We start from the raw sequence: 57,671 nt of genomic DNA on the forward strand, positions 1-57,671 counted from the left end.
GCAACGGATATGTACTCAATCAGCAAGAGCTTGGTCGGCTAGAAGGCCGTCAAGCCAACAACCAGCTTGAATATGCCGAGATAGAGGGGTTCCCCTTACAAACGGATATTTCCGCCAATCTCACCAACAACGCTACCCTCAGGAAAACACCGCCGCCAAACCCACGGGGACTCCATGGAAAGAACCACCGTCAAACCACTTCTGCTTGCTCTCGCCCTCGCTACAACCGCATCACTCGCACAAACCGCCCAAGCCGCCACCACCCTGGTCTACTGCTCAGAAGCCAGCCCCGCCGGTTTCGACCCCAGCCAATACACCAGCGGCACCGACTTCGACGCCTCAGCCGAAACCGTCTTCAACCGTCTCACCCAATTCAAACGCGGTGGCACCGAAGTCGAACCCGGCCTGGCGACAAGTTGGGATGTCTCCCAGGACGGCCTCAGCTACACATTCCACCTGCGCGACGGCGTGAAATTCCACACCACCGACTACTTCACCCCGACCCGCGACTTCAACGCCGACGACGTCCTGTTCACCTTCCAGCGCCTGCTCGACCCGCAGAATGCCTTCCGTAAAGCCTACCCCGCCGAGTCGCCGTACTTCACCGACATGGGCCTGAACACCACGATCAAAAGCATCGACAAGATCGACGACCACACCGTGCGCTTCAACCTGAACAACATCGACGCCGCGTTCGTGCAGAACCTCGCCATGAGCTTCGCCTCGGTGCAGTCCGCCGAATACGCCGCCCAACTGTTAAAGGAAGGCAAAGCCGCCGACCTCAACCAGAAACCGGTCGGCACCGGCCCGTTCGTGTTCAAGCGCTATCAAAAGGACTCGCAGATCCGTTACGCCGCCAACAAGGCCTACTGGAAACCCGAGGACGTGAAACTCGATAACCTGATTTTCTCGATCACACCCGATGCCGCCGTGCGCTTGCAGAAGCTCAAGGCCGGCGAGTGTCAGGTCAGCGGCTACCCCCGCCCGGCAGACATCGAAGTCATGGAGAAAGACCCGAACCTGACCGTGCTCAAACAGGCCGGTTTCAACCTCGGCTTCCTCGCCTACAACGTAACCCATCCACCGCTGGACCAGCTCAAGGTCCGTCAGGCGCTGGACATGGCTATCGATAAACCGGCGATCATCAAGGCTGTCTACCAGAGTGCCGGGCAACTGGCACAAAACGCCTTGCCACCGGCGCAATGGTCGTATGACCCAACCATCAAAGACGCCCCCTACGACCCGACCCAAGCCCGCACGCTACTAAAAGAAGCAGGGGTTGCACCCGGTACCACCATTAATTTGTGGGCCATGACCGTGCAGCGCGCCTCCAACCCTAACGCGCGGATGTCGGCACAGATGATCCAGCAGGATTGGGAGAAAGTCGGGATCAAGGCCAACATCGTCAGCTATGAGTGGGGCGAGTACATCAAGCGCGCCAAGAACGGCGAGCACGACGCGATGATCTACGGCTGGACCGGCGACAACGGGGACCCGGACAACTGGCTCGGCGTGCTCTACAGCTGCGCTGCGGTGAAAGGTAGCAATTACGCCAAATGGTGCGACCCGGCCTACGACAAGCTGGTGCAGCAAGCGAAGGTGTCCACTGACAAACAGCAGCGGGTCAAACTGTACCAGCAGGCACAGCAAATCCTTAAGCAACAAGTACCTATCACACCGGTTGCCAACTCGACAGTGTTCCAGCCACTGCGCAAGGAAGTCACCGACTTCAAGATCAGCCCGTTCGGCCTTACACCCTTCTATGGCGTGAGTATAAATAAGTAACACCAAGCGCCAACCGGGTGCGCCAGACGCCCCGGTTGCCCCTTGTCGGTGCGCGATTTGCACCGTAAAAAACCTGCGCAAACGGTCAAATGCGCGGGAATTTATACATATGCGACATTAAGGTACGTTCGTTCCACTGTTTAAGGTTTGTAGCCATTCGGGATCTTGCATTGGGTATGGCCCCTGCATAAGTATCCGCAGGTCGACTCACGAGGTCGTCCTCTAATTCCAAAAATGACAACAAATCATGAGGCCACCATGCTTAAACACGCGGTCATTCCGTTTTTAGTCGGCGCAAGCTTATTAGCCAGCGCACCTTTCGCCCAAGCGGCGACTAACCTGGTGTTTTGCTCCGAAGGGAGCCCGGCCGGTTTCGATCCTGGTCAGTACACCACCGGAACCGACTTCGACGCCTCTGCAGAAACCATGTTCAACCGCCTGACCCAGTTCGAGCGCGGCGGCACCGCCGTGATTCCTGGCCTGGCGACCAAGTGGGACATTTCCGATGATGGCCTGACGTACACCTTCCACCTGCGTGAAGGCGTCAAGTTCCACACCACCCCGTATTTCAAGCCGACTCGTGAGTTCAACGCCGACGACGTGCTGTTCACCTTCAATCGCATGATTAACAAGGATGACCCGTTCCGTAAGGCCTACCCGACCGAATTCCCGTACTTCACCGACATGGGGATGGACACCAACATCACCAAGATCGATAAAGTCGACGACCACACCGTCAAGTTCATCCTGAAAGAAGTTGATGCCGCGTTCATCCAGAACATGGCCATGAGCTTCGCCTCGATCCAGTCCGCCGAGTACGCCGCCCAGCTGCTCAAGGAAGGCAAGGCTGCCGATATCAACCAGAAACCGGTCGGCACCGGCCCGTTCGTGTTCAAGAGCTACCAGAAAGACTCCAACATCCGTTACACCGGGAACAAGGACTACTGGAAGCCTGACGACGTGAAGATCGACAACCTGATCTTCGCCATCACCACCGACCCGTCGGTACGTATCCAGAAACTGAAGAAGAACGAGTGCCAGATCACTCTGTTCCCGCGTCCGGCTGACCTGCAGGCACTCAAAGCAGACCCGGCACTGAAGATGCCTGACCAGGCTGGTTTCAACCTGGGCTACATCGCCTACAACGTGATGGACAAGGTCAAGGGCAGCAACGAGCCGAACCCGCTGGCCGACCTGCGCGTGCGTCAGGCACTGGACATGGCAGTCAACAAGCCGCAGATCATCGACTCGGTTTATCAGGGCGCGGGCCAACTGGCCGTCAACGCCATGCCGCCGACCCAATGGTCCTACGACACCACCATCAAGGATGCCAAGTACGATCCTGAGAAAGCCAAGGCACTGCTCAAGGAAGCCGGCGTCAAGGAAGGCACCGAAATCGTTCTGTGGGCGATGCCGGTACAGCGTCCGTACAACCCGAACGCCAAGCTGATGGCTGAAATGCTGCAGTCCGACTGGAAGAAGATCGGCCTGAACGTCAAGATCACCAGCTACGAATGGGGCGAGTACATCAAACGCTCCAAAGGCGGCGAGAACCAGGCGATGATCATCGGCTGGAGCGGCGACAACGGTGACCCGGACAACTGGCTCAACGTGCTGTTCGGTTGCGACTCGCTGAGCGGCAACAACTTCTCCAAATGGTGCGACAAGAAGTTCGACGGCATCGTCAAGGAAGCCAAGCGCACCACCGATCAGGCCAAGCGCACCGAACTGTACAAACAGGCGCAACACGTCCTCAAAGACGCCGTTCCAATGACACCTATCGCTCACTCGACGGTGTTCCAACCCATGCGCGCCAACGTGCAGGACTTCAAGATCAGCCCATTCGGCTTGAACTCCTTCTACGGCGTTAGCGTCAGCAAATAAGGTTTGCAACGGCGACGTTATTAACGTCGCCGTTGCTTTATCTGCCGAGAAAGTAGGAATTCACTGACAGCCAAACCCACTGCGCACCACAGCAGAGGCTTAGGACGCGTCGCCTTTTCCTACGAGTCTTTCAGGCATTTACGCATTTACTGCCAGACCTACGGCTCATACCGTCGGGATCTGACCAGTTTGTGCGTGGGCTCTCGGTAATCGCTGCACGCGATGGTTTGAGATCAATGAAGCCCCACGTCCCCGGACGGGACGGAGGCTCATTGTTAAACACTAAAATGAGGGAGCGTCATGCGCCATACCTTGGTTTTATCCGCATTGCTGGGCACCAGCCTGCTGGCCGTCACTTCCGTTAGCCAGGCCGCCAATAACAGCCTGGTGTTCTGCTCCGAAGGCAGCCCGGCGGGCTTCGACACCGCGCAATACACCACGGCGACCGATAACGACGCCGCCGAGCCGCTGTACAACCGATTGGCAGAATTTGAAAAAGGCGCCACCAACGTCGTACCGGGCCTGGCAACCCGTTGGGATATTTCCGAGGACGGTCTCAAGTACACCTTTCACCTGCGCGAAGGGGTGAAATTTCATACCACCAAGTACTTCACACCGACCCGCGATTTCAACGCCGATGACGTGCTGTTTACCTTCAATCGCATGCTCGATCCGCAGCAACCCTTCCGAAAAGCTTATCCAACCGAGTTCCCGTATTTCAACGGGATGAGCCTGAACAAGAACATCGCCAAGGTCGAGAAGACCGGGCCGCTGACCGTGGTGATGACGCTCAACAGTGTCGACGCCGCGTTCATCCAGAACATCGCCATGAGCTTCGCCGCCATCCTGTCCGCCGAGTACGCCGATCAGTTGCTGGCCTCCGGCAAGCCGAGCGACATCAACCAAAAGCCGATCGGCACTGGCCCGTTCGTGTTCAAGAGCTACCAGAAAGATTCCAACATCCGTTACAGCGGCAACAAGCAGTACTGGGACCCGAGCCGGGTCAAGCTCGACAACCTGATTTTCGCCATCAACACCGACGCCTCGGTGCGCGTGCAGAAACTCAAGGCCAACGAATGCCAGATCACCCTGCACCCGCGCCCCGCCGACGTGACAGCGCTGAAAAACGACCCGAAACTGCAACTGATCGAGAAGCCCGGCTTCAACCTCGGTTACATCGCCTATAACGTGCGGCATAAACCGTTCGATCAGCTCGAAGTGCGCCAGGCGCTGGACATGGCGGTGAACAAGCAAGGCATTCTCAACGCCGTCTATCAAGGCGCCGGTCAACTGGCGGTCAACGCCATGCCACCGACCCAATGGTCCTACGACGAGACGATTAAAGACGCCGCCTACAACCCGGAAAAAGCCAAGGAACTGCTCAAGGCTGCCGGCGTCAAGGAAGGCACCGAGATCACCCTCTGGGCCATGCCGGTTCAGCGTCCGTACAACCCCAACGCCAAGCTGATGGCCGAAATGCTCCAGGCGGATTGGGCGAAGATCGGCCTCAAGGTCAAGATCGTCAGCTACGAATGGGGCGAGTACATCAAGCGCACCAAGAACGGCGAGCACGACATCAGCCTGATCGGCTGGACCGGCGATAATGGTGACCCGGACAACTGGCTCGGCACGCTGTACAGCTGCGATGCCATTGGCGGCAACAACTACTCCATGTGGTGTGATCCGGCTTACGACAAGCTGATCAAGCAAGCCAAGGTCGTGACCGATCGCGATCAGCGCACCGTGCTCTACAAACAGGCGCAGCAGTACCTCAAGCAGCAGGTGCCCATCACGCCGGTCGCCCACTCGACGGTCAACCAGCCGTTGAGCGCCAAAGTCGAAGGATTCAAGGTGAGTCCTTTCGGTCGTAACGTGTTCTCGGGCGTCAGTATCGACCAATAACCGATTAGTCAGAACGCTGGAGGCGGATTGCGCCCTCACGCAAGCGTATTGCCGTAATTCGCCAATCAGGCCTATAGCAAACGTTTGCTTTGCGTGAAATGAGTTCAAACCAAATAGCCGCTCACCAAAAAAAGACCGGCATAAAAAAAGAAAACAAGGAGCTTCACCCATGAAACTGAGCAGCACCGCGTTATTGGCCTTGGCCATCAGCAGCGTGACCGCCACGGCGTACGCAGAATCCCAGAGCCAGGCGTTCACGCCGGTTACCGTTAAAGAGAAAAGTGCCCAGAGCGAAGCCACTGGTTTTGTCGAAGGCCAATCGATCACCGGCAGTACGCGGAACTGGTATGCCAACGAGCAATTGAAGCGCGGCGGCAAATTTCGATACAACAAAGACGGCGCATTGGATACGACTGACCGTCGTATCAACTGGGTTCAGGGCACCATCCTCAAGTACAACTCAGGTTTCACCGAAGGTACCGTTGGTTTCAGCACTGAAGTTGCGGCTTACAACGCCATCGCACTGGAACGTGATCGCAAAAACCTGGCCTCTGCTGACGGCGGTGTGCCCTTCGATAGGGATAGGCCTGGTAATAACCGCACCCTGACCAAAGAAGGCGGTGATGCCCAAGGTCAGTGGAGCAAGTTGGGCCTGGCCAACGTTAAGGCCCGCGTCTCCAACACGACCCTGACCGCCGGTCGCCAGAATTTCAGCAGCCCGATGGTCGACGTTATCGGCAACCGTGCGCTGCCTTCGAGCTTCCAGGGTGTGAGCCTGCACAGCGAAGAGCTGGAGAATCTGTCGTTCGACCTGGCCACCTTCGATCGCAACTCTCCGCGTACCGAAGAAAGCCAGCGTAAATTCCGTGCCGAGTACGCCGACCACCTCGTAGAAATCGATCACGTGTACACCGCCGGTATTACCTACCAGCCGTTTGCCAGCCTGACCACCAGCTTGTGGGGCACCCAGGCCGAAGACATGTGGAACCAGTATTACTTCGGCGCCAGCCACGTATTGGGTGACAGCTCGATATTGAGCCTGACCACCGGCCTGAACTACTACAAAACCGTAGACGAAGGTAAAGCCGTATTGGGCGACATCGACAACGACACCTACTCCCTGTCGTTCGGTCTGACCCACCAGGCCCACAGCCTGACCTTCTCGTACCAGGAAGTGAACGGTAACGAATACTTCGACTACCTGCACGAAACCAACGGCATCTATCTGGCCAACTCCTTGCTGTCGGACTTCAACGGTCCGAACGAGAAGTCCTTCCAGATCGCCTACGGCCTGAACATGGCCGAGTACGGCGTGCCGGGCCTGAAATTCAACATCTACCAGGCTCGCGGCTGGGGCATCGACGGTACTCACAACAAGGGCGGCGAATACGCCAGCGTGCAGTCGATGGACGGCGAACATCACTACGAATATGGCATCGGTGCTTCGTACGCCGTTCAGAGCGGCCCGCTCAAAGCCACCGCTATTCGCGCCACCTACACGGCTCACCGCGCCAGCGAAAACCAGTCTGATGGCAGCATCAACGAGTTCCGTCTCGTGACCACCATCCCGTTCAACATTTTGTAAAACCCATGCCTGCGGCTGACTCATGATGAGTCGGCCGTCTGGCTTTTCTGTTCAACCGATTGCAGAGGGCTCTAGATGAAAATGCTTCCCCTACGAGCGGCCATCGCTGCCGCGTTGCTGAGTGTCGCCGTCGGCGTCTCGGCCAAACCCTTGGTGGTCTGTACCGAAGCCAGCCCGGAAGGCTTCGATATGGTCCAGTACACGACTGCAGTCACAGCCGATGCAGTGGCCGAAACCATCTTCAATCGTCTGGCAGACTTCAAGCCCGGCACCACTGAAGTGATCCCGGCACTGGCCGAGTCGTGGGACATCAGCGACGACGGTCTGACCTACACGTTCCACCTGCGCAAAGGCGTCAAGTTTCACACCACCGACTACTTCAAGCCGACCCGCGACATGAACGCCGACGACGTGGTCTGGAGCTTCCAGCGTCAGCTGGACCCGAAACACCCATGGCACAAACTGTCGAGCGTGGGTTTCCCGTACTTTGAAAGCATGGGCTTCAAAGAACTGCTCAAAAGCGTCGAGAAAGTCGACGACAACACGGTCAAATTCACCCTGACCCGCCGTGAAGCGCCGTTCCTGGCCGACATCGCCATGGCCTTCTCCTCGATCTACTCCGCCGAGTACGCCGATCAATTGCTCAAGGCCAACAAGGCCGGCGACCTGAACAACAAGCCGATCGGCACCGGCCCATTCGTCTTCCAGCGTTACGCCAAGGATGCTCAGGTTCGCTTCAAGGCCAACCCGGACTACTTCCGTGGCAAGCCACCGGCTGAAGCGCTAGTCCTGGCGATTGCCACCGACAACAACGTGCGCCTGCAAAAGCTCAAGGCCAACGAGTGCCAGATCGCGCTGTATCCGAAACCGGATGACATCCCGAGCATCAAGAAAGACACCAACCTGAAGGTTGATGAGCTGAACGCGATGACCGTGTCCTATGTCGCCATGAACACCGCCCGCCCGTACATGAGCGACGTGCGCGTGCGTAAAGCCATCGACATCGCCTTCGACAAGGCTGCGTACGTCAACGCGCTGTTCGGCAAAGGCAATGCGACCGTGGCGGTCAACCCGTACCCAGACACCCTGCTGGGCTACAACCATACACTGACCAACCCGCCGCGTGATCTGGACAAGGCTCGCGCCCTGCTCAAGGAAGCCGGCGTACCGGAAGGCACCACGTTTACCCTGTTCACCCGTAACGGCGGCGGCCCGACCAACCCAAACCCGATGCTCGGCGCGCAGATGATGCAGGCCGACCTGGCCAAGGTCGGGATCCAGGTCGATATTCGGGTCATGGAATGGGGCGAAATGCTCAAGCGGGCGAAAAACGGCGAGCACGACATGGTGTCCGCCGGTTGGGCTGGCGATAACGGCGATCCGGATAACTTCCTGACGCCTATGCTCAGTTGCGAGGCGGCCAAGAACGGCGAAAACTACGCTCGTTGGTGCAATGAAAAGTTCCAGGCGCTGATCGACGAAGCACGGGCTAAAGTGAACCCGGACGAACGCACGACGCTCTACGAACAAGCCCAGGCTGTTTTCAATCAGGACCAGCCGTGGATCAGCATGGCGCACACCCGTATGTTCACCGCAATGCGCACCAACGTAGAGGGCTATCACATTAGCCCCCTCACCACGAATAACTTCGCCACCACCCAGGTGAAGTAGATAAGAAACGCCCGGCATCGCTGACCCCAGCGCTGCCGGGCACGCCTAACCGGCTGATGAGGTACACCACACGATGTTTAGTTTTATTGCCCGCCGATTGGGGTTATTGATCCCCACGTTCTTCGGCATCACCTTGCTGACTTTCGCGTTGATTCGCATGATTCCAGGCGACCCCGTGGAAGTAATGATGGGCGAACGTAGAGTCGACCCCGAAATGCATGCTCAGGCAATGGAACGCCTAGGTCTGAACAAACCCCTGTATGCCCAATACCTGGATTACATCGGCAAGTTGGCCCACGGCGATCTCGGCGAATCCCTGCGTACCCGTGAAAGCGTCTGGACCGAGTTCAGCTCTCTATTCCCTGCGACCCTGGAACTGTCCATGGCCGCCCTGTTGTTCGCCGGCATCCTGGGCCTTCTGGCCGGGGTGATTGCGGCACTCAAGCGAGGATCCCTGTTCGACCACGGGGTGATGGGCATCTCCCTGGCGGGATACTCGATGCCGATCTTCTGGTGGGGCCTGATCCTGATCATGTTCTTCTCGGTGAGCCTGGGCTGGACGCCGGTGTCCGGGCGGATCGACCTGCTCTACGACATTGAGCCGCGCACCGGTTTCATGCTGATCGATACGCTGCTAGCCGATGACGTCGGGGCGTTCTTCGATGCCCTGCATCACCTGATCCTGCCGGCTATCGTGCTCGGTACCATCCCGCTGGCGGTGATCGCGCGGATGACCCGCTCGTCGATGCTCGAAGTGCTGCGTGAAGACTACATCCGTACCGCCCGCGCCAAAGGCCTGTCGCCCTCGCGCGTGGTATTCGTTCACGGTCTGCGTAACGCTCTGATTCCGGTACTGACCGTGGTCGGCCTGCAAGTCGGCACGCTGCTGGCCGGTGCGGTCCTGACCGAAACCATTTTCTCCTGGCCCGGCATCGGCAAATGGCTGATCGAAGCCATTGGCGCACGGGACTATCCCGTGGTGCAGAACGGCATCCTGTTAATCGCCTGCCTGGTGATTCTGGTCAACTTCGTAGTGGACATCCTCTACGGCTTTGCCAACCCACGCATTCGTCACCAGCGCTGAGATCAAGACCATGACCACTCTCACTACACCGGTAGCAGTCGATCAAAGCCTGCTGTATCCGTCCCCCTACAAAGAATTCTGGCAAGCATTCTCGAAAAACAAAGGCGCCGTCGCCGGCCTGATGTTCATGCTGCTGGTGATTTTCTGCGCGATCTTCGCCCCATGGGTCGCACCGCATAACCCAAGCGAGCAGTACCGCGACTTCCTGCTGACCCCGCCGTCCTGGCTGGAAGGCGGGCAGATCCAGTTCCTGCTGGGTACCGATGAACTCGGTCGCGACCTGCTGTCGCGTTTGATTCACGGCTCGCGCCTGTCGCTGCTGATCGGCCTTTCGTCGGTGGTGATGTCGCTGATCCCGGGCATTCTGCTGGGTCTGTTCGCCGGCTTCTTCCCGCGCGTGCTCGGCCCGACCATCATGCGTCTGATGGACATCATGCTGGCCCTGCCGTCCTTGCTGCTGGCTGTGGCGATTGTCGCCATCCTCGGCCCTGGCCTGATCAACACCATTATCGCCATCGCCGTGGTTTCGTTGCCGTCCTATGTTCGTCTGACCCGCGCCGCGGTGATGGGCGAACTGAACCGCGACTACGTGACCGCCGCGCGCCTGGCGGGTGCCGGTCTGCCACGCCTGATGTTCATCACCGTGCTGCCAAATTGCATGGCACCGCTGATCGTTCAGGCCACTTTGAGCTTCTCCTCGGCGATTCTCGATGCCGCGGCACTGGGTTTCCTCGGCCTTGGCGTACAACCGCCAACGCCTGAGTGGGGCACCATGCTGGCTTCGGCTCGCGACTACATCGAACGTGCCTGGTGGGTGGTGAGCTTGCCTGGTTTGACCATTTTGCTCAGCGTGCTGGCAATCAACTTGATGGGCGACGGCCTGCGCGATGCGCTGGACCCGAAACTCAAGAACGCCGCCTGAGGAGATTCAAATGTCACTGTTAGAAATCAAGAATCTCAACGTTCGCTTCGGCGACGCCAACGCCGTTCCGGTGGTCGACGGTCTCGACATTTCCGTGGACAAGGGCGAAGTGCTGGCCATCGTTGGCGAATCGGGTTCCGGCAAGTCCGTGACCATGATGGCGCTGATGGGCCTGATCGAGCATCCGGGGATCGTCACCGCCGACGCGCTGAATTTCGACGGCCAGAACATGCTCAAGCTCAGCAACCGTCAACGTCGCAAAATCGTCGGCAAAGACCTGGCCATGGTGTTCCAGGACCCGATGACCGCGCTGAACCCGAGCTACACCGTCGGTTTCCAGATCGAGGAAGTGCTGCGCCTGCACCTGAAAATGTCCCGCAAGGACGCCCGCAAGCGTGCCATCGAACTGCTGGAAAAAGTGGAAATCCCGGGCGCCGCCAGCCGTATGGACGCCTATCCGCATCAACTGTCCGGCGGCATGAGCCAGCGTGTTGCAATCGCCATGGCGATTGCCGGCGAACCGAAACTGCTGATCGCCGACGAACCGACCACCGCACTCGACGTAACGATTCAGGCGCAGATCATGGACCTGCTGCTGGCCCTGCAAAAAGAGCAGAACATGGGCCTGGTGCTGATCACCCACGACCTCGCGGTCGTAGCCGAAACCGCCCAGCGCGTGTGCGTGATGTACGCCGGCCAAGCGGTTGAAGTCGGTCAGGTGCCACAACTGTTCGACATTCCGGCGCACCCGTACAGCGAAGCGCTGCTCAAGGCCATTCCGGAACACAGCCTGGGTGCCGCGCGCCTGTCGACGCTGCCGGGCATCGTTCCCGGTCGCTACGACCGCCCGCAAGGCTGCCTGTTGTCGCCGCGCTGCCCCTACGTGCAGGACAACTGCCGCACCCAGCGTCCGGCCCTTGACCCGAAAAGCAACAGCCTCGCCCGCTGCTTCTACCCGTTGAATCAGGAGGTGGCGTAATGGCCGTCGTACTTACCGCCCGAAACCTGACCCGTCACTACGAAGTGTCCCGAGGCCTGTTCAAGGGGCATGCGACCGTGCGCGCCCTTAACGGTGTGTCGTTCGAACTGGAAGCCGGCAAGACCCTCGCCGTTGTGGGCGAATCAGGCTGCGGCAAATCCACCCTGGCCCGTGCCCTGACGCTGATCGAAGAACCGTCCTCCGGTTCCTTGAAAATCGCCGGGCAGGAAGTCGCCGGTGCCGACAAGGCTCAGCGCAAGCAACTGCGCAAAGACGTGCAGATGGTGTTCCAGAGCCCATACGCGTCACTGAACCCACGGCAGAAGATCGGTGATCAGCTTGCAGAGCCTTTATTGATCAACACCAACCTCAGCGCCTCGGAACGTCGCGACAAAGTCCAGGCGATGATGAAACAGGTGGGCTTGCGTCCCGAGCACTACCAGCGCTATCCGCACATGTTCTCCGGCGGTCAGCGCCAGCGGATCGCCCTGGCCCGCGCGATGATGCTGCAACCCAAAGTGCTGGTGGCGGACGAACCGACCTCGGCGCTGGACGTATCGATTCAGGCGCAGGTACTGAACCTGTTCATGGATTTACAGCAAGAGTTCAACACCGCTTACGTGTTCATCTCCCACAACCTGGCGGTGGTGCGCCACGTCGCCGATCACGTGATGGTGATGTACCTCGGCCGTCCGGTGGAAATGGGCCCGAAAGAGGACATCTACACTCGCCCTCTGCACCCCTACACCCAGGCACTGTTGTCGGCCACTCCGACCATCCACCCGGACCCGACCAAGCCGAAAATCAAGATTGTCGGCGAACTGCCAAATCCGCTGAACCCGCCGTCGGGCTGCGCCTTCCACAAACGCTGCCCGTACGCGACCGAGCGCTGCACCACAGAAGAACCGCTCCTGCGGCTGGTCGACACCCGTCAGGTGGCTTGTCACTACGCCGAGCAATTCCTCGACGGCGCGGTGTAAAAACGGCCTGGAAAAAATGAGAGCGAGCTTGCTCGCGAAGTCGGTGTTTCAGTCACCATCTCTGTCGACTGACAGATTGCTTTCGCGAGCAAGCCCGCTCCCACAGGGACCGAGTTGACCAGACCCCTTCCGCCAGATTGTGTATCAGTCCGGCGAGGGGTTTTCTTTTGTCCGTCATTTACGTTTGCGTGTCTTCCTCATCCTCTTCCTCATCGGCGTCTGGATCATCATCGCCTGATTCGGTCGCAGCGATCATCTGCTCGCTGTGCACGCCTTGCCCGTTCAAGGCCTGTTTTTCATGGTCCTCACACTCTGCCCACACCACCGCCGACGTGCCGAGGGACAGCATCACCAAAACCTTAAGCAACAACACAATTCGTTGATAAATACTCATAGTCGATTCCATCCTTTCTTGGGTGACGCGTGGATGCCTGAAAGGTACTGAGTGAAATTTAGTTCCGATTGACCGGGTTCTCCAGACAGCACGCTACCGGGTAGCAGAAAATGCCGTTGGCGGGGAGATTGGTTTGGAATATGAATTATGCCGAACAGCAATTTCAAAATCAGTGATAACCCGTGGCGAGGGAGCTTGCTCCCGTTCGGCTGCGCAGCAGACGTAAACCCGAAGAATGCAGTTTGACTGAACTACCACAGTGAATGGTTTTGGGGCCGCTTCGCAGCCCAGCGGGAGCAAGCTCTCTCGCCACAGGGAAATTCATTGGTCAATAAAAAAGCCCCGACGCTTACGCATCGGGGCTTTGGGTGTTACGGCTCAGCGATTAATGATGCTCACGCGTCGCCCTGAATTTCACATCCGGCCAACGCTCTTCCATCAGCGCCAGGTTAACCCGCGTCGGGGCCAGGTAGGTCAGGTGACCACCACCATCGACTGCAAGGTTTTCCACAGCCTTGACCCGGAATTCCTCGAACTTCTTCTTATCGTCGCAATCAATCCAGCGCGCGGAATAAACAGTGATCGGCTCGTACGAGCACTCGACCTTGTATTCCTCTTTCAGGCGGCTGGCGACCACGTCGAACTGCAGCACACCGACAGCACCCAGGATGATGTCGTTGCTGCGCTCGGGGAAGAACACCTGAGTGGCGCCTTCTTCGGCCAGTTGCTGCAGGCCCTGACGCAGTTGCTTGGATTTCAGCGGATCACGCAGACGCACACGACGGAACAGTTCCGGGGCGAAGTGCGGGATGCCGGTGAAGCCCAGGACTTCGCCTTCGGTGAAGGTGTCGCCGATCTGGATGGTGCCGTGGTTGTGCAAACCGATGATGTCGCCAGCGAAGGCCTCTTCCAGCTGCTCACGCTCGGAGGAGAAGAACGTCAGCGCGTCGCCGATCCGCACGTCTTTGCCGGTGCGCACGTGGCGCATTTTCATGCCTTTTTCGTACTTGCCGGAGCAGATACGCATGAAGGCGATGCGGTCGCGGTGTTTTGGGTCCATGTTCGCCTGGATCTTGAACACGAAGCCGGCGAATTTCTCTTCAACCGGTTCCACGGTGCGCTCGTTGGCGACACGGGCCAGCGGTTTCGGTGCCCAGTTGACCACGGCGTCGAGCACGTGATCGACACCGAAGTTGCCCAGTGCAGTACCGAAGAATACCGGCGTCAGTTGGCCGTCGAGGAATTCCTGTTGATTGAATTCGTGGCAGGCGCCCTGCACCAGTTCCAGCTGATCAACGAAGCGATCGTATTCATCGCCCAAGTGCGCGCGGGCTTCGTCGGAGTCGAGCTTCTCGATGATTTTCACATCGGTGCGTTCGTGGCCGTGGCCCGCGGTGTAGACGATGATGTAGTCGTCGGCGAGGTGATAAACACCCTTGAAATCGCGGTAGCAACCGATCGGCCAGGTGATCGGCGCCGCCTTGATCTTCAGGACCGCTTCGATTTCGTCGAGCAGTTCAATCGGGTCGCGGATGTCACGGTCGAGTTTGTTGATGAAGCTGACGATCGGCGTGTCACGCAGACGGCAAACGTCCATCAGCGCGATGGTCCGAGGCTCTACACCCTTACCGCCATCGAGGACCATCAATGCCGAGTCCACTGCCGTCAGAGTGCGGTAGGTATCTTCGGAGAAGTCTTCGTGGCCCGGGGTGTCGAGCAAGTTGATCATGTGATCGCGATACGGGAACTGCATGACCGACGTGGTAATCGAGATACCACGCTGCTTTTCCATTTCCATCCAGTCGGAGGTGGCATGGCGGTCGGATTTTCGAGATTTCACCGTGCCCGCAATCGCAATCGCCTTGCCCATCAGCAAGAGCTTCTCGGTGATGGTGGTTTTACCGGCATCGGGGTGGGAAATAATGGCGAAAGTGCGGCGTTTCGCGACTTCGGCGGCCTGTTTGGTCATGGGAAATCGCCTGGCAGGTGATTCAAAAAAGGGCGGCGAGTATAGCGCAAACCGACATCTACGGACCACCGTCCGTAAGGCTTCCCGAACACCGCATCCCCTGTAGGAGCTGCCGAAGGCTGCGATCTTTTGATCTTGTTTTTTTCAAGACCACCGAAGATCAAGATCAAAAGATCGCAGCCTTCGGCAGCTCCTACGCGGTGGCTAAATGCTGTTAATTATGGAACCTTTTAAAAGGTGGAGGCGTCCACTCCCCTGTTACGGCACTCGTACCAGGGGCTGAAAAATCAGCAAGTTGGCCTGACGAGGCTGCGCTTATGGCTCGATTTCATGCGGTTTTATCAGCATGAAGAGCTGCTTCTCGCGAACGTTGTTTTCCCGGCAGCCAGGAATGGCATTGCCACACGGGACTGCGTTCGCCGACAAAGAAAAAAGGAGTCCGCCTGTGGCTATTCGCTATGGCAAAGGGCTGATAGGAGGTGCGGTTGTCGTCGCCCTTCTGGCCCTGCTGGTCCACTGGATTGGCATCAACACGATCGAACAGTACCGCGACGATTTGTTGTTTTACCTGCAAGCTCATCTGATTCTCGTCCTCGTATCCATGCTGGCCGCCCTTGTAGTGGGCATACCCGCCGGTATCTTCCTCAGCCGCCCGACCATGGTGGGCCGCGCTGAACGCTTCATGCAGATCTTCAACATCGGCAACACCGTGCCGCCTCTCGCCGTACTGGCCATCGCCCTGGGCATCCTCGGCATCGGCAGCGGCCCTGCGATTTTCGCCTTGTTCCTCGCCTCACTGTTGCCGATTGTGCGCAACACCTATGAAGGCCTGAAAAACGTCCAGGGTTCGCTGAAGGAAGCGGCCGTTGGCATCGGCATGACACCAACTCAGGTGCTGTGGCGGGTCGAACTGCCGAACGCCGTGCCGATCATCATTGGCGGCGTGCGCGTGGCGCTGGCGATCAACGTCGGTACCGCACCGCTGGCGTTCCTGATCGGCGCCAACAGCCTGGGCAGCCTGATTTTCCCCGGCATCGCCCTGAACAATCAGCCGCAACTGCTGCTCGGCGCGGCATGCACCGCCCTGCTGGCCTTGCTGCTCGACGGCCTGGTGACACTCGCCAGCCGCCTCTGGCTCGAACGCGGCTTGCGCCCGTCTTAAGCCTCGGCAAAGGAATTTTTATGAAAAAAATCTGCTTATTTTTAGGCTGCGCCCTGCTGCTTGCAGGATTTGCACAAGCCGCTGAAAAACCGGTGATCCGCATCGGCGCCCGGGTGTTCACCGAACAAACCCTGCTGGCGGAAATCACTTCCCAATACCTGCGCGCCAAGGGTTACGACACCCAGGTGACCGGCGGTCTGGGCAGCAACCTGGCTCGCAGCGCCCACGAAAGTGGCCAACTGGACTTGATGTGGGAATACACCGGCGTGTCGCTGGTGGCTTATAACCACATCACTGACAAGCTCGACAGCGCTCAGTCCTACGCCCGAGTGAAAGAACTCGACGCGAAAAAAGGCCTGATCTGGCTTACCCCGTCGAAGTTCAGCAACACCTACGCCCTGGCACTGCCGGAAAACACCGCAAAAGCGTATCCGCAGATCAACACCATCAGCGAGCTGAACACAGTGCTGCAGGCTGAGGCGAAGACCCATCACCTCGTCGCCCTGGACACCGAGTTTGCCAACCGTTCCGACGGTCTGGACGGCATGGTCGACCTCTACGGCATGAACCTGACCCGCAAAAACATCCGGCAGATGGATGCTGGTTTGGTCTACACCGCCCTGCGCAATGGTCAGGTGTTCGCCGGCCTGGTCTACACCACCGACGGTCGTTTGAACGCCTTCAAGCTCAAATTGCTGGAAGACGACAAACATTACTTCCCGGACTACACCGCCGCGCCGGTGGTGCGTCAGGTTTACCTCGACGCCCACCCGAAACTCGCCGAAGAGCTCAAGCCGCTGGCCGAACTGTTCGACGACGCCACCATGCGTCAGCTCAATGCGCGGGTCGATGTCGATCACGAAAGTCCTTCATCCGTTGCTGCAGATTTCCTGCGCCAGCACCCCATCCACTGAGGAGGAAAAGCCATGGAATTCTTGAACGCCTTTTCCCATCTCGATTGGCCGCAGGTTTTGCACCTGACCTGGCAGCACATCACCCTGGTTGGCATCGCCGTGACCCTGGCGATTCTGGTCGGCGTGCCGCTGGGCATCCTGATGACCCGCTTCCCGACACTGGCTGGCCCGTTGCAAGCCAGCGCTACGGTGTTGCTGACCGTGCCATCGATTGCGCTGTTCGGCTTGCTGCTGCCGTTCTATTCGAAATTCGGCCAGGGCCTCGGCCCGATGCCGGCGATCACCGCCGTGTTTCTGTACTCGTTGCTGCCGATCATGCGTAACACCTACCTGGCGCTGACCGGCGTGGAACCTGGCATTCGTGAAGCGGCGCGTGGCATCGGCATGACCTTCGGCCAGCGCCTGCGCATGGTCGAACTGCCGATTGCCGTGCCAGTGATCCTCGCCGGCGTGCGCACCGCCGTGGTCATGAACATCGGTGTGATGACCATCGCCGCGACCATCGGCGCCGGTGGCCTCGGTGTACTCATTCTCGCTTCCATCAGCCGCAGCGACATGTCGATGCTGATCGTCGGCGCCGTGCTGGTCAGTCTCCTGGCCATCTTCGCCGACCTGCTTCTGCAATGGCTGCAACGCACGCTGACTCCAAAAGGACTCCTGAAATGATCGAACTTCAAAACCTCAGCAAGACCTTCCAAAGCAACGGCAAAGATGTGAAAGCCGTGGACTCGGTAAGCCTGACCGTCAATGAAGGCGAGATCTGCGTGTTCCTCGGGCCATCGGGCTGCGGCAAAAGCACCACGCTGAAGATGATCAACCGCCTGATCAAACCGACCTCCGGCAAGATCCTGATCAACGGCGAAGACACCACCGACCTCGACGCCGTGACCCTGCGTCGCAACATCGGTTATGTGATCCAGCAGATCGGTCTGTTCCCGAACATGACCATCGAAGAAAACATCACCATCGTTCCGCGCCTGCTCGGCTGGGACAAACAGAAATGCCACGACCGCGCCCGCGAGTTGATGAGCATGATCAAGCTCGAACCCAAGCAGTACCTGACTCGCTATCCGCGTGAGTTGTCCGGCGGCCAGCAGCAGCGGATCGGCGTGATTCGCGCGCTGGCGGCGGATGCGCCACTGTTGTTGATGGACGAACCGTTCGGCGCGGTCGACCCGATCAACCGCGAGATGATCCAGAACGAGTTCTTCGAGATGCAACGGGCGCTGAACAAGACCGTGATCATGGTCAGCCACGACATCGACGAAGCGATCAAGCTTGGCGACAAGATCGCGATTTTCCGCGCCGGCAAACTGCTGCAGATCGACCATCCGGATACGCTGCTCGCGCACCCGGCGGATGACTTTGTCAGCAACTTCGTCGGCCAGGACAGCACCCTCAAGCGTCTGCTGCTGGTGAAAGCCGAAGACGCGGCGGACAACGCGCCGTCGGTGAGTCCCGAAACGCCGGTGGCTGAAGCGCTGGAGTTGATGGACGAGCTTGACCGTCGCTACGTGGTGGTGACCTGTGCCGAGAACAAGGCCTTGGGCTACGTGCGCCGCCGCGACCTGCACCGTCAGACCGGCACCTGCGCGCAATACCTGCGCGAGTTCAACGCCACCGCAGTCTACGACGAGCATTTGCGCATCCTGCTGTCGCGCATGTACGAGTTCAACCGTTCGTGGCTGCCGGTAATGGATGCCGAGCGGGTGTTCCTGGGTGAGGTAACTCAGGAATCGATTGCCGAGTACTTGAGCTCCGGTAAGTCTCGTGGGGGCAAGACCAGTATTGTTTCGCCGGCTGAGACTGCTGTCGCCTGATCTGACGCCTTCGCGGGCAAGCCTCGCTCCTACAGGTTTTACACAGTACCTGTGGGAGCACGGCCCGGTTGTTCAATCAGGAGGAAATCGCCTGATCGGCGGGAATGAACTCGAAGCGCACGTCAACCGTCGGTGTCTGAGGAAGCGTGATACGGATCACTGGGATCCAGATGCCGGTTTGCGTCTTGAAATCTCGCTGGTCGTATTGCGCCCCCGCCTTGCCGGCATCGTTGACGTAGAAAACCGCCTCGACCGGGAGGGTTTTACCAATATTCTGGTCCCATTTGGCCATGCGGAATTCGTTCTGCGTATTGAAAGCAAAGGTTCCGCCCATCCCCTGCGCTTTAATCGCTTCATTGAAAGCAGTGGTGGCTCCCTGGTTCAAATTGTCGCGCACATTGAATCCGCACAAGTGGGAATACTTGTTCGGAAAGTTATTGTAATGCGCGATATATTGAGCGGCGGTGTTAATGCTCTGAGACTGGCATTCCCTACTTGAAGGAAAACCGAGCCTCTCACCACAGCCTTGTCCACCCCGAACATCAGTCCCCCCGTCCACCGGAAAAAAACACAATATTTCCGGATCCATTTTATCAACTGGCGCAAAAAATATAGGATAAAAGATAAAGCCATTATTATAGCCAAACACCAGCTTACTGAACTTGGCATCCGCCCGCAGATAGGAAAACGATACCCCGGTTGCTGCAGGATTCGGGTTCCAGAAGTGGAACTGGGTAGAGTGTTGGGTCGCACGCAACAGCACGCCCGAACACAGGAACGCTGGCGCGGAAGGGTTGTTTCGGCACATGTTCGCCTTATTGAGGTAGCGCTCCGTGAGGTATTGTGCGGTCACCGGGCCAGAAGCGGCGCCCAATGTATTGACTGCGCGGGATTCAATGGCCTGCCCGTCGAAACCAGACACATTGACCGGTGCAACTTCGTGACTCGCGCAGCCGGCAACAACCAACGCAATCAGCAAGACAACTAATCTGTTCATATTCACGCACTCTGAGGGGTTGATTCAAAGATTAATAAACACGCGCACCACTCCCGCCAGATTTAGGATCGACAGGTACCACGGCGACATCATCAGCAACAGTTCAACTTAATCGCGCGACCAAAGAAGTTCGCAGTTAACAAAACAAACAGGATTACCTTAATAGGATTTCTGTCATCCAACACCTGTTAGAACTAACAGTAATGATGTTACCGCCATACCTTATCGAGATTAAAAATGTCAGTGCTATTACCAACCGATCATCCGCCCCCCATCGAAAATTTGCTGCGCGGGGGAACATCAACCTGTCATGTGGGTCGGTTACATCAGTGACAGAGCGGCACCGCACGACGGAAGCGTGCAAAAACGCGACATTTTTTGTTGATCTCAAGCGCCTCACGCCCTAAAGTTCGCGCCGAACGTCCATGCTGGAAACGATCCATCCGGCTCAAGTACTGACGACGAGACAGCAAGGCCAAGGGAAAGCACCGCCTCCCATGGCCTTTTTGCTTTCGGCGACATGCCTTGGGAAGTAGGCGAACCAAAGTGGGGATACGGAGGGCGTTCATTTGCACCCATTGATAATTTCAGTTTGCCAGTAGGAGTTCCCAGCATGTCGATCAACGTCGAAGACTATTTCGCGCGCGATACCTTCCAGAAAATGAAGGCGTTCGCCGACAAACAAGAAACCCCGTTCGTGGTGATCGACACCGCGATGATCAGCCAGGCCTACGACGACCTGCGCGCCGGTTTCGAATTCGCCAAGGTCTACTACGCAGTCAAGGCCAACCCGGCCGTTGAAATCATCGACCTGCTCAAAGAGAAAGGCTCGAACTTCGACATCGCCTCGATCTACGAGCTCGACAAAGTGATGAACCAGGGCGTCGGCCCGGATCGCATCAGCTACGGCAACACCATCAAGAAATCCAAAGACATTCGCTACTTCTACGACAAGGGCGTGCGTCTGTACGCCACCGACTCCGAAGCTGACCTGCGCAACATCGCCAAGGCTGCACCGGGTTCGAAAGTCTACGTGCGCATCCTGACTGAAGGCTCGACCACCGCTGACTGGCCACTGTCGCGTAAATTCGGCTGCCAGACCGACATGGCCATGGACCTGCTGATCCTCGCTCGCGACCTGGGCCTGGTGCCTTACGGCATCTCGTTCCACGTTGGTTCGCAGCAGCGCGACATCAGCGTCTGGGACGCCGCGATCGCCAAGGTCAAAGTGATCTTCGAACGTCTGAAAGAAGAAGACGGCATCCACCTGAAGCTGATCAACATGGGCGGCGGCTTCCCGGCCAACTACATCACCCGCACCAACAGCCTGGAAACCTACGCTGAAGAAATCATCCGTTTCCTCAAGGAAGACTTCGGCGACGACCTGCCGGAAATCATCCTGGAACCAGGCCGTTCGCTGATCGCCAACGCCGGCATCCTGGTCAGCGAAGTAGTGCTGGTTGCCCGTAAATCCCGTACCGCGGTAGAACGATGGGTGTACACGGATGTGGGCAAGTTCTCCGGCCTGATCGAAACCATGGACGAAGCCATCAAGTTCCCGATCTGGACCGAGAAGAAAGGCGAAGTGGAAGAAGTGGTCATCGCCGGCCCGACCTGCGACAGCGCCGACATCATGTACGAAAACTACAAGTACGGCCTGCCGCTGAACCTGGCGATCGGTGACCGTTTGTACTGGTTGTCGACCGGTGCTTACACCACCAGCTACAGCGCCGTTGAATTCAATGGCTTCCCGCCGCTGAAATCTTTCTACGTGTAAGCGCTACACGCAGAAATCAAAAAGCCCGTGACGTGTCATGGGCTTTTTTTATTTGACCGCATTCATTGTCTGTAAAAGTTGATCAGACATGGCTTTAACTTCAGCCAGCGAAAAATCCACCAGTCTGAGCGAGCTGTTGGCACGGGCCACGGTTTGCCCGGGATGATTGGTTTGAAGATCCCGCTGGGCTTCACCCAGGATGTACGTCAGCCGATAACAGAAGTCGCTGAGATTGTTCACCGCCCCGGTGGTGCGCCGGTATAGCTCGGACAGCCGAGCAAGATGCTCTCTCGCCATGCCCAGCCGTTCCTGCTGAGAATAGGGCCGGCTCGGGTCAAACTGCATGCCCGGAAGACCAATCCGACCTTGCGAGTAATAGGCTTCGATCTTGGAAATAGGATCGTGGCATTGGCATAAGGGAAGCCCGATCGATTCGATGAATCGAACAAAAATATTGTGTATCGTTTCACCGACGCTGCGTACTATTTCTTTAAATCTTGATACGCCTGACTTACACCGTTCCAGCCGAGACCAAAGTTCACGCATGACATCGATTACATCCGCAGGGGGAGGCACATACCAATCTCTGGACTTGACCACACTAAACTGTGTGGCATCAAGTTCACTGACTGGGGACGTTGTGCTTACGCCTGCTGTCCTTTGACGAAACTCTTGGGTAAAACCATAAGTCTCTTCAAAAGTCTGCGCCGTTACACTGCCCAACACAGGTACATCTGCGGTGATTGTCCGCCAGTGAGTGGCGTTTACCATTGCCGTCTCAATCAATGCCTCGGCATTAGGCGGCGGCAACATAGTGTGGCCTGATCGCGCAATGTCATCGGAAAGACGTTTTATTTCCGCCAAAGTCTCAGGTAACTCATTCAGAAAGTCGACATACTCTTTCAATGTAACAAAGTTCTTTTGTGCCAGTAAGTAATCGAGCATCTGCAGGTTCCTCCTCATCACCAACCCTCGGTGCCAACTGATCGCCTGGCACCGAGGGTGACGAAGTTGAATTTAACGGTTAGGTACCGATACAGGCACAAGGAACGCCATAAACAGGTTCGCTTGCTGTTTGAACCCGGCGCTGCGGGCGTCATCATCAGTAAATGAAATCTCGTCGGTAGCAGCCAGGTATTGCTCAAATGCTGTAATCGCTGGACTGTAACCCGCTACATAGACTTTGCGTTGATCTTCGATCGAGTGGATGGCTTGCAGGTACTTGATCTTGCCGGCCGATGCACTGACAACGCCGTCTTGACGATCGATCTCTGCAGTGACCGCTTCGATTTTTTCTCGCAGTTTTTCGCTCTCACGAACCATATCCAGAAAACGAATACCGTTTCCGATATCGCCAATCGTTTTCTTGAGTTGTTCAATGGCGAACATCACCAGCTGGACCTCTGGCGGTGCCAGGCCCAACGTCTTCACTTTTTCGATGGTCAGCGTAATGTCCTTGCCCAGCTCTTCAATGCCCTTCTTTTCCAGCAAAGCGATAGCCTCAGCAATGGCTTTTCGCTCAGCCTGGAGAGCGATCACTTTTGCTCGCAATTGAATGACTTCTGCGTTTGCCAGCGCTTCTTCACGCTCAAAGTCAGCGATGTAACCCAGTGTCAAACGCCGGTCGAACGGGTCACGGATTTCATTCAGGCAACTGCGGATCCGCGAGCCTTGCTGGCGAATCGATTCTGCGCAATGACTCAACAGTTTTCGGCGCTCGTCCTTGATTTCTTCAATCTCCTGCCCATCGCTCGTTTCTTCCAGATCGTTCTCGATTCTGGCGAGCCGTCGCAAACCGTTTTCAAGCTCATTAATACCTTCAAGCGCGGTACTTTGTAGTTGGCTCGAACTTTGGCCGACACCTTGAACGAGCCGATTGAAGCGGTCGAACAGATCCGGCAGATAGCTCAGCTTTACCCGCCAGACTTCCGCCTGGGTGCGGTGATCGCTCATCTGCTCACGGGTAAGGCGCAACGTGGCGAGATCCAGTCTCGGATAAGCCTGCTGAAGCGGCACAGTGAACCCCATTGCACGCCCCCTTACCCCGTAATTGCGCTCATATTCCTCATCGGCCTCTTTGAAGACCCGGATCAGCTTGTCCGAATCAGATTCGATTTGCTGCCACGGATTAACCACCTCTTCAAACTCGGTCATGAAAATCCTGAGACTCAATGCGTCATTGATACGACCTACCGACCCCGTAGAATTTCTGATGCACAGGTGCAGGACGCTCCACACGTGCATCAGGTTCTGCGTGGCAATATCGGCATCGATCGCTACAACCATCAGGCTTTGCAGATCATGCTTCACCCGTGCCAGCGAACCCAGGGTTTGGTTCTTGCTGGTGAGAATCTGGATATCCTTTTCCTGCCGGGCATACAGCTCATTGCGCCGAGCGCGGATGTTTTCCGCTTCCACGCCCATGTAAATGGCCATCGCCAGTCCGACAATGTTCATCCCTGCGGCAGCCTTCAGCGCCTCTTGAACCGCGGCCTTGTACTCGGTATTTTTGATATCGATTTCTTTTGCACGCTCATCGATAACTATTTTCAGCTGCTTGATATCTTCAGCCAAAGAACTGCTTTCAATCAGCCCTACTCTCAGCTTGATATCCGGCAAGATGTACTCGCGCAGATCATAACCAAACATATCAAGATCTGTTTTAATACCTTCCACCACCTGAAGATTATAATCAATCTTCTCGAAAATTCGTTGAAGGTAATAATCCAGCGTACTGACAGTGTCATCCTCCAGCTCGACACCTGGAAATTTATCACCCAGTTCCAACTCAAGCTTCTTCAGTTGTTCCAGAGTCTTTACATTGTGTTGATCCAGCAGAGCGGAAGCTTTTACTTCACTGTAGACCTCTTTCATCGAGGCACCATAGGTCAGCATGCTTTTGGCAAAATCCTTGAGGCCGCGGCCCGTCATCATGATCCGCTCACGTAATGGCGACCAGCGTCTGGCATGATTTCTGGTATTTAAAAAAGTACTTAAGAAATCTTCAGGCCTCAGCCCCGAACCACCGTCCTGCCCTGCACCAAAACGGAGATAGTCCGTAACATCATTCAATGTATAGGGCAGCGCCAGGCCGGCCGCTTCATATTTTCGCAAATCAATGATTTGTTTTTTGGTCAGCAACAGACCTGTATCACGAACAACATTTTCACTTTGCGAAGTGGAAGCATCACTAAATAATTTTGGCGCTTCAGTTGCGAAACGCACAATTTCATCAGGGGTTGCATTTTTCAATGCTTCGCCCCACAGGTTTTCATTGGACATAATCATTCCTTTAATTAGCCACTCATCAATCAATTAAAATAAGAAACCGGAATACAAAACCTAAAATCAAACACAACTCTCAAATCTCACGCAAAGACTAAACAAAAAAACAGGACAACCAAACAACCAAGCCAATTCAAAATGTACGCGCACACCCACACACTAACGACCACTCACCGCTGTAAGTTATTGACCCACACCTACCCAACCACACAATTGTCGACAATATTAAAGTTGTGCAGATTAAAGGCGTTGTGAGTTACTTAATAACTGCAACCTATTGCGGTAGTCCTGAGCCAATGCTTGCACATGAGGATCTAACGCACTGGCAAGTGTCTGAGCGCTGACGTGGAGAAAGGCGAGGTTTGCGGTAAGCATTGCACGGCGAAACCAAACCAGTGCCTCTTCAACCCGGGATTGATCAAGCAGCACGCTGGCATAACTGAACTGCCCGCGAAAATCCCCAGCCTCGGCAGATTGTTGATACCAGTGAAATGCCGCTGCAGGATCAGCCGGACATGACACACCGTCTTCCAGATACCGGCCCAACAAGTTCATCGACTTGGCGTGACCGAGTTCGGCGGCGCGTTGATAGAAGCTCAGTGCCCTTGCCTGATCCTCGATCACTCCTCGGCCTGTGGCCAGCAAATTGGCGTAGTTGTACATCGCCCAATCCAACCCAGTCTCGGCGGCCTGACGATAATGCCCCGCTGCGATCACCGCATCGGCGGCACAACCCCAACCGTGCTCATGACAGCGACCCAGCATGTTGCGCGCCATCAGGTGCCCTTGCCGGGCGGCGATCTCGAACCAGCGCACGGCTAGCCGCTGATCCTGCTCAATCCCTCGCCCGTCCAGGAGGATCTGCCCGAGCAACGCCTGAGCATCGAGCACACCTTCACGGGCGGCGATCAGGATCGCCTGAGCCGCTCGCGCCGGGCTTTCTTCGAGCATCGATTTGAGGCGGTCGCCGTCGAGGATTTCTTCGCGACGCAACCGAAAGTCCGTCACTTACACCTCGACCCAGCGACGCAACAGGTTGTGATAGGTGCCGGTCAGGCGGATCAATGAAGGATGGTCGGGCATGTCTTGGGTCAGTTGCTGAATCGCCCCGTCCATCTCGAACAGCAAGGCGCGCTGGCTGTCTTCACGCACCAGGCTTTGCGTCCAGAAAAACGAGGCGTAACGGGTGCCGCGAGTGACGGCGTTGACCTTATGCAGGCTGGTCCCGGGATACAGAATCATGTCACCGGCGGGCAATTTCACGCGCTGGGTGCCGAAGGTGTCCTGGATTTCCAGTTCGCCGCCGTCGTAGTCCTCCGGTTCACTGAAGAACAGCGTCGCCGACAGGTCGGTGCGCACACGCTCGATACTGCCCTTGGGCTGACGCACAGCGTTGTCGATGTGGAAGTCGAAACTGCCACCGGCCGTGTAGCAGTTCAGTAACGGCGGGAAGACCTTGTGCGGTAATGCCGCCGACATGAACTGCGGATTTTTCCACAACCGTTCAAGCATCGCCGCACCGATTTCCTTGGCCAACGGATGCCCTTCCGGCAGTTGCAGATTGTGCTTGGCCTTGGCCGACTGGTAACCGGCGGTGATTTTGCCATCGGCCCAATCCGCCTGCGTCAGGGCTTCGCGAATGCGCTGCACTTCTTCTTTCGCGAACACGCCAGGAATGTGCAGCAACATGGAAAGACCACCTGAAGGCAAAGGGGCGTCAATGGTATTGATTCTTATTGCCCGTGTAAAACCCGTGCGACGAATGAAACCGCAAAAACCGTAAAGGTAAATTGTAAAGAATGTAAATTCGTAGCGAATAGCAACGTTTCGCAATTGATACAAATACGTATTTACTCTACATTCCGCGGCCTCAAATCCTTGGGGAGGGGAATTCACATGTCACGCCAACAACTACAACTAACGGTCGGTTCACCGCGTTTGCTCGCGTCTGCAATTGGCGTGGCGATCACTGCCGGCTCTGCGGGACACATGGTTTTCGCGGCCGAGAAGACTGACGAAAAAGCACCGAACAATGCGATTTCCCTGGACGCGACCAGCGTTGTGGGTGAGCAGAACGACACCTCCTACAAGACCGATACTTCGACCTCCAAGAAGTACACCGCGCCACTGCGCGAGACGCCGAAAAGCGTCACCGTGATTCCGCAACAAGTGATTCGCGACACCGGCGCCACCAGCCTGGTCGACGCCCTGCGCACCACCCCGGGCATCACCTTTGGTGCCGGCGAAGGCGGCAACCCGGCCGGCGATCGTCCGATCATTCGCGGCTTCAACGCCGAAAGCGACACGTTTGTCGACGGCATGCGCGACCCTGCGTCCCAGAGCCGCGAAATCTTCAACGTTGAATCGATCGAAGTCAGCAAGGGCCCGGGTTCAGCCTTCACCGGCGCCGGCTCCACCGGTGGCAGCCTGAACCTGGTGAGCAAGACCGCCAAGCTGGGCAATTCCTACAACGGCGGCTTCACCTGGGGCTCGGACCAGACCCAGCGCACCACCCTCGATCTGAACCAGCAGATGACCGACACCTCGGCCTTTCGTCTGAACCTGATGAAGCATGAAGCCAACGTCGCCGGGCGTGACACCGTGGACGTCAGTCGCTGGGGCGTAGCGCCATCCTTCGCCTTCGGCCTGGGCACCGACACACGCCTGACCGTCGGCTACTACCACGTCGAAACCGACGACATGCCCGACTACGGCATCCCGTTGACCCTGAGCCCCAACCGCAGCAAATACAACGTCGACAAGCCGGCCAACGTTGACCGCGACAACTTCTACGGCCTCACCAGTCGCGATTTCCGCCAAACCACCAATGACAGCGGCACCCTCAAGCTCGAACACGATCTGAATGAAGACCTGACCGTATCGAACAGCTTCCGCATGTCCCGTTCGACCCTGGACTACATCGTCACCAACCCGGACGACAGCAAGGGCAACGTGGTCAATGGCAGCGCTTACCGTGGCGCGAAGAGCCGTAACTCGACGTCCAGCGGCTGGATCAACCAGACCGACCTGAGCGCCAAGTTCAACACCGGTTCCATCGAGCACAGCCTGGTGACCGGCCTGGAGTTTTCCTATCAGGACACCCACAACCGCCCGTACACCCTGACCTCCACCGCCAGCGGCACCCGATGCAACGGCGCCCTGTTCACCTCCGGCGACTGCACCAGCCTGTACAACCCGACGCCTGGGGATAACTGGAACGGCACGATCACCGACAGCACAGCGTTCACTGACACCAACACCAAAACCGCCGCGGCCTACGTGTTCGATACCCTGAAGTTCAACGAGCAATGGTCCCTGAACCTGGGCCTGCGTTATGACAACTACCAGGTCGAATCCAGCGGCCACGCCAACGCCAGCAGCACAGCGCCAGCAAACGATTTCTCCCGTGCGAACACCAGCGACCTGGTGAACTACCAGATCGGCGTGGTCTACAACCCGTTGCCTAACGGCAGCATCTACGCGGCCTATTCGACCTCCAGCAACCCGGCCGGCGAAACCAGCGGCAACGGTGGCCTGGAACTGGCAGCGAACAACAGCCGTCTGGACCCGGAAAAGAACCGCAACTACGAAATCGGCACCAAGTGGGACTTCTTCGGTGACGATCTGTCGCTGACCGCCGCGCTGTTCCGCACCGAGAAAACCAACGCGCGGATCAACGATCCGGACGGTGGCACCACGCAAGTACTGGACGGCGAACAGCAGGTCAATGGTCTGGAACTGAGCTACGCCGGCAAGCTGACCCGTAACTGGAGAGTCTTCGGCGGCTACACCTACATGGACAGCGAAGTGGTCAAAACCACCCTCGCCGCCGATGAAGGCAACCACATGCCAAGCACGCCACAGAACAACTTCACGTTCTGGTCGACCTACGACCTGGTGCCGGACAAGTTGACCATCGGTGCCGGTGCGACCTACGTCGATTCCCAGTTCGGCAACGTCGCCAATTCGGTGGAGATCCCGTCTTACTGGCGTTACGACGCAATGGCCAGCTACCGCCTGACCAAGAACGTCGACCTGCAACTCAACGTGCAGAACCTGACCGACGAGCGTTACTTCGACCAGATCCTCCAGAACCACTACGCCCACGTGGCGGCGGGCCGTACCGCCCTGCTGAGTGCCAACTTCCACTTCTGATAATAGAAGCGTGAAGGCCAAAGCCCCGTTCATCGAAGTGAACGGGGCTTTTGTGTGTAAAAAAGAATGCTTCTCGACAACTCACGGCATAATGCGCGCCGTGATGATGACTTTTGAACGAACAAGGCGAGCGACGTGTTGAAGAAATCCCTGTTCCAGTTGCACTGGTTTTTCGGCATCAGCGCCGGACTGGTCCTGGCCCTGATGGGCATTACCGGGGCGGCGGTATCGTTCCAGGATGAAATCCTGCGGGCGTTGAACCCCTCTGTGCTGCACGTCGAAAAGCAGATTGCCGGCGTTCTTCCACCTGCCGAGCTGGTAGAAAAAATCGAAGGCGCTTCGGGCAAGAAAGTCTCGATGCTCTGGGTCGAGACCGACAGCGGCAACGCCGCGCGGGTGATCTTCACGGCGCCACCCGGTGAACGTCGCGGGCCGATGCGTTACTTCGACCCGTACACCGGCGAGTTCATGGGCGACGTCACGGGCCAGGATTTCTTTGGCCTGATGCTGCAACTGCACCGGGTCCTGGCCATGGGCGATATCGGCCGGCAGATCACCGGCGCCTGTACGCTGATTCTGGTGTTCTTCTGCCTGTCCGGCCTGTACCTGCGTTGGCCACGCCAGTGGAAAAGCTGGCGCGCCTGGCTGACCCTGGACTGGAATAAAAAGGGTCGCAGCTTCAACTGGGATTTGCACTCAGTGGCTGGCACCTGGTGCCTGGTGTTCTATCTTTTGGCAGCGCTGACCGGGCTATCCTGGTCGTACGAGTGGTACAACAAAGGCCTGACCCGGCTGCTTTCCGATTCGCCGCAGAACGAACGGGTCCGCAGTGGTCGCGGTCCTGCGCCAAGCGGCCCGGCCCCGACTGCCGATTACGCTGCGATATGGAGCAGCATCTACAGCGCCGCCGGCCCTGGGCTTGCGTCCTACAACGTGCGTATGCCGCCCGTGGCCGGACAACCGGCAACGGTGTTCTACCTGCTGAGGAATTCCCCCCACGACCAGGCACGGAACCAGCTCACCCTCGATCCGGCGACCGGCATCGTCAGCCGTCATGACCGTTACAGCGACAAGAGCCTCAAGGCGCAGCTGCTGACCAGTATCTATGCGCTGCACGTTGGCAGTTATTTCGGGATGATCGGGCGGATTATCCTGACCATCGCCGCGCTGACCATGCCGCTGTTTTTCATCACTGGCTGGTTGCTGTACCTGGATCGTCGACGCAAGAAACGTCAGATCAAGGATGCCCGCAAAGGCCTCGCGCAACCGGGTAGTGATACGCCGGCATGGCTGATCGGCTTCGCCAGCCAAAGCGGATTCGCCGAACAGCTCGCTTGGCAGACCGCCGGACAATTGCAGGCCGCCGGGTTGCCGGTGAAGGTCCAACCGTTGGCCAATGTCAGCGAACAGGACCTGCAGGATTCCAGCAACGCGCTGTTTGTGGTCAGCACCTTCGGCGACGGTGAAGCACCGGACAGCGCCCGAGGATTCGAACGCAAAGTGCTGGGTCGGGCGCTGAGCTTCGACAGCCTTAACTATGCCGTGCTCGGCCTCGGTGACCGCCAGTATCAACACTTCTGCGGCTTCGCCCGCCGCTTGCACACTTGGTTGGGCGAGCACGGCGGCAAGACCTTGTTCGCCCCGGTGGAAGTCGACAGCGGCGACCCCTACGCCCTGCGTCACTGGCAACAGCAACTCGGCCTGCTGACGGGCCAGGCGCCGGTGGATACCTGGCAAGCGCCAAGCTACGACAACTGGACCTTGACCCGCCGCGAATTGATGAACCCGGACAGCAGCGGTTCGCCCGTGTATTTGCTCGGCCTCAGCGCCCCCACTACCAGCAGTTGGCTGGCCGGGGATCTGGTGGAAGTGCTGCCGCGCAATTGTCCGTGGGCCATCGAGCATTTCCTCGACGGCCTGGGGATCGACGGTCGGGCCACGGTTGAGTTCGATGGCCTGTCGCAAACGCTGGAACAAGCCCTGGCCAGCCGCCAACTGCCCGAGAACCGCGCGCATCTGGTCGGCCTGCATGCGCAAGCGCTGGCGGATGCCCTGGTGCCGTTGGCCATGCGCGAATACTCCATCGCCTCGATCGCCGCCGACGGCGTGCTGGAATTGATCGTGCGTCAGGAGTTGCATGCCGACGGCAGCCTGGGCGTCGGTTCCGGCTGGTTGACCGAACACGCTCCCGTGGGCAGCAGCATCAGTTTGCGGGTACGCCGCAACAGTGGTTTCCATCTACCGAACGAACCGGTGCCGATGATCCTGCTAGGCAACGGCACCGGGCTGGCCGGGTTGCGCAGTTTGCTCAAGGCACGGATTGCCGACGGGCAGCAACGTCACTGGCTGCTGTTCGGCGAGCGTCATCGCGAGCACGACTACCTGTGCCGCGCGGAACTGGAAGAGTGGTTGATCAACGGTGATCTGACGCGACTGGATCTGGCATTCTCGCGGGATCAGGCCGAGAAGATCTATGTGCAGGATCGCTTGCGCGAATCGGCCGACGAGTTGAAAAAATGGCTGGCCGATGGCGCCGTGATTTACATCTGCGGCAGTTTGCAGGGGATGGCTTCAGGCGTAGATCACGTGCTCAACGAATTGCTCGGCATTGAAGAAGTCGACCGCCTGATCGAACAAGGACGCTACCGCCGCGACGTCTACTGACACACCCCATTAAATGTGGGAGCGGGCTTGCTCGCGAAAGCGATGTAACAGTTGATCGTTCCCACGCTCCGCGTGGGAATGCAGCCCGGGACGCTCCGCGTCCCACAACAGCCAAACGCAGAGCGTCCGTTGAGGCATTCCCACGCAGAGCATGGGAACGATCGTGCAGTCCTCACACCGGCTGCAACTTGCGCTCAAACACCCCCACCCCATCCAGATCCCGTAGCACGACGCCCATCTCCCCCGTCTGCCCATCGATGTTCACCTCGCCAAAAAACTGAAACCCGGCAAACGGCGAGGTGTTCTGCGCAGGTGGTGCTTTCTCGAACACCACTTCGGGGCCGAAGGTTTTATCCAGCGCATTCGGCCCGAAACTCCCCGCATTCAACGGCCCCGCGACAAATTCCCAGAACGGTTCGAAGTCCTGAAACGCCGCGCGGTCCGGGTGGTAATGGTGCGCCGCGCAGTAATGCACATCCGCCGTGAGGAATACGAAATTACGCACCTGCTGCGCCCGCAGAAAACCGAGCAGTTCGGCGATTTCCACTTCACGGCCCTGAGCCGGGCCAGGGTCACCATTGGCCACCGCTTCCCATCGCGCCACACCGGGGCTGACTTCACCGTCGGGTACGCCGAGGCCGATGGGCATGTCGGCGGCAATGACTTTCCATTGGGCCTGGGAGCCTTTCAATTCGCGTTTGAGCCAATCCAATTGTTCTCGACCGAGAAACGGTTTGGCGGCACCGAGGTTGTCGTCATTGGCTTGGCGATAACTGCGCATGTCGAGCACGAACACATCCAGCATCGGCCCATAACTCAGCTTGCGATAAATCCGTCCGCCGTCATCGGCACTCTGCAAGCGCATCGGCGCGTATTCCAGCCAGGCCTGGCGCGCGCGGCCCACCAGGCTGTGGATATCTTTGCTTTTGTAGCGCTCATCCAGTTGCTTGCCCGGCGACCAGTTGTTCACCACTTCGTGGTCGTCCCACTGCCAGATCTGTGGGACTTCGGCGTTGAAGCGGCGGATGTTTTCGTCCATCAGGTTGTAGCGGTAATTGCCGCGATAGTCGTCGAGGGTTTCGGCGACTTTGCTCTTGGCTTCGCTGGTGAGGTTGCGCCACACCCGGCCACTTTCGGTGGTCAGTTGCGCCGGCACCGGGCCGTCGGCGTAGATGGTGTCACCGCTGTGGATAAAAAAATCCGGCAGGCGCAGACGCATCGCTTCGTAGATACGCATGCCGCCGATGTCCGGGTTGATGCCGAAGCCCTGACCGACCGTGTCGCCACTCCAGACGAACCGAATATCTCGCTGGGCGCTTGGCACACTGCGCAGATGGCCAAACCAGGGTTCACTGGCGACACCGCTTTGGGCGTCTTCGAAAGTCACGCGGTAGAAAATCGCCTGATCGGCGGGCAGGCCAGTGAGTTCGACCCGGGCGGTGAAGTCGGTGCGGGCATCGGCCAATGGCGAGACGAATCGACGAGGATTACTGAACAGGCTGCGCGTGTCCCATTCCACCACCATCCGCGCCGCACGGTCGCTACGGCTCCAGATCATCGCCTGGTCACCCATCAGGTCGCCGGACTGCACGCCATCGGTGAGTTGCGGCCGATCCTTGACCGAAGCAATCACCGCCGGGGCCAGGCCGGGCAGCAACAGCCCGGCGCCAACGGCTTGCATGACGCGACGGCGGCCGAGGTCAAATTCGCTCATGGTGTTCTCCCTGAAAAAGGAAAACTAAAACATGGCCGCATGAATCAGGTATGACACAACAATCAGGCAACACCACAAATCCTTGTGGGAGCGAGCCTGCTCGCGATGCGGTCTGACAGCCAACATCAATGTTGAATGTGCTGACCTCATCGCGAGCAGGCTCGCTCCCACAGGGTTTGGCGTCTTTTGCTTTTAAGCGTTGGCCGGTTCCAGCGCCAGTTCTACCGTTTCCGGCCGCTTGAGCAGCGCATACGTCACCGCCGTCAGCAAACTCCCGGCCACGATCGCCAGCAGATACAACAGCGCATGGTTGATCGCATTCGGAATCAGCATCACGAACAACCCACCATGAGGTGCCATGAGTTTGCAGCCGAAATACATCGACAACGCGCCGGTCAGCGCACCGCCGGCAATGCTTGCCGGAATAACCCGTAGCGGGTCTTTCGCCGCAAACGGAATCGCCCCTTCGGAGATAAAGCACAGCCCCAACACCAGCGCCGCTTTACCGGCCTCGCGTTCAGTCTGGGCGAACTTGCGCCGAGCAATGAACGTGGCGATGCCCAGGCCAATCGGCGGCACCATACCAGCCGCCATGGTCGCGGCCATCGGTGCATAACTTTGCGACGCCAGCAGCCCCACCGAAAACGCGTAAGCGGCTTTGTTGATCGGTCCACCGAGGTCGACGCACATCATGCCGCCCAGCAGCACACCCAGCAGAATGGCGTTGGTGGTGCCCATGCTGTCGAGGAAGTGCGTGAGCCCTGCAAGCATCCCGGCCACCGGTTTGCCGACCACATAGATCATCACCAAACCGGTGAACAGGCTCGCCAGCAACGGAATGATCAGGATCGGTTTCAGCGCCTCAAGACTTTGCGGCAAACGCGCATAACGGTTGATCGCCTGGGCTGCATAACCGGCGATGAAACCGGCAATGATCCCGCCGATGAAACCGGCACCCAAAGTACTCGCCAGCAAACCACCGATCATCCCCGGCGCCAGGCCCGGGCGGTCGGCGATCGAGTAGGCGATGTAGCCCGCCAGCAACGGCACCATCAGTTTGAACGCGGTGTCGCCGCCGATCTGCATCAACGCGGCCGCGAGCGTGCCTTCCTCCTTGAACGCGGTGATGCCGAATACGAAGGACAAGGCAATCATCAGACCGCCCGCCACCACCATCGGTAACATGTACGACACACCGGTCAGCAGGTGTTTGTAGATGCCGGTTTTCTCTTGCTTGGCCGGGCCTTTGGCGCCGGTCGAAGCGCTTTCCTGTTTGCCTTCGGCCAAGGCTTTGTTCAGCGTCGCTTCGGCCTGTTTCAGCGCAATGCCGGTGCCGCAGCGGTAGATTTTCTTGCCCGCGAAACGCTCGGTGGCGACTTCGATGTCTGCCGCCAGCAGCACCACGTCGGCATCGGCAATCGCCTCTGCGCTGAGTGGATTGCGCGCGCCGACCGAACCTTGGGTTTCCACTTGCAGGTCGTAGCCCAGACGCTTGGCCGCTTGCTGCAAGGCTTCGGCGGCCATGAACGTGTGGGCGACGCCGGTCGGGCACGCGGTGACAGCCACCAGGCATGGCGCGCTTTTAACGGCGGCGGCAGGCTCGGCGACAGCTTCGGGCGCGACGTAAACCTGGGCCTCTTCCACCCCGCGACGCAGCACCGCTTCGACATCTTGCAGGGCCTGGGCCGGGGTGCTCTGGAACACCCGTTTGCCGACGAACCGTGACATATCCACCGGCGCGCTGGTGACCAGCAACACCCACTCGGCGGCTTCGATGGTCGCAGCCGACAGCTGGCGTTCCGGATGGGCCGCATCAACGACTTCGACACTGGTGCTCCAGCCCTGACGCTGGGCCGCTGCATCGAGCAGACGAGCGCACAGCACACTGGTGACCATGCCGTTCGGGCAGGCCGTAACAATGGCTAACTTCATTGCAAACCCTCTTATTGTTCTGTCAGGGGGCGCAGGCGCACGCCCTGTTCGAGGTGCGCCAGTTGCGCGGTGTCGCCGATACCAAAACCGATCTGGGTCACGGCCATGGCGGCAATCGCGGTGGCGGTGCGCAAGGTTTGTTCGGGCGTATCGGCACTGAGCAAACCGTGCAGCATGCCCGCCAGCAACGAATCCCCCGCACCGACGGTGCTGATCACGCTGACCTTGGGCGGCGTGGCGTGCATGGCCGAGCCGACACTGAACCAGTTCACCCCGTCGGCACCGTCGGAAATCACCACGTGCTCGATACCATGTGCATGCAAACGGCTCGCGGCCTCGGCTTGGGCCCCCACGGAAACCACCTCGCAACCCAGCGCTTGCGCCAATTCTTCGGTGTTGGGTTTGATCAGCCAGGGGCCGGCCACCAGACCTGCGCGCAAGGCTTCACCGCTGGTGTCGAGCGCCACTTTCAAACCGCGCTTTTTCAAACGCTGGATCAGTTCCCGCAACCACTGAGGATTCACGCCACGGGGCAAACTACCGGCCACGACGACCGCGTCATGCCCTGGAGCAATCTGATCGAGTCGATCGAGCAAGGCCTGCTGCGCCGCTTCACTGACCCTCGGCCCCGGGCCGTTGATGTCGGTGATGCGCCCATCGCTTTCCGCCAGTTTGATGTTGCTGCGGGTCTCGCCGGGGACACGGACAAACGCGTCGGTAAAACCGCGTTTGGCGAACAGGGTTTCGAACGCCTGAAGATTGTCTTCCCCGAGAAAACCGCTGACGGTCAGCTGATGCCCGAGGTCGGCCAGCACCTGCGCCACGTTCACCCCTTTGCCAGCAGCGTGGGTGTGCATTTCGTCACTGCGATTGACCTGACCGGGGGTAAGTAGCGGCAATTGGACGGTGAGGTCCAGCGCCGGGTTAAGGGTCAGGGTTAAGATCTTGGCCATTACAGGGCCTCCACTAATGCACGAACTTCGTTCGCGCTGCCCACGGCCAGGGCCTGTTGGGCAAGGGTTTGAGTCTGGGTCAGGCTGAGTTCACGAATGCGCGCCTTGACCTCGGCAATGCTGCGGCCCGACACGCTCAACTCATCCACACCCAGGCCCACCAGCACCGGCACCGCCAGCGGATCGGCCGCCAGTTCACCGCACACGCCGACCCACTTGCCATGAGCATGAGCCGCACGCACGGTGATGTCGATCAGTTGCAGCACCGCCGGATGCAAGCCGTCGGCCTGGGCCGACAAGGTCGGATGACCACGGTCGATGGCCAGGGTGTATTGCGTCAGGTCGTTGGTGCCAACACTGAAGAAATCCACTTCCTTGGCCAGCACCGGCGCCAGCAAAGCGGCCGACGGTACTTCGATCATGATCCCCAATTGCAGGTCCGCAACCGGGATTTCCAGGCGCAGACGTTCGGTCATGTCCCGCGCCTGACGCCACTCATCGACGCTGCCGACCATCGGGAACATGATCCGCAATGGCCGGTTATCAGCCGCACGCAGCAAGGCGCGCAACTGCGCTTCCATGACCTGCGGACGTTGCAGGGTCAGGCGAATGCCACGCACACCGAGGAACGGGTTTTCTTCTTTCGCGATCGGCCAGTACGGCAGCGGTTTGTCACCACCGACGTCGAGGGTGCGCACCACCAGCGGTCGCCCGGCCAGGCCATCGAGCACACGACGGTATTCGACTTCCTGAGTCGCCTCGTCCGGCGCTTGCGAGTGGGCCATGAAAATCAGCTCGGTGCGCAGCAGGCCAATGCCTTCGGCGCCCTGCTCCACCGCACTGGTGACGCCGGCGCTTTCACCGATATTGGCGAATACTTCCACCGCGTGACCATCGGTGGTCAGCGCCGGTTGATGGCGTTGTTCGGCGGCGGCTTTCAAGCGCAGTTCGCGGGTGTCGCGTTCTTCGGTGGCGCGCTGCAAGGTCGCGGCATCGGCGTCCACGTGCAGGCGACCACGTTGGCCATCGATCAACAGCGGTGTGCCCGGCTTCAACAGCAACACCGCGGCACCGGCGCCCACCAACGCCGGAATACCCAGGGCACGAGCGACGATGGCGCTGTGGGCCGTGGCGCCACCGCGAGCGGTGAGAATGCCGGCGACGCGCGTCGGATCGAGACGTGCCACGTCGGACGGGCCGACTTCGTCCATCACCAGAATGTACGGCTGCTCCGGCTCGGCTGGCGTTTCGACGCCACTCAATTGCGCCAGCACCCGACGGCCAATGTCGCGCAAGTCGGCGGCACGTTCGGCGAGCAAGGCGTCCTGCAGCGACTCCTGTTGTTTGGCAGCGGCTTCAATCACCGCCATCCATGCTGCTTCGGCGCTTTCGCCTTGCTTGAGGCGGGTGTCGACTTCGTCGGTCAGTTCCGGGTCGTCGAGCATTTCCTGGTGAGTGATGAAAATCTCGCGAATCGCTTTGGCCTTGCTGCGCTCAATCAGGCCTTCAATGTCGCGACGCACATCCGCCAGCGCTTGCTTGAGGCGTTCGCGCTCGATGGCGGCGGACTCACCGCGCAGCGGGTAATCGATGACTTGCTGCACTTGAATATGCGCCGGGCCGATGGCGATCCCTGGGGCAGCAGCAATCGCCTGAATCAAACTGCCGGAGGCCGGTGCAAGCAGCACTTCGGCAACATCGGCGATCACTTCGCGATGTTGGCTCACTGCCGGCAGCGGCTCGACTTCTTCACCGAGGCCTTCTTCGATGGCCGCCAGCAAGGCTGGCAAGGCATCGGCGGCAATGGTCGGTTCGGCGATGAATTCCAGCACCTGACCGCGACGGGCGCCAAGGCTGAGCAGTTTGCTCAAACTCTTCACCGACACCGCGCTGTCGTGACCGTCGACGATGCGCACGCGGATTTCGCCTTCAAAACTTTTCGCCAGTTGCGCGAGGATCTTCGCCGGACGCGCATGCAAGCCGTGGGCATTGGCCAAGGCAATGCGTGCGCTCGGCCAATCTGCCGGCACTTCACCGCCGAGGACTTCCAGCACCGCGCGGCTGCTGGTGGCACGGCCCAATTCATGACCACGGCCTTCGATCAGCAACGCGCAAAGGCGTTCGAGCAGCGCCTGATGGGCTTCACCGAGGCTGGCCAGACAAAACAGACCGCTCAACGGCTGACCGAGGTAGCGCATGGGTTTGTCCGGGGTAACGAACGCCAGGCCCGGACGCTTCACCGTTTGTTCACTGTGCAGCCACCACAGGCCATCGCCCAGCGGCAGCGCGTCGACCTGCTGCAAGACGCCGGCAAAACCGTTGCTCACGCAATCGGCCTGACGCAGCAAGCGGGCGCCGCGCCAGACCAGTTCTTCGAAGTCATCGGCGGAGACTCCGAGGCCGATCATCTGTGCGTCCAGCGCCAATTCTTGCGGCGCGCCTTGCAGCAGTTTCAGCAAGGCTTCGGCGGTGCTGGCGCGACGCAGGGCCTGGCCCAGATCGGTTTCACCAAGGGCGCGGGTCAGCAGTTGCAGCAGGCGCAGGTGTTCATCGGATTTGGCGGCGATACCGATGGCCAGATAAACGATCTGGCCATCTCCCCAGTCCACGCCGTCAGGAAACTGCATCAGCCGCACGCCGGTGGAGAACACCAGATCACGGGTTTGCGGGGTGCCGTGGGGGATGGCAATACCTTGACCGAGAAAGGTCGAGCCCTGGGCTTCCCGGGCCTGCAAGCCCGCAAGGTAACCATCCGCCACCAGGCCATCGGTCACGAGTCGGTCAGCGAGTAATTGCAGGGCGGTGGCTTTATCCACAGCCGACTGGCCCATGGATATCTGCTCTATGGTGAGCTCGAGCATGCTTTCTCCTTTTTGGCGCCGTGTGACGCCAGGTATTGTTTTGATTGATTCAGCTTAGGCCCTTTGGGAGCGCCTTTTCAGGGGCAGTTTTGGCGGTTTCACGGCAGAACCGACCAAAGCGACCTGGAACGTAGAAAATACGCCTGCTGAAACGTTTAATCTAGAATGTTAGGCACGTTACTCGATAATGTCTCATCCTTGAAGTCCAATTGTCGGATGTGCTGCCACAATGATCGCCTGCCGAATCGGGTAGGATTGGCGAAAATGCCGGGCACGCTCGAATAAACAAGGAAATACCGGGTTGAAACTCAGTGATATTGCACAGTTGGCCGGCGTCTCCGTGACCACCGCCAGTTATGTCATCAACGGCAAGGCCGAACAGCAACGTATCAGCAGCGCCACCGTCGAGCGCGTGCGAGCAGTTGTCGAACAACATGGCTTCACACCCAACCCTCAGGCCGCCGGACTGCGCAGTCGGCACACCCGCACCTTGGGGTTCATTCTGCCGGACCTGGAAAACCCCAGTTACGCGCGAATCGCCAAACTGCTGGAACAAGGCGCCCGGGCTCGCGGCTATCAGCTGCTGATCGCCAGCTCCGACGATGCGCCAGACAGCGAACGGCAATTGCTGCAACTGTTCCGCGCCCGCCGCTGCGATGCGCTGATCGTCGCCAGTTGCCTGCCGGCTGGTGACGACAGTTATCGCCAGTTACAAGCCAAAGGCATTCCGATCATCGCCATCGACCGGGTGATGGAGCCTGAGCACTTTTGCTCGGTGATCAGTGACGACCGCGAAGCCAGTCTGCAGCTTACCCGCAGCCTGCTGGACCCGTTGCCCAAGCAGATCGCCTTGATCGGTGCCCGTCCCGAATTGAGTATCAGCCAGGAACGGGCGGCGGGTTTCAAGGAAGCGCTGAACGGCTTCAAAGGCGAGGCGTTGATCGAGCACGGCGAGTCGTTCAGCCGTGAATGCGGCAAACAATTGATGGAAGAATTGCTTCAACGCCTGGGTCATTTGCCGGATGCGTTGGTAACCACCTCCTACGTGCTGCTTCAGGGCGTGTTCGATGCCTTGCATGACTTCCCGCTGAAAACCCGCCCGCTACGCCTGGGCACCTTCGGTGATACGCAGTTGCTGGACTTCCTGCCGCTGCCGGTCAACGCCATGTCCCAGCAGCACCAGCTGATCGCCGACAAGGCGCTGCAACTGGCGCTGGCGGCCATTGAACAGGCCGATTACCAACCCGGCGTGCAGGCCATCGCGCGGACCTTCAAGCAGCGTATTCATCAGGACTGAGCCGTGGAACTGATCGACACCCACACTCATCTGGATTTCCCGGATTTCGACGTGGATCGTCAGGCGCTGCTGGCTGAGAGCCGCGCCCTCGGCGTGCGGCGGATGGTGGTGCTGGGGGTTTATCAGGCCAATTGGCAGCGGGTCTGGGACCTGGTGCAAAGCGATCCCGATCTGTATGCGGCGTTCGGTTTGCACCCGGTGTATCTGGATGACCATCGCCCTGAGGATCTGACCGAACTCGGTGATTGGCTGACGCGTCTGGCGGGCCATCGACAGCTATGCGCGGTGGGTGAGATCGGTCTGGATTATTTCATCGAAACCCTGGATCGTGAACGCCAGCAAGCGCTGTTCGGCGCTCAACTGCAGCTAGCGGCGGACTTCAATCTGCCGGCACTGATTCACGTGCGACGCAGCCATGCGGCGGTGATTGCCACGCTCAAACGATTTCGCTTGAAGCGCGCGGGAATCATTCACGCCTTCGCCGGTAGCCAGGAAGAGGCTCGCGAATACATCAAGCTGGGTTTCAAACTCGGCCTCGGCGGCGCCGCAACCTGGCCGCAGGCCCTGCGCATGCACCGCGTGCTCGCCGGTTTACCTCTTGAATCGGTGGTACTGGAAACCGACTCACCGGACATGGCCCCCGCCATGTTTCCCGGTCAACGTAATAGCCCGGCTCATTTGCCAGCGATCTGCGCGGCACTGGCCGCCATCATGGCAGTCAGCCCCGAACAACTGGCCGCCGCCAGCACGGTTAATGCGTGTGAGCTGTTCAACTGGTAGTCCGTTGATTCACGCACTACCTGTGGGTTTTTGTGGCGAGGGGGCTTGCCCCCGTTCGGCTGCGAAGCAGTCGTAAATCCGGACAACTTGGTCTGTCTGGATGGGCGCCGGGGGCCGCTTCGCGACCCAACGGGGGCAAGCCCCCTCGCCACAAAAGCTCTCCACATTGGTTCCGAGGTGATTTTTAAACCCGAAACGCGCTGATCAATTGCTTGAGCTCCACCACCTGCGCCGACAACGCTCGGCTGGCATTTTCGGTCTGGTGCGCGCCGTCAGCGGTGCGCTCGCCGGCGCGGTTGATCTCGACGATGTTCTGGTCGATGTCATGAGCCACAGCGGTCTGCTGCTCAACCGCGGCGGCAATCTGCTGGTTCTGGTCGACGATCATGCCGACGGCGCCGAGGATGTTTTCCAGCGCCTGCTGGACCTTTTCCGACTGCCCGACCGTGCCGTTGGCCATTTGATGGCTGGTGCCCATCGCCTTGACCGCCGCCCCGACACCGCTGTGCAGCTTGGCAATCATCTGCTCGATTTCTTCGGTCGATTGCTGGGTGCGCTTGGCCAGGGTCCGGACCTCGTCCGCCACCACCGCAAAACCACGGCCCTGCTCGCCTGCGCGCGCGGCTTCGATGGCCGCATTGAGCGCCAGCAGATTGGTCTGCTCGGCAATGCTTTTGATCACTTCCAGCACACGACTGATGGATTGGCTGTCGCTGGCCAGTTGATTGATCACCTGCACCGACTGATCGATCTCACTGGCCAGTGCAGCAATGCTGCCCTGCTGGGACTCCACCAGACCGCGACCGCTGATGGTCTCGTCGTTGACACTGTGGGCGCTGCTGACGGCAGCCGCGGCACTGCGCGCCACCTCCAGAGACGTGGCTGACATCTGGTTCATCGCTGTGGCGACCTGCTCGATCTGCGTACGCTGCCCCGCTACCGCCTGATTGCTTTGGGCGGATACGTTCTCGACCTGACCGGCCTGGCGCTCGACCTCACTGACGGTTTGGCCCACCCGCTCGATCAGGTCATGGATTTTCTTCACGGTGCCGGTGAATACCTCACCCAACTCGCCCAGTTCATCGCGGCTGTTGGCGCTGAAGGTCACGGTCATGTCGCCGGCCGCCACCTTATCCATCACTGCGCCAAGCCGCTTGAGGGTGGTGCGGGTCGAAGCGTAGAAACCGCCATAGAGGTAAAAAATCAATACAAACACCACCGCCAATGCCACCGCCTGCAAGATCATATGGGTGCGATGCTGCTCCAGCCGCTGCTGCAACTGGGTACCGAGAAACTTCAGGGTGGCTTCATTGAGTTGGTAAGTCTGGTCGATCAGGCCCGTGACCTGATCGTAAAAAGCCTGCCACGGTGCATCGAGGGTGTCAGCCATCACCACCTGTTCTTCGAACAGTTCACTGGCCTTTTTCAGAGAGGCCTTGCTGCTTTCAGCCTGAGCGGCCAGGGTTTCGTGCGCTGCTTTACTGGAGCCCAGAGCATCCTGCAATTTCAGACCGTATTCGGCTTGAAGCTTTTCGATCTGCGCCAGCAACTCATCGAACCGGGTGCTCGACGACGAATTGAGAAAGCCCTGTCCCAACGAGTAAGAGCCCATCGCCCGGCCTTCGCCAAGCGTCTGGGTGACGGCTGGCGTGACGCTGGTAATGAGCTCGCTCAGCTGACGCATGTCGCTCTGGCTGTCGCGGCTCAGTCCAGCCTGGCTGGCAATGATCTGGCTGAAAATCTGCGCGTTGCCGAGCAACTTGCCGATTAGCGCACTTTTGCTTTGCAGAGAGGTTTCCGTTTGCTGGGCCTTGAACGCGGCGATCATTTCATCGCGCTTGCCATCGAAGAAGGTGATTTGTTCCGGTTCAGTGGTCATCGCCGCCAACCCTTGCAAACGGGTCAGAACGCTTTGCTCCAGGGCGCTGATGTTCGACTCGACATGACCGGCCTTGCCGGACTGGCCAAGGGTGACGTTGATCTGCACCAGGTTGTTCAGGGTTTCCAGATCCCGGCGCAGGCTCAGGCCGCTGCCCAGCAGGTCGAGGCTCTGCAGCTCGACTTGGGTGCCCTGGAATTCGCGATAGGAATCGCGCACCAGATAGAAGTTGGTCACCAGCATCGGCACGAGGAATAGCACGCTGATCAGGCTGAACTTCATGCCGAAACTCAGGCGGTTCATCAGCGCGACGGCGGGATAGAGCAAGCTCTTCACTGTGAAGTCTCCCTTTGATTTCTTATTTTTATGGCAGGCGAGCAGAGGCAGCAGATAGCCACTATTGGCGCTATCTCTGTATAGCCTAAATCGGCGGAGGGTTTTGTAACTTAAGGTTAACGGCGGGGTACCGTTGTTGGAGCGGATGAGCCCCCTGTGGCGAGGGGGCTTGCCCCCGTTCGGCTGCGAAGCAGTCGTAAATCCGGATAACTCGATCTGTCTGAACGGACGCTGGGGGCCGCTTCGCGACCCAACGGGGGCAAGCCCCCTCGCCACATGTGTTGTGGCTTAGGACAAAACAGTCCACAACGCAAAGCCGGCATACCAAAGCACTGCCGCGCGCAGCAACAGTTCCCAGATCCGGTCGAGACTGTTGATGCCGTCCGGCCCGACCACCGGCGCCGGAATTTCACCGGCCACCAACCCGACCTTCTCGATCAGTTGAGCTGCGCTGATGTTCCAGTTCAGCAGCTCGTTCAACATTACCCGGCCGACCGCGACAAAGTTGCCGACCAGCGCAAAACTCGCCGCTAACAGTCGCACCGGTACCCAATCGAACGCATGACGCAGCTGTGCCGCTCGCTCGACCACGGCCGGGTTCTGCCCGTGCTCCTCGGCCAGCGCCAGCAATCGATAGCTCAACGCGGCAACCGGGCCCAGCAGGAAGTACCAGAAAATCACCGCGAAAAAGCTCTGATAGGCCTGCCACAGCAGATGCCCTTCAACTCGCTCCAGCAGTTGCTCGCCGCTGTCGGCACAAATATTCAGGTCGCGTTTGGCCACATGAGCGGCGGCTTGCAGGTCTTCCCGGCGCCAGGCATCGCGAAACGGCCCGAGGCCGGCCAGCAGATCACCTCGGCCCAGACTGTAAATCACCACCAGCAAGTGCACCGGTAACGCCAGCAAACCGTAGGCTACCGGCTCCAGCACCACCAACAGCAAACCCAGCAGCGCCACCGGCAACAACACCAGCACCACCAGTATCAGCCACGGACGGTTTGTCATGCGTGGGTTGGCTTCAAGCTTGTTCAGCTCGCGCACCCAACCGCCATCACGTTGAACCTGATGGCGCAGAGCCGAGAACTTCTCGATCCACACCGCCAACAGCAGCACCAGAAAACTCATTGTTACTCCTTTTTTTCCTGAGCAGCTTTTGCCAGAGACGCGCGATAGCGTGCCCAGTCAAACGCCGGTCCCGGATCAGTCTTGCGCCCGGGTGCGATGTCGCTATGCCCGCAGATGCGTTGTGCGGTGATACCCGTGAAGGCGCTTTGCAGCTGTCGCGTCAGGGCCGCCAACGCTTGATATTGGGCGTCGGTGAACGGCAGATCATCCGTGCCTTCGAGCTCGATGCCCACGGAAAAATCATTACAGGTTTCCCGCCCTTCGAAACACGAGACGCCAGCGTGCCAGGCGCGCTCAAGACAAGAGACAAACTGAGTGACGGTGCCGTCACGTTCAATCAGAAAGTGCGCAGACACCCGCAGGTCGGCGATTCCTGCAAAGTAGGGATGTTCCGTGACATCCAGACGATTCTGGAAAAATTCCTGCACCTTGCCGGTCAGAAACTGCGCTGGCGGCAGACTGATGTTGTGGATCACCAGCAGGGAAATTTCGCCCTCGGGGCGCGCATTGAAGTTGGGCGAGGGGCATATGCGCACGCCCTGACACCAACCGCTCGCGGGGTCCAACTGCATACAGGCTCCTTCAACGACGACTGTGTTGGTGCCCAGTATGCCGCGATAGACCCTCGGCGCGCGATCACTTGCCGTGATTGAGACGCCGCAGGTTACCCAGCACCGACTCCAGTGCCCGGTCGAACAGCAAGGTATCGTCCAGCGTTCGCACCGCGCCACGCCGGAACTCCAGGGCCAGGCCGGTACGGCTGTGCTCCAGCACTTTCATCCCGGTACGGTTGACGAAGATGTATTTGTCGGTGGCTTCAATGATCGCCGCCAGCTTGCAGCGCAAGGTGTTTTCCTCGTCTTCCTGAAACTCGACCCAGCAGCCTAGGTGCAGCTGATCGACCTGAAGCAGAGCAACATCGTCCTCCGGCAAACGCATCGATGCCGTTTCGACCGGGCCTTCGTCAGCGGTGCGAAGCACGATTTGCTGCTGCACTTGGACCATCATCAGTGCGTCAACACCCGTGTTTTTCTGGCTCGGGCGTTCGAACAGCTGAACGTGCAAGGCTTCCAGCTCACTGAAAAACTCACTGGTGGCGAACGGGTCGAATGCCGAGCTGTTCAACCCATCGCGCAACGACTTGAGCAACCCCGGCACCAGCGCCAACAAGCGCAGGCTCGCGTCCGCTTCGTCATGGCGCTGCACGCTCCAGATCAATTGCGCCATGGTCTGCACATCGGCATGCCATTCGGCGGACTGATCACCGTGCTTGAGGCAGGTCAGCAACAACACTTTGCTCCAGGCCTCCTGGACAAACGTCACCACACTGTGCGGCAGCACCTTGCCCACCAACGCCTGGTTCAGCGCCTGCTCGACGCGCTGACGCGCCAGATCGGTCCTGGCACGGCCTTCTTCGGCGTCACGGGTGCGCTGCTCGAGTAATTCGCTGCGACGGCGCTCATCACTGGTGAAGGCGAGAAAATCCGCCAGCAATTCGGAAAAGATCGCCGGGTCATCGACAAAGTCGTTCAACAAGCGCTGCACCACTTGCTCGATGCGCAGGTACAGGCTGTCGCGCGCATGGTCATCGCACTCGCCCCAACCCATGGCCGCAGTGGCAATTTCGTTGAGCAAGCGCCGAGCAGGATGGCTGCTGCGGCTGAAAAAGCTCTTGTCGAGCACCGCGACCTTGAGCATCGGAATCTGCAAGCGGCCGATCAGCGCCTTGAGGGAGTCCGGCAGGTTACGGTCATCGAGGATGCATTCGAAGAGCATGGCGATCAGGTTGATCACGTCTTCGTCGGCCACCCCCACCACGCGCGACTTGCCGCTTTTGACGCTGACGCGGGTCAGCAGTTGTTCGAGCTGGTTACGCAGATCGAAGTCATCCTGAGCCGCCAGCGCCGGCACGTATTGCTGCAAGTGCGAGAGCAGACGCAGCAGGTCGCGGGTTGAAATGGGCTGGGTCTGGGCACTGACTTCCAGGGTCGGCGCAACGCTGCCACGCACATGGAACAGCAACTCCTGCAATGCGGCGAAGACTTCCTGCACGCCATCGTCAATCTGCGTATTACCAGTGCGCATGCCTGTTTCGGCGGGGTCAGCACGAACGCTCGCCGCCGCCCGATCGGTGGCACGCCGCGCCGGGGCGGGCTTGAGGTCCGGCAGCACACCGGTGGCGATCAGCAGTTGATTGGCTTCGGCGTAGAGCTGATCAGCATTGCTGAGCACATAGCGTTCGAACAGCTTGAGGATGATCAGCTTGACCTTGATCTCCATCCCCAGGTTGCGCCCGGCCTGCAAGAAATACTCGCAGAGCAGCGTCGGCCCCAGGGGGTTGTGCTGTTCGACCAGCGTCTTGCTCAGCAGTGTGCTGAGTCGGGCGGTGAGCTGGTCGAGGGCGAAACCGTCGCGGTTCAGCACTTTGCCGACCATGGCCTCCACCGCCACGTTGCGCTCCATGTCGTCATTGGGCATCGACGCCGAGGCATCGAAAACCAATGCCTGGGGCAAGGCAGCTTGAGAAATGTCGTACTGCGCGAGGCTGACGAAGGCCTCGAAGAATTGCTCGAGAAATCCACGTTCGATGCTTTTGCGCTTGAGGCGCAAATCGCGCATGGCCTCGAAGAAGATGTTTTGCTCGACATTGTTTCGGGCCCGGTCGGCCATTTCGAACAGGGTATCGTCGGCGTTATCGAACAGCTCCTGCAAACCTTGCTTGAGCTGTTGAGCGGCCTTGTCGCGAACCTGAAGCAGAATCACGGGCAGGCGGGCGAGCGGCGAGTGAGTCGCCTGGTCGGTAGCGGCCTTGTGCAAAGGCACTACATTCCCGTCGTTGTGCATCCAAGCCTCCTGAAACGGTGATTCTTCGGTTCGGTTCGGTAAAAAAGATCGAGTACGCAGGCCATACAGCCGACGCTCAACGGGGGCAGTCATCACCCGTTGTCATTCAATAATAAGGAATCCAAAGTTACGTCAAAGCTATGACGTCAAATGAAAGGCGAATTATCTGCAAAAGACTCTCCTTGTGCCAGCAGACTCTGACCTTCCCCAAGAAATAGACGTTTATGAGAGCCCCTTGCTTAACACCGATTGCTCGGACGAATCGACCAAATGCAGGCTGGCGAACGATGGAATGGGCGTTGATACCTTGGGTTGCCTCGCAGCATGGCCCTATAATCGGGCCACTTTGTTTGTGGAGCCCGTTATGCCGAATCTACGTCTCGCCGATTTGACCGCCGAAATCGAAGCCAATGTGCGCCGTGCGTTGCTCGAGGACATCGGCAGCGGCGACATCACCGCGCAACTGATCCCGGCCGAACGCCTGGCCAAAGCCACCATCATCACTCGTGACGCCGCCGTCATCAGCGGCACGGCTTGGGTCGATGCTGTGTTTCGGCAGCTGGATCCGCGGGTTGCAGTGCACTGGCAGGTAGCCGACGGCGAACGGGTGAAACCCAATCAGGTGTTGTTCCATCTCGAAGGCCCGGCGCGCTCGCTGCTGACGGGTGAACGCAGTGCTCTTAATTTCCTGCAATTGCTGTCCGGCGTGGCCACTCGCGCGCGGTACCTGGCCGATTTCGTCGCCGAGACCCAGGTGAAGTTGCTCGACACCCGCAAAACCCTGCCGGGGCTGCGCCTGGCCCAGAAATACGCCGTGACCTGCGGCGGTTGCCACAATCATCGCATCGGCCTGTATGACGCCTTCCTGATCAAGGAAAACCATATCGCAGCCTGTGGTGGCATTCCTGAGGCTATCGCAGCCGCGCACAAGATCGCCCCGGGCAAACCGGTGGAAATTGAAGTGGAGAGTCTGGAGGAGCTGAAAGAAGCCCTGGCGTCCGGTGCCGACATCATCATGCTCGATGAACTGAGCCTGGATGACATGCGCGAAGCCGTACGACTGAACGCCGGCAAGGCAAAACTGGAGGCTAGCGGTGGTATCAACGAAAGCACGTTGCTGCCAATCGCCGAAACCGGGGTAGATTATATTTCGATTGGTGCGATGACCAAGGATGTGAAGGCTGTAGACCTGTCGATGCGCCTCAGTCTCTGAGGAGCTGTAAGCTACAAGCTACAAGCTACAAGCGGTTTCACTTTGCCTGTAGCTTGCGGCTTGAAGCCTGAAGCTTGTCGCTGTCAAACGACTAGATTATTCATCTCGCAGTACTCTTCCCACTCGACGCCCAATACCTCGGCCGCCTCCTTGTGCAGGGCCAGGCGCGCAGCCTCGAACTCTTCTGGGGTTGAGGTGTACTTGAGCGTCAGCTCCCACGGCTGCAAGCCTTGGGATTCAGCCTCATCCTCGAATGCCCACTGGATCTGGTCTTTCTGATCGTCGGCTGGCAAGTCCTTGATCTCTTCGGCCAACTGAGGCGACTCAAGCAGGTACTTTTTAAGTGCTTCTTCGTTTCTGGCTTCTTGGGTCAATTCTTTAACGGTCATGGCGTTCTCGCTGATCTGGGGAATGGAAGATGGATCTGGATCATCAAGGATCTCTCTGACGCAGAAAAACCGTTTGAAGCCCGGTTTGTCTGGCCTTCAGAACCATTCGGGATCATCTGAAAACTGCTGGGCGATGCTCATGCAGACAACGAATATAGGACGTTTTGTCGATGATTTACACGGGTCTTTACATCTATTCCACAAAAAGCCACGTGCATAAGGTGCGAGAGGCCTTGGGAACATAAGTCGAAATCCCAAGTCATAGCGATGTGCCATATCGGTACTTCACAAGGAACCCCAGTGATGCGCAGTTTTTCGAAGCTTTTGTCTGCCCAGCTTGCGACCGCTACCCTGCTGCTCGGCAGCCTGACATTGGTCGGCACTGCTCAAGCGGCTGTCGAAGTCACCTCTGACCCTGCGTTGTACTCCGACAAAATCTGCGCCCTCCACAATTCATTCGGCAAGGACACGCTCGTCAGAACCAGCATCAGCATCGATGATCTGGAAAGCCTGCAAAAAACGGTGAAGGCCAATGCCACCGAACTGGAAAGCCAGAAGCGCACCATCAGCGAGCAAACCCGTCAGATCGAAGAACTCAAACGCAACAGCGGTTCCAGCTCAAACTCCAGCAGCAAGGAGATTGACGATCTCAAGCGCACGGTCAATGAGCAGGAGCGCGATCTGAACAACCTTGGCAAGCAAGTGGAAGAACTAAAGCGCAACAGCGGCTCCAGCTCAAGCTCGAACAACAGCGAAATCTCCAGTCTCAAACGGGAGATCAGCGATCAGGATCGCGCCATGGATCAGCTCAAACGCACCGTTGAGGATCTGAGCAGAAAGGTGAAATAAGCGAGAGGTGGTGCCCGAGACAGGAATCGAACCTGCGACCTTCGCGTTACGAGTGCGCTGCTCTACCGGCTGAGCTACACGGGCTGTGGGCTAAACCTAGCACTGGCTTCGGGGTCCGGCAACTTGTGGCGAGGGAGCTTGCTCCCGCTCGGCTGCGCAGCAGCCGTAAACCGGTACACGCAGTGGCCTGGCGTAATGCATCAGGGTCGCTTCGCAACCCAGCGGGAGCAAGCTCCCTCGCCACAGTAAGTTCATACTCAGATACTTTCCTGCACACAAAAAAATGCCCCGCCGTTTTCACGGCGGGGCATTTTTTACAGCGTTGAAGCGGTCAGGCGTGGGAGTGATTAAACGCCCGAAGCCTTGGCTGCTGCTACGTCTTTGATGGACAGCTTGATACGGCCGCGGTTGTCCACGTCCAGTACCAGTACTTCCACTTCCTGGCCTTCTTTCAGGATGTCGGTCACTTTCTCAACGCGAGCATCGCTCAGCATCGAGATGTGAACCAGACCGTCCTTGCCCGGCAGGATGTTGACGAATGCGCCGAAGTCGACGATGCGCTCAACCTTACCGACGTAGATCTTGCCGATCTCGGCTTCAGCGGTGATGCCCAGAACGCGTTGACGCGCAGCTTCTGCAGCTTCCTTGGTTTCGCCGAAGATCTTGATCGAACCGTCGTCTTCGATGTCGATCGAAGCCTTGGTTTCTTCACAGATCGCACGAATGGTCGCGCCGCCTTTACCGATGACATCACGGATTTTGTCGGTGTCGATTTTCATCGCGATCATGGTCGGAGCGTTTTCCGACAGCTCGGTACGCGACTGGCCAATGATCTGGTTCATCTGACCGAGGATATTCAGGCGCGCTTCCAGGGCTTGGCCCAGAGCGATTTCCATGATTTCTTCGGTGATGCCCTTGATCTTGATGTCCATCTGCAGCGCGGTAACACCTTTGGCGGTACCCGCTACTTTGAAGTCCATGTCGCCGAGGTGATCTTCGTCGCCCAGGATGTCGGTCAGGACGGCGAATTTCTCGCCTTCTTTAACCAGACCCATGGCGATACCGGCAACCGGCGCCTTCATCGGAACGCCGGCATCCATCAGAGCCAGGGAAGCGCCGCAGACCGAAGCCATGGAGCTCGAACCGTTGGACTCGGTGATTTCCGACACCACACGAATGGTGTACGGGAACACGTCGGCAGCAGGCAGCATCGCCTGAACCGAACGACGGGCCAGACGGCCGTGACCGATTTCGCGACGACCAGCGCCACCCATGCGACCACACTCACCTACCGAGAACGGAGGGAAGTTGTAGTGCAGCATGAACGGGTCTTTTTTCTCGCCTTCCAGGGTGTCCAGCAGCTGTGCGTCACGGGCAGTACCCAGAGTCGCGACTACCAGGGCCTGGGTTTCGCCACGGGTGAACAGTGCCGAACCGTGGGTCTTCGGCAGAACGCCGACTTCGATGTTCAGCGGACGTACGGTCTTGGTGTCGCGACCGTCGATACGTGGCTTGCCGTTAACGATGTTTTCGCGAACGGTGCGGTATTCGATTTCACCGAAAGCCGCTTTGACTTCAGCGGAAGTCGGTTGGCCTTCTTCGCCGGACAGCTTGGCAACCACCTGGTCTTTCAGTTCGCCCAGACGTGCATAACGGTCGGCTTTGACGGTGATGGTGTAAGCCTGGGAGATCGCTTCGCCGAACTCGGCACGGATAGCGCCCAGCAGTGCGGTGGCTTCTGGCTGAGGAGCCCAGGTCCAGGTTGGCTTGGCAGCTTCAGCGGCGAGTTCCTTGACGGCGTTGATCACCACCTGGAACTCGTCGTGCGCAAACAGTACAGCGCCCAGCATCTGGTCTTCGGTCAGCTCTTTAGCTTCCGATTCAACCATCAACACGGCTTCCGAAGTACCGGCAACGACCATGTCCAGGCTCGAAGCTTTCAGCTGTTCGTAAGTAGGGTTCAGCAGGTAACCGGTGCTTTCATGGAACGCAACGCGGGCAGCGCCGATCGGGCCATCGAAAGGAATGCCGGAGATGGCCAGGGCCGCCGAGGTACCGATCATCGCAGCGATGTCCGGATCGGTCTTTTTGCTGGTGGAAACGACGGTGCAGACAACCTGCACTTCGTTCATGAAGCCTTCCGGGAACAGCGGACGGATCGGACGGTCGATCAGTCGGGAAGTCAGGGTTTCTTTCTCGGAAGGACGGCCTTCACGCTTGAAGAAACCGCCAGGGATCTTACCGGCAGCGTAAGTCTTTTCCTGGTAGTGAACGGACAGAGGGAAGAAGCCCTTGCCTGGATCGGCTTGTTTGGCACCGACAACGGTCACCAATACGCTGACGTCGTCGTCAACGGTGACCAATACTGCGCCGGAGGCCTGACGGGCGATACGGCCAGTCTCGAGGGTAACGGTCGACTGACCGAACTGGAATTTTTTGATTACCGGGTTCACGGTGTCCTACCTTCTTTTGTGGCTCTTGGGGAACTTGTCTTCTTGCGAAATTCTTGGGCAATGTCGGGAATCGGCCCAACGCCTGTCCAGGGTAAAACGACTATCCAGATAAAACTTGAGGCTGGGAGCCTGCCATGCGCCAGCGGGAAACCCACTGACGCACGACAGACAACCAACCTCTAGCGCAATCGCTTATTAGCGACGCAGACCCAGGCGACCGATCAGAGCCTGGTAACGGCCCAGATCCTTGCCTTTCAGGTAGTCCAGCAGCTTACGGCGCTGGTTTACCATGCGGATCAGACCACGACGGGAGTGGTGATCTTTACCGTTGGCCTTGAAGTGACCTTGCAGCTTGTTGATGTTGTGGGTCAGCAGTGCAACTTGCACTTCTGGCGAACCAGTGTCACCAACAGCTTGCTGGTAGTCAGCTACGATTTGAGCTTTTTCTTGAACGTCGAGAGCCATGAGGCAATCCTTTTATCAGGAAACTGTTTCAAAGAAACAGCTTCAACAGGCCAGGGACAAATCCCTGTATCTATAAATGAGTAGTGACCGTGCCTGTTAACAGCCACACTCGCCGGCCTGCTGTTACACAGGCCGGTTTCGGTCATTCTGACCGAATCAGTCGACGCGGCGCGATGCGCCCGTCTTCGCTCACTTCACCGATACCGATGAAGCGACCGTTGTGATCCTGTACCCGTACCATGCCGAACTTCGGTGCATCCGGGGCGCGTACCGGTTGGCCGTTAAGCCAGTAGAACGCGCTGTGCTCCGAGAAATGCAACAGTGGCCAGTCCAGCAGGCCGCTGTCCGATGGCATCAGGAAGCGGTCGACCGCTTCGTTGCCGCCTTCGGCATGTACCGCTTCAAGCTCTTCCAGAGTGACGGTCTGTGCAAGCGTGAAAGGCCCGGCCTGGGTACGTCGCAATTCAGCCACGTAAGCGCCACAACCGAGTTGCTCACCGATATCCTCCACCAGGGTGCGGATATAGGTGCCTTTGCTGCAATCCACCGCGAGCCGCGCAGTATCACCCTCAAAGGCCAGTAATTCCAAGCGCGCAATAGTAACAGAACGCGGTTCGCGCTCCACTACTTCGCCTGCGCGGGCCAGCTTGTACAGCGGCTGCCCATCACGCTTGAGCGCGGAGTACATCGGCGGTATCTGACTGATTTGCCCACGAAATTTCGGCAGCACAGCTTCGATATCGGCGCGACCAACGGTCACCGGACGCTCCAGCAAAACTTCACCTTCGGCATCGGCCGTGGTGGTGGTCTTGCCCAGTTGCGCCAGGGTTTCATAACCCTTGTCGGAATCGAGCAGGTATTGCGAGAACTTGGTGGCCTCGCCGAAGCACAACGGCAGCACGCCGGTGGCCAGCGGATCAAGACTGCCGGTGTGCCCGGCCTTCTCGGCATTGAGCAACCAGCGGACCTTCTGCAACGCCGCGTTGGAGGTGAACCCCAGCGGTTTGTCGAGCAGGATGATGCCGCTGACGTTACGACGGATACGTTTGACCTGAGCCACCGATTACTCCTTGGCGTCTTCGGGTTCAGCCGCTACCGGGTGCTGATTGTCTTCAGCCACCGCACGCTCGATCAGGGCCGACAGGTGCGCGCCACGCACGACGCTTTCGTCGTAATGGAAGTGCAACTGCGGAACGCTGCGCAACTTCATTTCGCGAGCCAACTGCATACGCAGGAAACCTGCGGCGGAGTTGAGCACCTTGATGCTTTGCGCGATGTCGTCGCGGCTGTCCTGGCCCATCACGGTGATGAAGATCTTGGCGTGACCGACGTCACGGCTGACTTCAACAGCGGTAATGGTGACCAGGCCGACGCGCGGGTCTTTGACTTCACGACGGATCAGCTGTGCCAGCTCACGCTGCATCTGATCGCCAATACGTTGGGTACGGCTGTATTCTTTTGCCATGTCTTGTTACCTGTTACTGCCCCACGGTGAAACCCGAGGGGTCTGAAAGCGGCAAACGCCCGGCCTGACAAAAGCCAGACCGGGCGTTGCGTTTAGAGTCCGGACGTTGCGCCGCGCATCTGCATGCGGCGGCTCATCGTGGCCCTTGAAGTGCGCGAGTTAGAGGCTGCGAGCAACCTGCACCTTCTCGAAGACTTCGATCTTGTCGCCGACTTTGACGTCGTTGTAGCTCTTCACGCCGATACCGCATTCCATGCCGGCACGTACTTCGGAAGCGTCATCCTTGAAGCGGCGCAGGGATTCCAGCTCGCCTTCGAAGATAACGATGTCTTCACGCAGTACACGGATTGGACGGTTACGGTGAACAACACCTTCGATAACCATGCAACCGGCGATCGCGCCAAACTTCGGCGAACGGAACACGTCACGCACTTCAGCGGTACCCAGGATGTTCTCGCGAACATCGCTGCCCAGCATACCGGTGAGGGCTTTCTTGACGTCTTCGATGATGTCGTAGATCACGTTGTAGTAACGCATATCCAGACCTTCCTGCTCGACGATCTTGCGAGCGCCAGCATCGGCACGCACGTTGAAGCCGAACAGTACAGCGTTGGAAGCCAGTGCCAGGTTGGCGTCGGATTCGGTAATACCACCGACACCGCCACCGACCACACGCACTTGCACTTCGTCGTTACCCAGGCCATTCAAGGCACCGTTCAACGCTTCCAGCGAACCACGGACGTCGGATTTGAGGACGATGTTGAGCGTCTTCTTCTCTTCCTGACCCATGTTCTCGAAGATGTTTTCAAGCTTGCCGGCGTGAGCACGGGCCAGTTTGACTTCGCGGAACTTGCCTTGACGGAACAGAGCCACTTCACGGGCTTTCTTCTCGTCGGCAACCACGCTCATCTCGTCGCCAGCGTCCGGGGTACCGTCCAGGCCGAGAATCTCGACAGGGATGGAAGGACCGGCTTCCTTGATTGGCTTGCCGTTCTCGTCGAGCATGGCGCGAACACGGCCATAGTTCGAACCGACCAGCACCATATCGCCTTGGCGCAGGGTACCGTCTTGAACCAGAACGGTTGCAACCGGGCCACGACCTTTGTCGAGACGCGATTCAACCACGACGCCACGGCCAGGAGCCGAAGGGGTCGCTTTCAGTTCGAGAACTTCAGCTTGCAGCAGAACAGCTTCGAGCAACTCGTCCACGCCAGTACCGACTTTCGCCGAAACCGATACGAACGGGGTGTCGCCGCCCCACTCTTCCGAAGTCACGCCGTGAACCGACAGTTCGCTACGGATGCGATCGAGATCGGCGCCCGGCTTGTCGATTTTGTTCACAGCAACAACCAGCGGAACACCGGCAGCCTTGGCGTGCTGAACGGCTTCAACGGTCTGCGGCATTACGCCGTCGTCCGCTGCAACCACCAGGATCACGATGTCGGTCGCCTTGGCACCACGGGCACGCATGGCGGTAAACGCGGCGTGACCTGGGGTGTCGAGGAAGGTGACCATGCCGCGTTCGGTTTCAACGTGGTACGCACCGATGTGCTGGGTGATACCGCCGGCTTCGCCAGCAGCTACCTTGGCACGACGGATGTAGTCGAGCAGCGAGGTCTTACCGTGGTCAACGTGGCCCATTACGGTCACAACCGGTGCACGGGAGAACGCTTCACCTTCAAACTTCAGGGACTCGGCCAGGGAATCTTCCAGGGCGGTGTCGCTGACCAGGGTCACTTTGTGGCCCAGCTCTTCGGCAACCAGTTGGGCAGTTTCCTGATCCAGTACCTGGTTGATGGTCGCTGGAGTACCCAGTTTGAACATGAACTTGATGATTTCAGCAGCCTTGACCGACATCTGCTGGGCGAGATCGCCAACAGTGATGGTCTCGCCGATCTTCACTTCGCGCACAACAGGGCCGGTTGGGCTCTGGAAACCGTGGGCGTTGCGTTTCTTCAGCTTGGCCTTGCCGCGACCACCACGACGGAAGCCATCGCTTTCTTCGTCGGTAGTACGTGGCGCAACACGTGGAGCAGGCGCTTTTTCCTTGACCGAAGCACGATGCGGAGCGTTTTTGCGCTCGCCATCGCCACTGCCACGACGATTGCTATCGTCGGCACGTGGTTTGTCCGGACGACGCTGTTCGTCGCGTTTGCGAGTGTCGGCCGCAGGTGCTGGTGCAGCTGCAACAACCGGCGCGCTTTCACGCACAGGCTCGGCAACTGCAGCAGGCGCTGCAACGGCGTCGTTAGTAGCGGTTTGCGCAGCAGCAGGCTGGCGACGCGCTTCTTCTTCGGCGCGACGCTTGGCTTCTTCTTCAGCCTTCTGACGTGCAGCATTTTCTACTGCGCGGCGTTCTTCCAGTTCGCGTTTGCGCTCGGCTTCGATTTCTTCCGGGCTGCGTTGTACGAAGACTTTCTTCTTGCGTACTTCAACGCTGATGCTCTTGCTACCAGCAACACGCAGGGTGCTGGTGGTTTTGCGCTGCAATGTAATCTTGCGCGGTTCTTCCACTTTCGCCTTGTGGCTGCTTTTCAAGTGAGTCAGCAAAGACTGCTTCTCACTATCGCTCACACCTTCATCGGCGGCGGTGTGCGGCAGACCTGCCTCACGCATCTGCTGCAACAGGCGCTCTACCGGTGTTTTGACCTCATCGGCCAGTTGTTTCACCGTGACTTGCGTCATGCACTTCTCTCCTCAGGCCGCGCCTAATTACTCGAACCAATGGGCTCGGGCGGCCATGATCAACTTGCCGGCACGATCATCGTCAATGCCGTCGATGTCGAGCAGGTCGTCAATAGACTGCTCGGCCAGGTCTTCGCGGGTAATTACGCCGCGCACCGCCAGTTCCATCGCCAAATCCTTGTCCATACCCTCAAGCGAGAGCAGGTCTTCGGCCGGATGGGCGTCTGCCAGCTTTTCCTCAGTAGCGATGGCTTTAGTCAACAAACGATCCTTGGCGCGAGCGCGAAGCTCGTTGACGGTTTCTTCGTCAAAGCCGTCGATGTTGAGCATTTCTTCCAACGGTACGTAGGCAATCTCTTCCAGGCTGGTAAAGCCTTCATCTACCAGCACCTGTGCCAGGTCTTCGTCGACTTCCAGCTCGTCGATGAAGTTGCGCAGGATGTCGCCGGTTTCTGCTTGCTGCTTAGCCTGGATGTCCGATTCGGTCATCACGTTCAGGGTC

General features: G+C 58.5%; 42 protein-coding genes and 1 tRNA gene (1 of these 43 running past the window's edge). 20 read left to right on the plus strand and 23 right to left on the minus strand.

What is annotated here, in order from left to right:
• Window positions 1-174: 174 nt before the first annotated feature.
• The 9 genes from PMI18_RS15730 (at window position 175) to PMI18_RS15690 (ending at window position 12,792) form a co-directional block, all read left to right on the plus strand.
• Window positions 175-1,785, plus strand: coding sequence for an ABC transporter substrate-binding protein (locus PMI18_RS15730; protein ID WP_007900368.1), 1,611 nt, complete (start codon window positions 175-177; stop codon window positions 1,783-1,785).
• Between the two features lie 258 nt (window positions 1,786-2,043).
• Entirely contained in the window at window positions 2,044-3,669 is a 1,626-nt protein-coding gene (locus PMI18_RS15725) for an ABC transporter substrate-binding protein (RefSeq protein WP_007900370.1), read from the plus strand.
• A gap of 300 nt (window positions 3,670-3,969) precedes the next feature.
• A complete protein-coding gene (locus PMI18_RS15720; protein WP_007900372.1) occupies window positions 3,970-5,571 on the plus strand; it encodes an ABC transporter substrate-binding protein in 1,602 nt (533 codons plus the stop codon).
• Window positions 5,572-5,740: 169 nt separating this feature from the next.
• Window positions 5,741-7,156, plus strand: a complete 1,416-nt coding sequence (locus PMI18_RS15715; RefSeq protein WP_007900375.1) for an OprD family porin — start codon at window positions 5,741-5,743, stop codon at window positions 7,154-7,156.
• Between the two features lie 75 nt (window positions 7,157-7,231).
• Entirely contained in the window at window positions 7,232-8,827 is a 1,596-nt protein-coding gene (locus PMI18_RS15710) for an ABC transporter substrate-binding protein (protein WP_007900377.1), read from the plus strand.
• Between the two features lie 73 nt (window positions 8,828-8,900).
• Window positions 8,901-9,911 carry an ABC transporter permease subunit gene (locus PMI18_RS15705; RefSeq protein ID WP_007900379.1) on the plus strand — a complete coding sequence of 337 codons (1,011 nt, stop codon included), beginning with the start codon at window positions 8,901-8,903 and terminating at the stop codon, window positions 9,909-9,911.
• 10 nt (window positions 9,912-9,921) lie between these two features.
• Window positions 9,922-10,833: an ABC transporter permease subunit gene (locus PMI18_RS15700; protein ID WP_007900380.1), complete on the plus strand. Its 912-nt coding sequence runs from the start codon at window positions 9,922-9,924 to the stop codon at window positions 10,831-10,833.
• A 10-nt stretch (window positions 10,834-10,843) separates the two neighbouring features.
• Window positions 10,844-11,812 (plus strand): ABC transporter ATP-binding protein, encoded by a 969-nt coding sequence (locus PMI18_RS15695; protein WP_007900381.1) that lies wholly within the window; start codon window positions 10,844-10,846, stop codon window positions 11,810-11,812.
• Complete coding sequence (locus tag PMI18_RS15690; protein WP_007900382.1) at window positions 11,812-12,792, plus strand: peptide ABC transporter ATP-binding protein; 981 nt, start codon at window positions 11,812-11,814, stop codon at window positions 12,790-12,792. The genes PMI18_RS15695 and PMI18_RS15690 overlap by 1 nt, the downstream gene beginning before the upstream one ends.
• A 178-nt stretch (window positions 12,793-12,970) precedes the next feature.
• Here PMI18_RS15690 and PMI18_RS15685 read toward each other — a convergent pair whose 3' ends face one another.
• The gene (locus tag PMI18_RS15685; protein ID WP_007900383.1) at window positions 12,971-13,186 is read right to left on the minus strand and encodes a hypothetical protein; all 216 of its coding nucleotides are present in this window, start codon (window positions 13,184-13,186) and stop codon (window positions 12,971-12,973) included.
• Window positions 13,187-13,571: 385 nt separating this feature from the next.
• Window positions 13,572-15,155 carry a peptide chain release factor 3 gene (locus tag PMI18_RS15680; protein WP_007900384.1) on the minus strand — a complete coding sequence of 528 codons (1,584 nt, stop codon included), beginning with the start codon at window positions 15,153-15,155 and terminating at the stop codon, window positions 13,572-13,574.
• Between the two features lie 445 nt (window positions 15,156-15,600).
• On the opposite strand from PMI18_RS15680, the gene PMI18_RS15675 reads away from it, so the two are divergent.
• The 4 genes from PMI18_RS15675 to PMI18_RS15660 are packed head-to-tail and all read left to right on the plus strand — an operon-like array spanning window position 15,601 to window position 19,051.
• Window positions 15,601-16,317: an ABC transporter permease gene (locus PMI18_RS15675; RefSeq protein WP_007900385.1), complete on the plus strand. Its 717-nt coding sequence runs from the start codon at window positions 15,601-15,603 to the stop codon at window positions 16,315-16,317.
• A 20-nt stretch (window positions 16,318-16,337) separates the two neighbouring features.
• Window positions 16,338-17,231 carry a glycine betaine ABC transporter substrate-binding protein gene (locus PMI18_RS15670; protein ID WP_007900386.1) on the plus strand — a complete coding sequence of 298 codons (894 nt, stop codon included), beginning with the start codon at window positions 16,338-16,340 and terminating at the stop codon, window positions 17,229-17,231.
• A gap of 12 nt (window positions 17,232-17,243) precedes the next feature.
• Window positions 17,244-17,897 (plus strand): ABC transporter permease, encoded by a 654-nt coding sequence (locus PMI18_RS15665; protein ID WP_007900392.1) that lies wholly within the window; start codon window positions 17,244-17,246, stop codon window positions 17,895-17,897.
• On the plus strand, window positions 17,894-19,051 hold the full coding sequence (locus PMI18_RS15660; protein WP_007900398.1) for an osmoprotectant ABC transporter ATP-binding protein OsmV: 1,158 nt from the start codon (window positions 17,894-17,896) through the stop codon (window positions 19,049-19,051). Before PMI18_RS15665 ends, PMI18_RS15660 begins: the two co-directional genes overlap by 4 nt.
• Before the next feature lie 76 nt (window positions 19,052-19,127).
• Here PMI18_RS15660 and PMI18_RS15655 read toward each other — a convergent pair whose 3' ends face one another.
• Window positions 19,128-20,048 carry a hypothetical protein gene (locus PMI18_RS15655; protein ID WP_007900401.1) on the minus strand — a complete coding sequence of 307 codons (921 nt, stop codon included), beginning with the start codon at window positions 20,046-20,048 and terminating at the stop codon, window positions 19,128-19,130.
• Between the two features lie 613 nt (window positions 20,049-20,661).
• On the opposite strand from PMI18_RS15655, the gene PMI18_RS15650 reads away from it, so the two are divergent.
• Window positions 20,662-21,825 carry a type III PLP-dependent enzyme gene (locus PMI18_RS15650; protein WP_007900403.1) on the plus strand — a complete coding sequence of 388 codons (1,164 nt, stop codon included), beginning with the start codon at window positions 20,662-20,664 and terminating at the stop codon, window positions 21,823-21,825.
• Between the two features lie 48 nt (window positions 21,826-21,873).
• Here PMI18_RS15650 and PMI18_RS15645 read toward each other — a convergent pair whose 3' ends face one another.
• The 4 genes from PMI18_RS15645 to PMI18_RS15630 form a co-directional block, all read right to left on the minus strand.
• The gene (locus PMI18_RS15645; RefSeq protein ID WP_033036396.1) at window positions 21,874-22,770 is read right to left on the minus strand and encodes a hypothetical protein; all 897 of its coding nucleotides are present in this window, start codon (window positions 22,768-22,770) and stop codon (window positions 21,874-21,876) included.
• A gap of 72 nt (window positions 22,771-22,842) precedes the next feature.
• Window positions 22,843-25,107, minus strand: a complete 2,265-nt coding sequence (locus tag PMI18_RS15640; RefSeq protein ID WP_007900406.1) for an alpha-xenorhabdolysin family binary toxin subunit A — start codon at window positions 25,105-25,107, stop codon at window positions 22,843-22,845.
• Between the two features lie 243 nt (window positions 25,108-25,350).
• Complete coding sequence (locus PMI18_RS15635) at window positions 25,351-26,118, minus strand: tetratricopeptide repeat protein (RefSeq protein ID WP_007900407.1); 768 nt, start codon at window positions 26,116-26,118, stop codon at window positions 25,351-25,353.
• On the minus strand, window positions 26,119-26,799 hold the full coding sequence (locus tag PMI18_RS15630) for a Fe2+-dependent dioxygenase (protein ID WP_007900408.1): 681 nt from the start codon (window positions 26,797-26,799) through the stop codon (window positions 26,119-26,121).
• A gap of 207 nt (window positions 26,800-27,006) precedes the next feature.
• Between PMI18_RS15630 and PMI18_RS15625 the strand changes: the two genes are divergently transcribed.
• Both PMI18_RS15625 and PMI18_RS15620 read left to right on the plus strand, forming a co-directional pair.
• Window positions 27,007-29,265 (plus strand): TonB-dependent receptor, encoded by a 2,259-nt coding sequence (locus tag PMI18_RS15625; protein WP_007900409.1) that lies wholly within the window; start codon window positions 27,007-27,009, stop codon window positions 29,263-29,265.
• A 135-nt stretch (window positions 29,266-29,400) separates the two neighbouring features.
• The gene (locus tag PMI18_RS15620) at window positions 29,401-31,929 is read left to right on the plus strand and encodes a PepSY domain-containing protein (RefSeq protein WP_007900416.1); all 2,529 of its coding nucleotides are present in this window, start codon (window positions 29,401-29,403) and stop codon (window positions 31,927-31,929) included.
• A gap of 172 nt (window positions 31,930-32,101) precedes the next feature.
• Here PMI18_RS15620 and PMI18_RS15615 read toward each other — a convergent pair whose 3' ends face one another.
• The 4 genes from PMI18_RS15615 to ptsP form a co-directional block, all read right to left on the minus strand.
• Window positions 32,102-33,643, minus strand: a complete 1,542-nt coding sequence (locus PMI18_RS15615; RefSeq protein ID WP_007900417.1) for an alkaline phosphatase D family protein — start codon at window positions 33,641-33,643, stop codon at window positions 32,102-32,104.
• A gap of 192 nt (window positions 33,644-33,835) precedes the next feature.
• On the minus strand, window positions 33,836-35,575 hold the full coding sequence (locus tag PMI18_RS15610; RefSeq protein WP_007900419.1) for a PTS fructose-like transporter subunit IIB: 1,740 nt from the start codon (window positions 35,573-35,575) through the stop codon (window positions 33,836-33,838).
• 11 nt (window positions 35,576-35,586) lie between these two features.
• The gene (gene pfkB / locus PMI18_RS15605; RefSeq protein WP_007900420.1) at window positions 35,587-36,528 is read right to left on the minus strand and encodes a 1-phosphofructokinase; all 942 of its coding nucleotides are present in this window, start codon (window positions 36,526-36,528) and stop codon (window positions 35,587-35,589) included.
• A complete protein-coding gene (gene ptsP, locus PMI18_RS15600) occupies window positions 36,528-39,389 on the minus strand; it encodes a phosphoenolpyruvate--protein phosphotransferase (protein WP_007900422.1) in 2,862 nt (953 codons plus the stop codon). Before ptsP ends, pfkB begins: the two co-directional genes overlap by 1 nt.
• A 301-nt stretch (window positions 39,390-39,690) precedes the next feature.
• Between ptsP and cra the strand changes: the two genes are divergently transcribed.
• Both cra and PMI18_RS15590 read left to right on the plus strand, forming a co-directional pair.
• Complete coding sequence (gene cra / locus PMI18_RS15595) at window positions 39,691-40,686, plus strand: catabolite repressor/activator (protein WP_007900424.1); 996 nt, start codon at window positions 39,691-39,693, stop codon at window positions 40,684-40,686.
• A 3-nt stretch (window positions 40,687-40,689) separates the two neighbouring features.
• Window positions 40,690-41,466: a TatD family hydrolase gene (locus PMI18_RS15590; protein WP_007900425.1), complete on the plus strand. Its 777-nt coding sequence runs from the start codon at window positions 40,690-40,692 to the stop codon at window positions 41,464-41,466.
• A 184-nt stretch (window positions 41,467-41,650) separates the two neighbouring features.
• Here PMI18_RS15590 and PMI18_RS15585 read toward each other — a convergent pair whose 3' ends face one another.
• The 4 genes from PMI18_RS15585 to PMI18_RS15570 form a co-directional block, all read right to left on the minus strand.
• Window positions 41,651-43,681, minus strand: coding sequence for a methyl-accepting chemotaxis protein (locus PMI18_RS15585; RefSeq protein ID WP_007900433.1), 2,031 nt, complete (start codon window positions 43,679-43,681; stop codon window positions 41,651-41,653).
• A 288-nt stretch (window positions 43,682-43,969) separates the two neighbouring features.
• Complete coding sequence (gene ampE / locus PMI18_RS15580) at window positions 43,970-44,806, minus strand: regulatory signaling modulator protein AmpE (protein WP_007900436.1); 837 nt, start codon at window positions 44,804-44,806, stop codon at window positions 43,970-43,972.
• 2 nt (window positions 44,807-44,808) lie between these two features.
• Complete coding sequence (ampD, locus tag PMI18_RS15575) at window positions 44,809-45,378, minus strand: 1,6-anhydro-N-acetylmuramyl-L-alanine amidase AmpD (RefSeq protein ID WP_007900441.1); 570 nt, start codon at window positions 45,376-45,378, stop codon at window positions 44,809-44,811.
• A 64-nt stretch (window positions 45,379-45,442) separates the two neighbouring features.
• Window positions 45,443-47,650, minus strand: a complete 2,208-nt coding sequence (locus PMI18_RS15570; protein ID WP_007900449.1) for a DUF1631 domain-containing protein — start codon at window positions 47,648-47,650, stop codon at window positions 45,443-45,445.
• Window positions 47,651-48,014: 364 nt separating this feature from the next.
• Between PMI18_RS15570 and nadC the strand changes: the two genes are divergently transcribed.
• A complete protein-coding gene (gene nadC / locus PMI18_RS15565) occupies window positions 48,015-48,863 on the plus strand; it encodes a carboxylating nicotinate-nucleotide diphosphorylase (RefSeq protein WP_007900451.1) in 849 nt (282 codons plus the stop codon).
• Window positions 48,864-48,946: 83 nt separating this feature from the next.
• On the opposite strand, the gene PMI18_RS15560 is transcribed toward nadC, so the two are convergent.
• On the minus strand, window positions 48,947-49,252 hold the full coding sequence (locus PMI18_RS15560) for a DUF6388 family protein (protein WP_007900453.1): 306 nt from the start codon (window positions 49,250-49,252) through the stop codon (window positions 48,947-48,949).
• A 303-nt stretch (window positions 49,253-49,555) separates the two neighbouring features.
• On the opposite strand from PMI18_RS15560, the gene PMI18_RS15555 reads away from it, so the two are divergent.
• Entirely contained in the window at window positions 49,556-50,101 is a 546-nt protein-coding gene (locus PMI18_RS15555; RefSeq protein WP_007900456.1) for a hypothetical protein, read from the plus strand.
• Window positions 50,102-50,109: 8 nt separating this feature from the next.
• Here PMI18_RS15555 and PMI18_RS0129535 read toward each other — a convergent pair.
• The 7 genes from PMI18_RS0129535 to nusA all read right to left on the minus strand — a co-directional run.
• A tRNA-Thr gene (locus tag PMI18_RS0129535) sits at window positions 50,110-50,185 on the minus strand.
• A 263-nt stretch (window positions 50,186-50,448) separates the two neighbouring features.
• Entirely contained in the window at window positions 50,449-52,554 is a 2,106-nt protein-coding gene (gene pnp / locus PMI18_RS15550; protein WP_007900459.1) for a polyribonucleotide nucleotidyltransferase, read from the minus strand.
• Between the two features lie 195 nt (window positions 52,555-52,749).
• Window positions 52,750-53,019 (minus strand): 30S ribosomal protein S15, encoded by a 270-nt coding sequence (rpsO, locus tag PMI18_RS0129540; RefSeq protein ID WP_003176135.1) that lies wholly within the window; start codon window positions 53,017-53,019, stop codon window positions 52,750-52,752.
• 142 nt (window positions 53,020-53,161) lie between these two features.
• Window positions 53,162-54,079: a tRNA pseudouridine(55) synthase TruB gene (gene truB / locus PMI18_RS15545; RefSeq protein ID WP_007900465.1), complete on the minus strand. Its 918-nt coding sequence runs from the start codon at window positions 54,077-54,079 to the stop codon at window positions 53,162-53,164.
• A 3-nt stretch (window positions 54,080-54,082) separates the two neighbouring features.
• A complete protein-coding gene (gene rbfA / locus PMI18_RS15540; RefSeq protein ID WP_007900467.1) occupies window positions 54,083-54,484 on the minus strand; it encodes a 30S ribosome-binding factor RbfA in 402 nt (133 codons plus the stop codon).
• 159 nt (window positions 54,485-54,643) lie between these two features.
• Window positions 54,644-57,169: a translation initiation factor IF-2 gene (gene infB / locus PMI18_RS15535; RefSeq protein WP_007900470.1), complete on the minus strand. Its 2,526-nt coding sequence runs from the start codon at window positions 57,167-57,169 to the stop codon at window positions 54,644-54,646.
• 27 nt (window positions 57,170-57,196) lie between these two features.
• Window positions 57,197-57,671 carry the final stretch of a transcription termination factor NusA gene (gene nusA, locus PMI18_RS15530; protein WP_007900474.1) on the minus strand. The gene runs 1,007 nt beyond the window's last position, so the window shows 475 of its 1,482 coding nt (coding positions 1,008-1,482); its start codon lies off the right edge, out of view — the gene reads right to left on this strand; its stop codon occupies window positions 57,197-57,199.

The sequence above is a fragment of the Pseudomonas sp. GM102 genome, from assembly GCF_000282555.1.
Lineage (GTDB): Bacteria > Pseudomonadota > Gammaproteobacteria > Pseudomonadales > Pseudomonadaceae > Aquipseudomonas.

Bases quoted from the DNA above. Each gene is read 5' to 3' on its own strand.
- PMI18_RS15685 (WP_007900383.1), bottom strand. From the start codon at position 13,186: ATGAGTATTTATCAACGAATTGTGTTGTTGCTTAAGGTTTTGGTGATG.
- PMI18_RS15560 (WP_007900453.1), bottom strand. From the start codon at position 49,252: ATGACCGTTAAAGAATTGACCCAAGAAGCCAGAAACGAAGAAGCACTT.
- ampD (WP_007900441.1), bottom strand. From the start codon at position 45,378: ATGCAGTTGGACCCCGCGAGCGGTTGGTGTCAGGGCGTGCGCATATGC.
- PMI18_RS15650 (WP_007900403.1), top strand. From the start codon at position 20,662: ATGTCGATCAACGTCGAAGACTATTTCGCGCGCGATACCTTCCAGAAA.
- PMI18_RS15665 (WP_007900392.1), top strand. From the start codon at position 17,244: ATGGAATTCTTGAACGCCTTTTCCCATCTCGATTGGCCGCAGGTTTTG.
- PMI18_RS15730 (WP_007900368.1), top strand. From the start codon at position 175: ATGGAAAGAACCACCGTCAAACCACTTCTGCTTGCTCTCGCCCTCGCT.
- rpsO (WP_003176135.1), bottom strand. From the start codon at position 53,019: ATGGCTCTCGACGTTCAAGAAAAAGCTCAAATCGTAGCTGACTACCAG.
- PMI18_RS15645 (WP_033036396.1), bottom strand. From the start codon at position 22,770: ATGCTCGATTACTTACTGGCACAAAAGAACTTTGTTACATTGAAAGAG.
- PMI18_RS15630 (WP_007900408.1), bottom strand. From the start codon at position 26,799: ATGTTGCTGCACATTCCTGGCGTGTTCGCGAAAGAAGAAGTGCAGCGC.
- PMI18_RS15700 (WP_007900380.1), top strand. From the start codon at position 9,922: ATGACCACTCTCACTACACCGGTAGCAGTCGATCAAAGCCTGCTGTAT.
- PMI18_RS15725 (WP_007900370.1), top strand. From the start codon at position 2,044: ATGCTTAAACACGCGGTCATTCCGTTTTTAGTCGGCGCAAGCTTATTA.
- infB (WP_007900470.1), bottom strand. From the start codon at position 57,169: ATGACGCAAGTCACGGTGAAACAACTGGCCGATGAGGTCAAAACACCG.
- PMI18_RS15670 (WP_007900386.1), top strand. From the start codon at position 16,338: ATGAAAAAAATCTGCTTATTTTTAGGCTGCGCCCTGCTGCTTGCAGGA.
- PMI18_RS15555 (WP_007900456.1), top strand. From the start codon at position 49,556: ATGCGCAGTTTTTCGAAGCTTTTGTCTGCCCAGCTTGCGACCGCTACC.
- PMI18_RS15715 (WP_007900375.1), top strand. From the start codon at position 5,741: ATGAAACTGAGCAGCACCGCGTTATTGGCCTTGGCCATCAGCAGCGTG.
- PMI18_RS15610 (WP_007900419.1), bottom strand. From the start codon at position 35,575: ATGAAGTTAGCCATTGTTACGGCCTGCCCGAACGGCATGGTCACCAGT.
- PMI18_RS15710 (WP_007900377.1), top strand. From the start codon at position 7,232: ATGAAAATGCTTCCCCTACGAGCGGCCATCGCTGCCGCGTTGCTGAGT.
- PMI18_RS15640 (WP_007900406.1), bottom strand. From the start codon at position 25,107: ATGTCCAATGAAAACCTGTGGGGCGAAGCATTGAAAAATGCAACCCCT.
- PMI18_RS15655 (WP_007900401.1), bottom strand. From the start codon at position 20,048: ATGAACAGATTAGTTGTCTTGCTGATTGCGTTGGTTGTTGCCGGCTGC.
- PMI18_RS15705 (WP_007900379.1), top strand. From the start codon at position 8,901: ATGTTTAGTTTTATTGCCCGCCGATTGGGGTTATTGATCCCCACGTTC.
- ptsP (WP_007900422.1), bottom strand. From the start codon at position 39,389: ATGCTCGAGCTCACCATAGAGCAGATATCCATGGGCCAGTCGGCTGTG.
- PMI18_RS15660 (WP_007900398.1), top strand. From the start codon at position 17,894: ATGATCGAACTTCAAAACCTCAGCAAGACCTTCCAAAGCAACGGCAAA.
- rbfA (WP_007900467.1), bottom strand. From the start codon at position 54,484: ATGGCAAAAGAATACAGCCGTACCCAACGTATTGGCGATCAGATGCAG.
- pfkB (WP_007900420.1), bottom strand. From the start codon at position 36,528: ATGGCCAAGATCTTAACCCTGACCCTTAACCCGGCGCTGGACCTCACC.
- PMI18_RS15680 (WP_007900384.1), bottom strand. From the start codon at position 15,155: ATGACCAAACAGGCCGCCGAAGTCGCGAAACGCCGCACTTTCGCCATT.
- PMI18_RS15690 (WP_007900382.1), top strand. From the start codon at position 11,812: ATGGCCGTCGTACTTACCGCCCGAAACCTGACCCGTCACTACGAAGTG.
- nadC (WP_007900451.1), top strand. From the start codon at position 48,015: ATGCCGAATCTACGTCTCGCCGATTTGACCGCCGAAATCGAAGCCAAT.
- PMI18_RS15695 (WP_007900381.1), top strand. From the start codon at position 10,844: ATGTCACTGTTAGAAATCAAGAATCTCAACGTTCGCTTCGGCGACGCC.
- PMI18_RS15720 (WP_007900372.1), top strand. From the start codon at position 3,970: ATGCGCCATACCTTGGTTTTATCCGCATTGCTGGGCACCAGCCTGCTG.
- ampE (WP_007900436.1), bottom strand. From the start codon at position 44,806: ATGAGTTTTCTGGTGCTGCTGTTGGCGGTGTGGATCGAGAAGTTCTCG.
- PMI18_RS15615 (WP_007900417.1), bottom strand. From the start codon at position 33,643: ATGAGCGAATTTGACCTCGGCCGCCGTCGCGTCATGCAAGCCGTTGGC.
- PMI18_RS15625 (WP_007900409.1), top strand. From the start codon at position 27,007: ATGTCACGCCAACAACTACAACTAACGGTCGGTTCACCGCGTTTGCTC.
- PMI18_RS15570 (WP_007900449.1), bottom strand. From the start codon at position 47,650: ATGCACAACGACGGGAATGTAGTGCCTTTGCACAAGGCCGCTACCGAC.